50 protein-coding genes, 1 tRNA gene and 2 pseudogenes (2 of these 53 only partly in view) are annotated in these 57,671 nt (G+C 60.0%); 31 read left to right on the top strand and 22 right to left on the bottom strand.

Translation table 11 applies throughout. The annotated features are described in order from the left end of the window. The 10 genes and pseudogenes from AC1ROX_RS19240 to AC1ROX_RS19195 form a co-directional block, all read left to right on the top strand. Nucleotides 1–737: the 3' portion of a sulfotransferase gene (locus AC1ROX_RS19240; protein ID WP_493128038.1), read on the top strand. The gene continues 166 nt to the left of window position 1, outside the view; only the last 737 of its 903 coding nucleotides appear in the window; its start codon lies beyond the left edge, outside the window; it ends in the stop codon at nt 735–737. Between the two features lie 455 nt (nt 738–1,192). Then, nucleotides 1,193–1,735, top strand: coding sequence for a MarR family winged helix-turn-helix transcriptional regulator (locus AC1ROX_RS19235; protein WP_493128036.1), 543 nt, complete (start codon nt 1,193–1,195; stop codon nt 1,733–1,735). A gap of 169 nt (nt 1,736–1,904) precedes the next feature. Next, the gene (locus AC1ROX_RS19230) at nt 1,905–3,197 is read left to right on the top strand and encodes a hypothetical protein (RefSeq protein ID WP_493128034.1); all 1,293 of its coding nucleotides are present in this window, start codon (nt 1,905–1,907) and stop codon (nt 3,195–3,197) included. Nucleotides 3,198–3,428: 231 nt separating this feature from the next. Then, nucleotides 3,429–4,403: a hypothetical protein gene (locus AC1ROX_RS19225; protein WP_493128032.1), complete on the top strand. Its 975-nt coding sequence runs from the start codon at nt 3,429–3,431 to the stop codon at nt 4,401–4,403. A 134-nt stretch (nt 4,404–4,537) separates the two neighbouring features. Then, complete coding sequence (locus AC1ROX_RS19220; RefSeq protein WP_493128030.1) at nt 4,538–5,986, top strand: hypothetical protein; 1,449 nt, start codon at nt 4,538–4,540, stop codon at nt 5,984–5,986. 77 nt (nt 5,987–6,063) lie between these two features. After that, nucleotides 6,064–6,447, top strand: a complete 384-nt coding sequence (locus AC1ROX_RS19215) for a hypothetical protein (protein WP_493128028.1) — start codon at nt 6,064–6,066, stop codon at nt 6,445–6,447. 111 nt (nt 6,448–6,558) lie between these two features. Beyond that, nucleotides 6,559–7,182 carry a hypothetical protein gene (locus AC1ROX_RS19210; RefSeq protein WP_493128026.1) on the top strand — a complete coding sequence of 208 codons (624 nt, stop codon included), beginning with the start codon at nt 6,559–6,561 and terminating at the stop codon, nt 7,180–7,182. A 468-nt stretch (nt 7,183–7,650) separates the two neighbouring features. Further along, nucleotides 7,651–8,631, top strand: a complete 981-nt coding sequence (locus AC1ROX_RS19205) for a UDP-glucuronic acid decarboxylase family protein (RefSeq protein ID WP_493128024.1) — start codon at nt 7,651–7,653, stop codon at nt 8,629–8,631. A gap of 332 nt (nt 8,632–8,963) precedes the next feature. Beyond that, nucleotides 8,964–9,878, top strand: coding sequence for a hypothetical protein (locus AC1ROX_RS19200; RefSeq protein ID WP_493128022.1), 915 nt, complete (start codon nt 8,964–8,966; stop codon nt 9,876–9,878). Nucleotides 9,879–10,654: 776 nt separating this feature from the next. Next, nucleotides 10,655–10,937, top strand: a pseudogene (locus AC1ROX_RS19195) (transposase); the annotation flags it as partial. Between the two features lie 542 nt (nt 10,938–11,479). Here the strand turns inward: AC1ROX_RS19195 and AC1ROX_RS19190 are convergent. Together AC1ROX_RS19190 and AC1ROX_RS19185 are read right to left on the bottom strand one after the other, a co-directional pair. Beyond that, nucleotides 11,480–12,184, bottom strand: coding sequence for a class I SAM-dependent methyltransferase (locus AC1ROX_RS19190; protein ID WP_493128020.1), 705 nt, complete (start codon nt 12,182–12,184; stop codon nt 11,480–11,482). 221 nt (nt 12,185–12,405) lie between these two features. Next, nucleotides 12,406–12,546: pseudogene (locus AC1ROX_RS19185) on the bottom strand (IS5/IS1182 family transposase); the annotation flags it as partial. Nucleotides 12,547–12,867: 321 nt separating this feature from the next. Here AC1ROX_RS19185 and AC1ROX_RS19180 point away from each other — a divergent pair. Beyond that, the gene (locus tag AC1ROX_RS19180; RefSeq protein WP_493128018.1) at nt 12,868–13,638 is read left to right on the top strand and encodes an FkbM family methyltransferase; all 771 of its coding nucleotides are present in this window, start codon (nt 12,868–12,870) and stop codon (nt 13,636–13,638) included. A 129-nt stretch (nt 13,639–13,767) separates the two neighbouring features. On the opposite strand, the gene AC1ROX_RS19175 is transcribed toward AC1ROX_RS19180, so the two are convergent. Both AC1ROX_RS19175 and AC1ROX_RS19170 read right to left on the bottom strand, forming a co-directional pair. Then, on the bottom strand, nt 13,768–14,898 hold the full coding sequence (locus tag AC1ROX_RS19175; RefSeq protein ID WP_493128016.1) for a hypothetical protein: 1,131 nt from the start codon (nt 14,896–14,898) through the stop codon (nt 13,768–13,770). A 258-nt stretch (nt 14,899–15,156) separates the two neighbouring features. Continuing rightward, a complete protein-coding gene (locus AC1ROX_RS19170; RefSeq protein WP_493128014.1) occupies nt 15,157–16,362 on the bottom strand; it encodes a hypothetical protein in 1,206 nt (401 codons plus the stop codon). Nucleotides 16,363–16,712: 350 nt separating this feature from the next. Here AC1ROX_RS19170 and AC1ROX_RS19165 point away from each other — a divergent pair, with 350 nt between their 5' ends. The 3 genes from AC1ROX_RS19165 to AC1ROX_RS19155 all read left to right on the top strand — a co-directional run bounded on the left by AC1ROX_RS19165 (nt 16,713) and on the right by AC1ROX_RS19155 (nt 19,305). Further along, nucleotides 16,713–17,576 (top strand): class I SAM-dependent methyltransferase, encoded by an 864-nt coding sequence (locus tag AC1ROX_RS19165; protein WP_493128012.1) that lies wholly within the window; start codon nt 16,713–16,715, stop codon nt 17,574–17,576. A 116-nt stretch (nt 17,577–17,692) separates the two neighbouring features. Continuing rightward, on the top strand, nt 17,693–18,418 hold the full coding sequence (locus AC1ROX_RS19160) for a P-loop NTPase family protein (protein ID WP_493128010.1): 726 nt from the start codon (nt 17,693–17,695) through the stop codon (nt 18,416–18,418). A 311-nt stretch (nt 18,419–18,729) separates the two neighbouring features. Then, nucleotides 18,730–19,305 (top strand): IS630 family transposase, encoded by a 576-nt coding sequence (locus AC1ROX_RS19155; RefSeq protein WP_493128008.1) that lies wholly within the window; start codon nt 18,730–18,732, stop codon nt 19,303–19,305. Nucleotides 19,306–19,692: 387 nt separating this feature from the next. Here AC1ROX_RS19155 and AC1ROX_RS19150 read toward each other — a convergent pair whose 3' ends face one another. Both AC1ROX_RS19150 and AC1ROX_RS19145 read right to left on the bottom strand, forming a co-directional pair. Further along, entirely contained in the window at nt 19,693–20,490 is a 798-nt protein-coding gene (locus AC1ROX_RS19150; protein WP_493128006.1) for an ABC transporter permease, read from the bottom strand. Between the two features lie 223 nt (nt 20,491–20,713). Beyond that, nucleotides 20,714–21,820, bottom strand: coding sequence for a KpsE/RkpR family capsule polysaccharide export protein (locus tag AC1ROX_RS19145; RefSeq protein ID WP_493128004.1), 1,107 nt, complete (start codon nt 21,818–21,820; stop codon nt 20,714–20,716). Between the two features lie 589 nt (nt 21,821–22,409). Between AC1ROX_RS19145 and AC1ROX_RS19140 the strand changes: the two genes are divergently transcribed. Continuing rightward, complete coding sequence (locus AC1ROX_RS19140) at nt 22,410–23,960, top strand: tetratricopeptide repeat protein (protein ID WP_493128002.1); 1,551 nt, start codon at nt 22,410–22,412, stop codon at nt 23,958–23,960. 157 nt (nt 23,961–24,117) lie between these two features. Here the strand turns inward: AC1ROX_RS19140 and AC1ROX_RS19135 are convergent, their stop codons facing one another. Beyond that, nucleotides 24,118–25,398: a glycosyltransferase family 61 protein gene (locus AC1ROX_RS19135; protein ID WP_493128000.1), complete on the bottom strand. Its 1,281-nt coding sequence runs from the start codon at nt 25,396–25,398 to the stop codon at nt 24,118–24,120. A 460-nt stretch (nt 25,399–25,858) separates the two neighbouring features. On the opposite strand from AC1ROX_RS19135, the gene cysD reads away from it, so the two are divergent. The 4 genes from cysD (at nt 25,859) to AC1ROX_RS19115 (ending at nt 29,691) form a co-directional block, all read left to right on the top strand. Next, nucleotides 25,859–26,710: a sulfate adenylyltransferase subunit CysD gene (gene cysD / locus AC1ROX_RS19130; protein WP_493127998.1), complete on the top strand. Its 852-nt coding sequence runs from the start codon at nt 25,859–25,861 to the stop codon at nt 26,708–26,710. Next, nucleotides 26,710–28,608, top strand: a complete 1,899-nt coding sequence (cysN, locus tag AC1ROX_RS19125; RefSeq protein ID WP_493127996.1) for a sulfate adenylyltransferase subunit CysN — start codon at nt 26,710–26,712, stop codon at nt 28,606–28,608. Before cysD ends, cysN begins: the two co-directional genes overlap by 1 nt. 288 nt (nt 28,609–28,896) lie before the next feature. Beyond that, on the top strand, nt 28,897–29,259 hold the full coding sequence (locus tag AC1ROX_RS19120; protein ID WP_493127994.1) for a sulfotransferase: 363 nt from the start codon (nt 28,897–28,899) through the stop codon (nt 29,257–29,259). Between the two features lie 144 nt (nt 29,260–29,403). Further along, nucleotides 29,404–29,691, top strand: a complete 288-nt coding sequence (locus tag AC1ROX_RS19115) for a hypothetical protein (RefSeq protein WP_493127992.1) — start codon at nt 29,404–29,406, stop codon at nt 29,689–29,691. A gap of 34 nt (nt 29,692–29,725) precedes the next feature. Here the strand turns inward: AC1ROX_RS19115 and AC1ROX_RS19110 are convergent, their stop codons facing one another. The 3 genes from AC1ROX_RS19110 to AC1ROX_RS19100 form a co-directional block, all read right to left on the bottom strand. After that, entirely contained in the window at nt 29,726–30,601 is an 876-nt protein-coding gene (locus AC1ROX_RS19110) for a sulfotransferase family protein (protein WP_493127990.1), read from the bottom strand. A 56-nt stretch (nt 30,602–30,657) separates the two neighbouring features. Continuing rightward, a complete protein-coding gene (locus tag AC1ROX_RS19105) occupies nt 30,658–30,960 on the bottom strand; it encodes a hypothetical protein (RefSeq protein WP_493127988.1) in 303 nt (100 codons plus the stop codon). A gap of 153 nt (nt 30,961–31,113) precedes the next feature. Next, nucleotides 31,114–31,187, bottom strand: a tRNA-Gln gene (locus tag AC1ROX_RS19100). A 116-nt stretch (nt 31,188–31,303) separates the two neighbouring features. Here AC1ROX_RS19100 and AC1ROX_RS19095 point away from each other — a divergent pair. From AC1ROX_RS19095 to guaB, 4 genes are all read left to right on the top strand, one after another. Further along, nucleotides 31,304–32,371 carry a Ppx/GppA phosphatase family protein gene (locus AC1ROX_RS19095; protein WP_493127986.1) on the top strand — a complete coding sequence of 356 codons (1,068 nt, stop codon included), beginning with the start codon at nt 31,304–31,306 and terminating at the stop codon, nt 32,369–32,371. Nucleotides 32,372–32,373: 2 nt separating this feature from the next. Further along, entirely contained in the window at nt 32,374–33,066 is a 693-nt protein-coding gene (locus AC1ROX_RS19090) for an RlmE family RNA methyltransferase (RefSeq protein ID WP_493127984.1), read from the top strand. Between the two features lie 34 nt (nt 33,067–33,100). Continuing rightward, on the top strand, nt 33,101–33,610 hold the full coding sequence (locus tag AC1ROX_RS19085) for a DUF1993 domain-containing protein (protein ID WP_493127982.1): 510 nt from the start codon (nt 33,101–33,103) through the stop codon (nt 33,608–33,610). 139 nt (nt 33,611–33,749) lie between these two features. Then, nucleotides 33,750–35,213: an IMP dehydrogenase gene (guaB, locus tag AC1ROX_RS19080; RefSeq protein ID WP_493127980.1), complete on the top strand. Its 1,464-nt coding sequence runs from the start codon at nt 33,750–33,752 to the stop codon at nt 35,211–35,213. On the opposite strand, the gene AC1ROX_RS19075 is transcribed toward guaB, so the two are convergent. Then, nucleotides 35,195–36,271 (bottom strand): SGNH/GDSL hydrolase family protein, encoded by a 1,077-nt coding sequence (locus tag AC1ROX_RS19075; protein ID WP_493127978.1) that lies wholly within the window; start codon nt 36,269–36,271, stop codon nt 35,195–35,197. The two genes, guaB and AC1ROX_RS19075, sit on opposite strands and share 19 nt — an antisense overlap. A 31-nt stretch (nt 36,272–36,302) precedes the next feature. Here AC1ROX_RS19075 and AC1ROX_RS19070 point away from each other — a divergent pair, with 31 nt between their 5' ends. The 6 genes from AC1ROX_RS19070 to AC1ROX_RS19045 all read left to right on the top strand — a co-directional run bounded on the left by AC1ROX_RS19070 (nt 36,303) and on the right by AC1ROX_RS19045 (nt 42,166). Further along, nucleotides 36,303–37,682, top strand: coding sequence for an RsmB/NOP family class I SAM-dependent RNA methyltransferase (locus AC1ROX_RS19070; protein WP_493127976.1), 1,380 nt, complete (start codon nt 36,303–36,305; stop codon nt 37,680–37,682). Beyond that, nucleotides 37,679–38,245, top strand: coding sequence for a GNAT family N-acetyltransferase (locus AC1ROX_RS19065; RefSeq protein ID WP_493127974.1), 567 nt, complete (start codon nt 37,679–37,681; stop codon nt 38,243–38,245). Before AC1ROX_RS19070 ends, AC1ROX_RS19065 begins: the two co-directional genes overlap by 4 nt. A gap of 155 nt (nt 38,246–38,400) precedes the next feature. Further along, nucleotides 38,401–39,951, top strand: coding sequence for a glutamine-hydrolyzing GMP synthase (gene guaA / locus AC1ROX_RS19060; protein WP_493127972.1), 1,551 nt, complete (start codon nt 38,401–38,403; stop codon nt 39,949–39,951). 351 nt (nt 39,952–40,302) lie between these two features. Then, entirely contained in the window at nt 40,303–40,686 is a 384-nt protein-coding gene (locus tag AC1ROX_RS19055; protein WP_493127970.1) for a hypothetical protein, read from the top strand. A 39-nt stretch (nt 40,687–40,725) separates the two neighbouring features. Further along, complete coding sequence (locus AC1ROX_RS19050) at nt 40,726–41,028, top strand: hypothetical protein (RefSeq protein WP_493127968.1); 303 nt, start codon at nt 40,726–40,728, stop codon at nt 41,026–41,028. 187 nt (nt 41,029–41,215) lie between these two features. Then, on the top strand, nt 41,216–42,166 hold the full coding sequence (locus AC1ROX_RS19045) for a hypothetical protein (RefSeq protein ID WP_493127966.1): 951 nt from the start codon (nt 41,216–41,218) through the stop codon (nt 42,164–42,166). Between the two features lie 17 nt (nt 42,167–42,183). On the opposite strand, the gene AC1ROX_RS19040 is transcribed toward AC1ROX_RS19045, so the two are convergent. Both AC1ROX_RS19040 and AC1ROX_RS19035 read right to left on the bottom strand, forming a co-directional pair. After that, entirely contained in the window at nt 42,184–44,298 is a 2,115-nt protein-coding gene (locus tag AC1ROX_RS19040) for a DEAD/DEAH box helicase (protein WP_493127964.1), read from the bottom strand. Then, nucleotides 44,298–45,221, bottom strand: coding sequence for a HamA C-terminal domain-containing protein (locus AC1ROX_RS19035; protein WP_493127962.1), 924 nt, complete (start codon nt 45,219–45,221; stop codon nt 44,298–44,300). The genes AC1ROX_RS19040 and AC1ROX_RS19035 overlap by 1 nt, the downstream gene beginning before the upstream one ends. A gap of 392 nt (nt 45,222–45,613) precedes the next feature. Here AC1ROX_RS19035 and AC1ROX_RS19030 point away from each other — a divergent pair, with 392 nt between their 5' ends. After that, on the top strand, nt 45,614–45,907 hold the full coding sequence (locus AC1ROX_RS19030) for a cryptochrome/photolyase family protein (protein ID WP_493128208.1): 294 nt from the start codon (nt 45,614–45,616) through the stop codon (nt 45,905–45,907). 198 nt (nt 45,908–46,105) lie between these two features. Here the strand turns inward: AC1ROX_RS19030 and AC1ROX_RS19025 are convergent, their stop codons facing one another. Continuing rightward, nucleotides 46,106–47,113 (bottom strand): DUF808 domain-containing protein, encoded by a 1,008-nt coding sequence (locus tag AC1ROX_RS19025; protein ID WP_493127960.1) that lies wholly within the window; start codon nt 47,111–47,113, stop codon nt 46,106–46,108. A gap of 340 nt (nt 47,114–47,453) precedes the next feature. Here AC1ROX_RS19025 and AC1ROX_RS19020 point away from each other — a divergent pair, with 340 nt between their 5' ends. Further along, on the top strand, nt 47,454–48,407 hold the full coding sequence (locus AC1ROX_RS19020; RefSeq protein WP_493127959.1) for a LysR family transcriptional regulator: 954 nt from the start codon (nt 47,454–47,456) through the stop codon (nt 48,405–48,407). On the opposite strand, the gene AC1ROX_RS19015 is transcribed toward AC1ROX_RS19020, so the two are convergent. From AC1ROX_RS19015 to AC1ROX_RS18980, 8 genes are all read right to left on the bottom strand, one after another. Beyond that, a complete protein-coding gene (locus AC1ROX_RS19015) occupies nt 48,380–49,267 on the bottom strand; it encodes a glycine betaine ABC transporter substrate-binding protein (RefSeq protein ID WP_493127957.1) in 888 nt (295 codons plus the stop codon). The two genes, AC1ROX_RS19020 and AC1ROX_RS19015, sit on opposite strands and share 28 nt — an antisense overlap. A gap of 23 nt (nt 49,268–49,290) precedes the next feature. Next, nucleotides 49,291–50,304, bottom strand: coding sequence for an aldo/keto reductase (locus AC1ROX_RS19010; protein ID WP_493127955.1), 1,014 nt, complete (start codon nt 50,302–50,304; stop codon nt 49,291–49,293). A 113-nt stretch (nt 50,305–50,417) separates the two neighbouring features. Then, complete coding sequence (locus AC1ROX_RS19005) at nt 50,418–50,720, bottom strand: S24/S26 family peptidase (RefSeq protein ID WP_493128206.1); 303 nt, start codon at nt 50,718–50,720, stop codon at nt 50,418–50,420. Nucleotides 50,721–50,754: 34 nt separating this feature from the next. Further along, nucleotides 50,755–51,252 (bottom strand): superoxide dismutase, Ni, encoded by a 498-nt coding sequence (gene sodN / locus AC1ROX_RS19000; RefSeq protein ID WP_493127953.1) that lies wholly within the window; start codon nt 51,250–51,252, stop codon nt 50,755–50,757. Between the two features lie 21 nt (nt 51,253–51,273). Then, entirely contained in the window at nt 51,274–51,810 is a 537-nt protein-coding gene (locus AC1ROX_RS18995; protein ID WP_493127951.1) for a DUF2753 family protein, read from the bottom strand. Nucleotides 51,811–51,832: 22 nt separating this feature from the next. Further along, complete coding sequence (locus AC1ROX_RS18990) at nt 51,833–52,375, bottom strand: HupE/UreJ family protein (protein WP_493127949.1); 543 nt, start codon at nt 52,373–52,375, stop codon at nt 51,833–51,835. A gap of 148 nt (nt 52,376–52,523) precedes the next feature. Next, nucleotides 52,524–56,675 (bottom strand): beta strand repeat-containing protein, encoded by a 4,152-nt coding sequence (locus AC1ROX_RS18985; protein WP_493127947.1) that lies wholly within the window; start codon nt 56,673–56,675, stop codon nt 52,524–52,526. Nucleotides 56,676–57,000: 325 nt separating this feature from the next. Beyond that, nucleotides 57,001–57,671, bottom strand: the 3' portion of a protein-coding gene (locus AC1ROX_RS18980; protein WP_493127945.1) for a glycosyltransferase. The gene runs 589 nt beyond the window's last position; only the last 671 of its 1,260 coding nucleotides appear in the window; the start codon falls outside the window, past its right edge; the stop codon is at nt 57,001–57,003.

Genomic DNA, 57,671 nt, shown 5'->3' with positions numbered 1-57,671 from the left:
ACTTCGATGCAGTCTACATGTCGCGATTGAATGGCCATGTGCCTGGCCGTCTGGTGCGGTTGGCCAAGGACGTCGCGGATGAAATGATGGCTGAAAGCGGTCGTGTGAGCCGCAAGAAGTTCGACAGGTTGACGGCGATTATCGATCGTCTGCAGATGACATTCGATCGAAAGTACCGATACCTTCAGTTTTTCGAAGATCGCGTTACGAATGAAGACGTCTTTTGCGATGTCACTCCTGCCTATTCGATTCTGGACGCTGATGGCTACGAAGCCATTCTGGGGACTCATCCGAATGTTCGGTTTGTCTTTATTATGCGTGATCCCATTGACCGCTTCTGGTCTGCGGTGCGGATGGGCATTCGTAAGATCGAGGGGTATGAGCCTTACGGGCGTGTTTTGGAGTTCCTTGAGGAGGAGGAGCACATCCGTCGTACAGATTATAAGAGAACTATACTCGAACTGGAGAAAGTCGTTTCACCACAACATATCAAGTATTTCTTCTATGAGAATTTCTTTACGCCTGAATCGATGAACGATTTGACCTCCTTTATCGGCGTGCAGTCTTGGCCGGCAAATTTTGAGACTATAGTTAATCCCGGCGATAAATTACCAATGACACCAGAGCATACTGCCGCGGCCTTCAGGAAGTTTGCTCACGTTTATGAGTTTATTTTCGAGAGATTTGGGGAACTCACTCCAGAGAAATGGAGAAAAACCGCAGCTGCGTATGCGTAACGACGTGAATTGCTTCGCACTTTCAACATCGAGGCAGGTTGAGGCCAGTTTGCTTTTCCTCTCTTGGCGTCATCACCGGCTTGCTGCGCGACGTGTCTAGGTGAAGTCGACTTGCATCTGCCGGCCCAGGGCTGTCTGGAACCGAAACACGATCTCGGACTTATTTTTTTCCGCAGCACTAGCGGGCTTGAACTGGCTGCTTCCCCCTCGATACCCCCCAGCCTAGCCGACCCTCAGCACAGTACTGTCTGAATTATAGTAATCGCGCGAATTCTATTCGCTGCTGCAGCGAGGGCGAATCGTCCGGCAGATGGCGGATGGTGTCGCGTCAGCATCGTCACGTCAGATTGAATCTTTCCCATGCGGAAAATACGAAAGCCTCTTGATAAATAGACCGGGGGGGTGCTCTAATTGCGTGCTTTAGTTTCATCGACACTGCTTGCGGGGCTTGCGAAATGACCAATGCCGAAGACGTTCAGACAAAGCCACCGATTCAGATCCGTGGGGACGACTTCTCCACTCTCGTTGCAAGTATGAGTCGGCTGCTTACTGGACTTACGCGCCTTCAGCCCTTCACTGACGCAAAGCTAGGGCTAGCGGAGTGGGTTACGTTGTCGCTATTGGCGAAAATGGATAGGATCAATCCCAAAGCATTGGGGCGTAACCTCGGTGTTACAGGTCAGCGCGCAAGCCAAATTAGCAGTTCTCTCGCTGCGGCGGGCTTGATTACGGTAAACCAGTCCGCTGCCGACAATCGAATGAACGAAATAAAGATTTCGAGCAAAGGCAGGGCGCAGGTCGAAGGATTGAACTCGCAACTTGAGGTTCTGTTAACGAGTGCGCTTAAGGGTAAGGAAAGATCATTAGTTAACGCCTCCAAGCAAATGAAGATTCTCATGCGGGTCTTGCGAGATGGAGCGCCGGCCGATGGCGGAAAGAAAGCAAAGAAAGTGAAGAAAGCCGGAGCAAAGAAGGCCAACGAGGAAGGCCGGAGCTGAGTGGTGTGTGCTCCCGTCGAGCATGGGGCTGAGCATCACTCCGATTGGCGATAACAACTGAGGGAGTTCGTCGAGGACATATTGGGCCTTTGTTGCTGACGTTCTGCCGCTTGCAGGTTGGCTTATTCTCTAACTACGGTTTCCTCGCACAAATTGCGAACGGTGGGGAATGCAAGATAAGCGCATTATTTGTGTTTTTGCGTACGGTCAGTCGAATGCCCATTCAGGTGGGCTTCGCCGGATTCCCCAAAATAAACGCATTGCCACGGGTGGGGTGGTTTCGTCCGAGCGTGCCTTGATGTTGAACAGCGGCTTGCTCGGAGTGGATGGCGAGCAATTGTTGGAAGAATCGATGATAGATATTGTCCCAGCTTGCGAAGACGCTGTTCGTGGGGAAAGTGGCGGCAGCTCGCTGATGCGTTATGCGATCGCGGCGGAAGATAGCGCAAGCTTGGATCCCAATGTCTATTTGTACCGCACATTCGGCAGAAGCGGGACGGGTATTGCCAAATTGCGAAAGGGAGGGATTGTTTACTCGGCCATTCCTGCGACGCTGGCGCGTCTAAAGAGCATAGCCGGACAAAAAGGCGCCTCCCTGTTCTTCCCCGCGTTCGTATTCAGACAGGGTGAGACAGACGCAAGCAAAGAAACAAAGCCCAAACGCTATCGACGGGCCCTCGAGTCGCTCGCGGCGTCCATAGCGGAGGATATTTGGGAAACTACCGGACAAGCGACAAAGCCCAGAATGCTGCTTTGTGTGCTCTCGGCCCCGAACAGTCAGCTGCAATACCTTTCTGATGTCACAAGAACACAAATTGACATTATCAATGAAGGGGACGGCCGGGTGGTGCCGTCAATCTGCCCTTATTGGATGAATGGCGATTATGGTTTTATCACGGGCCAGGCGGCTCACTGGAAGCCGTTGGCGAAGGCCTTTATAGCTGAATATGAGGCTCGAGCTCTTCGTATTTTGTTGGAAGGTCTTGCGCAGGACCCTGAAATAAGATTGGGCGCGCCAGTTCGTCGCCGCATATTCGACGGCACTGCTTGGAAGATTGAGACGGTGCCTTTTGAAACGGCACCCCGCACCAATCCGTTGTCGATTAGACGTCAAGGAAATACAATCACCGGCGAAGTTTTCTTCGCGGAAGGTGGGTTGCATATTTTTAGTGGATTTCGCCCGCCCGCCACTCATCACGGGTTTGCATGGTCGGGCTCGGAAAGGATTGTCTCGGTGTCGACTCATAACTCTGACCGCCGATCCTGGTGGAAGGTAGAGTTGGACAGCTGGTCGGGACAGGGCGGTCTGTTGAGTTATGCCTTGGCAAATTCCTCGGGAACGAAAGTTCCTGATGGTCCAAGCTGTCACGGAGATGTCTTCGACTATTGTAAAGAAGTATCGGTTGCTACGGGATTGCCGCTGCGAAGTGGAATGTTGCCCTGTCGGGCCAGAATCACATAGCAGGGTTTAAGGCTTTACATGACATGCCTCGGTACGAAGAGAGAACGTGTTTAGATTATCGCCCTGTCGGGGACAAAGTTTGGTTGCCTTGGATGATGGCGGTTTTCAGGTCTTAGAAGTGGTCGGTGTGAGCTTTCAGCCTTTTCGCGATCCGCCAAGAGGCGCGCATTGGCTAGCGCGAAAGGTTCGCGAAACAGGATCAATGCTTTTTGGCGGGGGATGTAGTTCATCATGCGTATCGCGGTAGATGTCCAGCCCAAGTATCACGAACGTATCAAGGGCTTGTTCGTGGTTCGCGATCTCTTGAAGGATAGTGGCGTGACGTTGGATTTCACGTCAGAGGGACGACATGATCTTTTGTTCATTGAGGATAAGGTTGCGAAGTCGGGTGATCGCAAACTGACGCCGGCACCAACCATTGTGTTTGAGCGGAATGACTCCTCGATCGTGTCGCCGTCCGAGAGGAATCGTCGAATTCTAAAGCGGCCTTATGTGAAATATTGGGTGAAGGAAATGGCGGTACGCTATCCTGCACTCAACAATGCCAAAGTGATCCAGGATCGGTATCACTTCGCTTTATTGCAACCCGATGACGATCGCGCCGAAAAGCCGTCAATTCCCGTCAAAGGGGCTGATCAAAAGAAAGTGCTGCCCCTTTTGCCGATGTTTCTGCAGGACAGGTACAATGATCTGCGTAATGGGCCTGTACCAAATTGGCAAGATCGTCCCATCGATCTGCTGTGCGCCGGCGGCCTTCATGAAAAATATGATATCTTGTGCCGCCATCGAAGACAGGCCTTGCGCTTGGTGGAAGCGAGCAACCTGAACTTTGTTGCGATCTCGGGCAGGGTGCCGAAGGACACCTATTTCGAGCTTCTTCGGAACACAAAGATTGTCCTCTCGCCGTATGGGCTTGGTGAGTACAGTTTCAAGGATTTTGAAGCGATATTCGCGGGATGCCTCCTGGTAAAGCCGGACTCTTCATTTTGCATAAGCCACTCTTTCGACATCTACGGGGGGGACTTTTGCGTACAAACGAATCCCGACATGAGTGATTTTCGAGAGGTGCTTGACGGGATCTACGACACCTTCGGCGCTTACCAAGACATGGCGGGGCGGGCATCGGATGAGTTGCGCAGGGCCTTCAAGCCGGAAAGCTATGCGGAGGAACTTCTCAGGATCTTTAAATCGGCAGTCGAGAATTGATCCGGGCGAGTTCAATGCCCGCAGGGTGTTAAACCTAAGAAGCTTCGCCCCACTGACACGGTGTTCGAACGAGCATGACACAGGCATCAAAAGGCAGACAAAACGTCTTGAGGGGCCGTAGGGACTTTCTGCGGATGGCCGGTAGCGGCGCGGCGCTGGCTCTCGCCACTCCGGTGCTGTCTGCGCCAGCCATCGCTCAGGCGGAAATTACGCCTCAGCAGTTCGGCGCCGTGGGCGGCGATCCGGTTGCGGATACACGCGGTTGGAATGCGGCGGTGGAGCAGGCTGCGGCTACTGGGCGTCCAGTCGTCGCAACTGGTACATATGTCCTGCGGGTTCCATCGGCCAGTCATTGGAATTGGAACTCGCGTTCACCGACGCACATTGCTGTTCAGCTGAAGAGCGGTACTCATGTGCATGGGAAGGGCGCGCAGATACTCATCGGGCCTCCCGAGGCACCCCCTTCTTCCAGATTTGAGCGGCACTTTATTTTCGGGACAAACAGGAACGTTGTTCCGGGAACGCTGCGAGACATCGTTTTCGATGGTTTGACTTTTGACTATCGTGACGAGTTTGGCCCCGTCCATGGTCTCACCTATGCCGTGGCCGTTTCAGGTGTCGACGATTTCGTGCGCCGCAACCTCATCATCAGATCGAGCAAGGCGCGAGCGGGCCGGGGGCTTCTGGCGGAAAATATCCGCCGTCGGAGCGACGAGAACATCGAGCACGTCAATATCGTGCAAGGGATCTACACCCGCTATGAATATGGTGTCTCGATGCGCCATATCAAATTCGACGGTTTCACCGAAGCACTGGACTTCGATGGCCCTTGTTGGGACGTTGTGCTGGACGATCTCAGTTTCAAGAATGGATACGGGGAAGCCCAGTGTATCGATACTGGTGGTGGCGCACGCTGGTTGATCACGAATGTAACCGCCGAGAACGTGAGTTCAATCGTTTTCATCTACGTCAAGAATGTACCACTTACCTATGAGCAGTGGGCAGAAGGGGGCGAAGCAGAGGGGGGGCATCCGTCGCTGGTGCCGCCGGAGAATTTTACAGTCCGCGGAGTGCGTGCGGTGACTTCTCCACAGCGGAAGCCGGGCCGGCACCCCGAGGCCCTTCGGCTTGGCAACAAGCGCAATCGGCGGTCCGGCCCCAGTCCGAAGGACATCACCATCGAAGACTGGTCTCTGAAGGGAGGAGGCCCGATTGTGATCAACGATTGCAAGAACCTGACAATGCGTCACATAACGATAACCGACATTTCTGCTCCCAATGATCCTGTGACGGGAGCGGCTCTCATCGTGAGGGCGGCGGATTTGACGCTCGGCGGAGAAGTGACGGGCAGTATATCGGATGTAACCATACGCAATACGCAAGGCATGGGCGTAAGCGTGGTTTCCAGTCCCGGCCTGGTGCTGAACGATATCTCTGTCGACGGCTTTAACCTGGCTCAAGGCGACAAGACCAAAGCTGCCATTCGCCTCCGCCCCCGGAAGGGGGCGCGTGATCTTCCGACCCTTGGTACCGTCAATGTTACCGGTAATCCGTCAGAAGGCGTGGCTGTCGACCGTCAATGAACGATGCCTTGTCCATATAGGGCGGCGTTTTGATCTGCTGAAGAGCCTGTTCACTCCGTGACTATATGGAGGATTTTATGAGAAAAATATTAAGCCATCTATTGAAATGGAAATCTAAACCAGTTCCCGCGCAGAAACGAGTTATCCCCGCGCATGAAATCGCCCTGACACACGTGGAGGCAGGGCGGCCGAAGAACGCTGCTGAAGATCTCGGGCAGATTAAAGGTCAACCCGCTGAGGCAACCCGTACGCCTCCGCGGCAGGCTGAAGATGCGAAGCGGGACCGAATGAAAGGTAGAAAGGGAAACCGCAAGCTCATCGAGAGCGGAGAAGGTGCCGTTGCATCAAAGAAGAAAAGACAAGGCGCAGAGCAGAAAAATCGAAAGAAGAATCTTCGTCAAAAAAATATCGAGACCAAGCAAGCTGACGGTAAGCGGCATATTGTACTGTCGCATCTCTGACGCCTCGTTGCCGGGGCGCGCTGTGGCGGAAATTGCGAAAGTCACTTGATTATGTGTTCGGCCTCCCTTAGTGTTTTGCATTCGGATTTGGGGCTTTCGAGGAGTGCGATCATGAGCGACACTGAAGCTGCTGTCGGATCTTCAGCTGAACAAGGCGCCAACGTAGCGGCTCCGGTAGAAATTAGCGTTCAGGAATTCTCGCGCCTCGTCGCCGGCATGAGCCGATTGCTCACCGGTCTTGGTCAGATCAAGCCCTTCAGCGACGGCGGACTTAGTCTTGCGGAGTGGGTTTCGTTGACGATTTTAGCAGAGCGGGATGAAAGGAAAGGCAAAGAAGACGATGCCGACAAAAAGGCCGAGGCAGAGAAAGATAGCGTCGGCTACAAGTGGTTCGCGCAAAATCTGGGCGTTACAGGTCCGCGTGCTAACCAGATTATTACTTCGCTCGCTCGGGGCGGCTTCGTCACAATCAATCAAGCGACCAAAAGCAATTTGTCCACCGATGTGAAGATCACTGCGGTGGGAATAGCGAAGATGGAAGCCACTAATGCAGAACTGCAGCCGCTGCTCACTCATGCTCTGGGGGGCAAGGGAGGGTCTTTGGCAGCGACTTCAAAATGGCTCCGGTTCGTGTCGCGCATCTTGTACGCAGGCAAGCCTGGGAAACCAGGTAAGGCGGGCCAAAAAGCGAAGAGAAAGGCAGAAAAGGCTGAAGCTTTGGCAAAAGAGGTATAAAATCCGGGTGAGTTCGGTGCATTTGGTGATGGGCCGAATCTTCCCTGCCGTCACGTTCTCTTGAGGGTGCGGGAAACTTGATCGATGTTGATCGCAAATGGCCACTTTGTTTGGTTGGTCGCGGCAGTGGGTACGCTCTTCATTGCAGCCGCGATCGCTGTGTTTAGCAGAGGATCGTCTTTCTCGGAGTCGTCGAAGCCGTTTGCCTTGTCGGAGGAAACGCGATTGTTTCTCCGCTTGACGACAAGAAAGCGCGCCGAGCAAGAGAGACAAGATCGCCGAAGAAAACTGGCTCAAGCCGTAGACAAATAACCGTTGATCAAGGTTTGAGTTAAGAAATTCGAATTTTGACCTGCTGAAATTCAGTTCATGATGAATTCCTCGGTAATGAACGGGCCGAGGTTTCGAAGTCGCTGATGTCGGGGTCTCGAGTGCGGCGAGATGGAGCCTGCAGTTTTGGGGGATAGTTTGAGCAGCCTACGCAAACGGGTGCTGGTCACCGGCGGGGCGGGCTTCCTCGGCTCGCATCTCTGCGAGCGGCTGCTCGAGGCCGGCCATGACGTGCTCTGTGTCGACAACTACTTCACCGGCAGCAAGGCCAACCTGGCGGCCTGCCTCGACAATCCCCGCTTCGAGCTGATGCGTCACGACGTGACCTTCCCGCTCTATGTCGAGGTCGACGAGATCTACAATCTCGCCTGCCCGGCCTCGCCGATCCACTACCAGCACGATCCGGTGCAGACGACCAAGACCAGCGTCCACGGCGCCATCAACATGCTGGGGCTGGCCAAGCGGGTGCGGGCGAAGATCTTCCAGGCCTCGACCAGCGAGGTCTACGGCGACCCGACCGTGCATCCCCAGGTCGAGAGCTATCGCGGCAACGTCAATCCGCTGGGCCCGCGCGCCTGCTACGACGAGGGCAAGCGCTGCGCCGAGACGCTGTTCTTCGACTATCACCGCCAGCACAGGCTGCGCATCAAGGTGGCGCGCATCTTCAACACCTACGGCCCGCGCATGCATCCCAACGACGGGCGCGTGGTGTCGAACTTCATCGTGCAGGCACTGAAGGGCGAGGACATCACGATCTACGGCGACGGCATGCAGACCCGCGCCTTCTGCTACGTCGACGACCTGCTCGACGGCTGGCTGCGCCTGATGGATCACACGCCCGACGATTTCACCGGGCCGGTCAATATCGGCAACCCGGTCGAGATGCCGATCCGGCACCTTGCCGAGAAGATACTGGAAAAGGTCGGCGGCAGGAGCCGGCTCGTGTTTGCGCCGCTGCCGGCCGACGATCCGATGCAGCGCTGCCCGGACATCACCCTGGCGCGCGAGATGCTGCAATGGGAGCCGAAGGTTGCCCTCGACGAGGGCCTGGGCAAGACGATTGCCTTCTTCGACGATCTGCTCGCCAGGAACGAAGCCGTCGGTCGAGTGGGACGTTAGCCTGTGCTTCTGATGGCGGAGGTCGTTCTGCTGGAAGGTGCAACACATTGGAAGGACTCTGCAGGCGCAGGCCGAGCGGTAGGCGGATCGCTCAGCTGACATGGCGCCTCAACGGATCTGACGAGAACCTCGACCTTCTTGCAATCACGTATGTGTAGATCTGTTCGGCAACGATAAAATCGCTTTTTGGTAGCTTCAACCGATCTTTGGCTGAACAATGGTGAGCTTATCGGACGTGTAGCTGAAGCATCAGGATCGAGTCGTTCAATTTGGAGAAGGTGGGCGTCACTGCTCGGCGCAGTGACCAACTTTCACGGCGGAGTCGAAGCGAAATGCGTGTAGTATACATCCTAGGATTAGCTCACACGGGAACGACGATCGTTGATCGCATCCTGTCGTGCTACCCGGGCGTCATCGGCCTGGGAGAAGTTGAGCACATCATCAAGAAAATCGATCGCCAAACGGTTCACAGCCTCAACTGTCCATGCGGTGCAAAGTCGTCTGATTGCCCATTTTGGCGGCATATCACGACCAAACAGTACACGTCGCACCCGGATTTTTTCGCTGAGATTGTTAATACCGCACGTAAGCAGGGTTACTCGACGATTGTTGATTCTTCGAAATCGGTGGGTACTTCCGTTCATTACAGCCGTATGGCAGCGAAAGGGGACATCTCCGACGTTGCGATATTGCGCATCGTTCGGGACCCGCGTGGCTGGGTGCACTCGATGATGGGCCGAGAGAAGGTCGATCCGGCGGACCATGAAGCTCTTCGCAACCTGTTCTATCGATGGCTGCTGCTGAGCATGAAGCTCGATACCAAAATCCAGAGGAGAAAAGACAACAACATTACATATGTTTGGTATGACAGATTGATTTTGGCTCGAGAAGAAAACAAACTCGCCACCCAGCTTGGATTGACGCCGAGGGAAGACGACGAAATTTCGTTGAAGGACGCCAATCAACATGCGATGGCCGGTAACAAGTTTGCCTTTTCGAAAAAGCGGGAGAAGCTAACTTATGATACTCGCTGGCTCGAATCCTCACTGATTGAGGAAATATATGCGTCGCTTCCAGCAGTTCGTGCGTTTTATCATGATTTGCAGAAAATGCATCTCGACAAGAATGCGCGCTTAGCGGCGTTGCCAGAGCGCAGCGTCGTTGCCGAAATGGAAGCCAGACTAAGTCAGGGCGATTCCGCGAAAACGGAAAAGAGTGCTTTGCCTTTGAATATCGCCACCCTTTAAGGTCTGTTCAGGCGAACCATGAGCCAGACATTCAAATGGCTTGTTTGGCAACAAAGTTGCCTTGCTGCTTTGAAGCTCGGAATTGACGAATCTCAGGTGCCAAGCCACCTTGGGTCTCGGTAGAATGAATCGCTGGGGACATCGGGCGCGTATTTCAGTATTTCCATTGCTCCAGGGGACGAAGATGATCGGTTTACCCCTCAGAGATTAGCGGATAAACCTCATTAAAACGCCGAAGGAATTCAAGAGATCCAACATCTAGGCTCTCGTTCTTGCGAACTGGTGGTCGCAAATTCGACAAATCCTCGCATCCGAGGACGGACATAAAATCTGCAATCAGATCACCGCGCTCCAACTGGCTCCGCTCGAATACGCGAACACATATGCTTTCTTTCCCGAAGGCATTTTTCCGAGGGGCCAATACCTGCTCATAATCCAACTGTGTGGAGTCCTCCTTACTTGAGGCTGACGCCCAGTGTTCTTTCCCTCCCGCTTTGATCTGCTGCGCATACCCAACTAACGTGGAATAAATCCTGTCTTCTTAGATAAACCACGATCCTGATCGGACGATCACCCATGGCGGTGACAATCTGCTCAACCGCTTCAGTTCCTCCGGTTCACGTAGCTTGCTCATGCTCTCGGCCGTCTAAACCACAGATTCCTGCTTGGTCCAACCCGCCGCTTCCTTCGCGAGATCCACCCAGAAGGACTGTCTAAAGTCTTCAACCGAGGCAACCGATCGGCTCGCTCGGCCCACAGCGAGTCGATGCCCGCGCGTCTACGAAGACCTCTTCTGCGCCCGCGGCGAGATGGAGAACCGCATCAAGGAATGCCAGCTCGATTTCTTCGCGGATCGCACCTCCGCCGCCACCCTGCGGACAATCAGCTCCGTCTGTGGTTCGCCTCGCCTATGTGATGCTCGAGGCGGTACGCCGCATCGGGCGCCAGGCGACCGAACTCGCTGATGCCACCTGCGGCTCGATCCGCCTCAAGCTCCTCAAGGTCGGTGCTCTCGTCCGCATCAGCGTCCGGCGCGTCGGGATCGCCAAGGCCTCCAGCCATCTCGGGCAGCGGACTTGGGCATTGCCTATGCAGCCCTCGACGCCACGCGCTGCAACGAACCAGACAGCGCATAGCCGACATCACGCCTCAGCGACGTCGCCAGCCACGGCCTCCACCGGCGCGCCCGCCCCGCACAAAAAACCGATACTGCCCGCCAATCAATTTCACCACAGCGCCGAACCCTTCAACCCAACTCGAAGACTTCTCCTCCGTGAGATATCCGGGCTAACGGCGGGCCAGTCTCTCAACTAATCCACGGCCCGTCACTGCCCCCAGATTCACGAAAGGGCAGAACGTCGGGATCCCAGGCGAGACCGACTAGGACGCAGTACCGTTGGTAGAGCGGTTTGGCTCGTTCCGGCCGAACAGCATTCAGCGACTGAATCAGCCTGAACAGGAAGAAAGCTCGGCTGGAGATCGAGGCGATGAAGGGAATCGCTGCAAGAAAGGGCTGGGTGCCGAGGAGGGAGGGGCGGCGCAACGATCGTCAGGACCGCCCTCCTGTCCAGAGAATTAAACTCTGCATTTGTCGAAAGTCCTCAGGCCTGAGGAATTAGAGCAGCCTTCTTCTTCTTCTTGCGCACCTGACCCTTGTATACTGAAAACTTTCCATCGCCAGCCTCGAGAAGGAGACCTCGGTCAGACGCGAATTTGTTAACTGCTGAAATTACCCCCGGCCACGAATGGGAGTAGTCATCGCCGAACATGATGCCGCCGGGCCGAAGGAGCTCGAAGTAGTAGTTGAGATCCAGGAGAACCTCATCGTGCTCATGGCCAGCGTCGATATAGATCAGGTCAGCCTGCAGGTTGAACCTTTTCAGCAGGAAATAGGCCGCGCTCGATGTCATCGGCAGCGGAAAGATCGAGTTCATCACTCCGAGCTTCGTCATGTTAAATATGAACTGCTTGAATATCGTCGGATAGCCGCCGACGAGATTCAGAGACGATCTGAAGGCTGGGTTTGTCCACATGACATCATTGGAGCCGAGCCAGGTGTCGATGCAGATGATCTGGGCATCGACTTGCTGCTCTTTGCAAAGCTCCAGCATGTGAGCCGCGGAAGCGCCTTTCCAGGTGCCAACCTCGATGATGAGTTTGGGCTTTATGGCGGATATTACCCGGCCGAACACCTTCTTCCGGCTGCCCCAGCCCTGAAGGTCCAGCTGATAGTCCGTAAAATCAAACTTCGAATAGTCCTTATCGATTCCGATAGAGGAGAAAATCTCAGATATATTGACGTCCACAAACATCTCCCTTCATCGTCGGCCCGCATCGAATTGTGCCGGCTGACATCGCTCTAGCACTCGCTCAGTCAGAACAAAATTCTATCATTCTGCAAAGTGCCCGGGAAGTCATGGTTGGCCAAGACGTTCGCTTCGGCCGAATCAGCGCGAACCGATTGGGACGGCGTCGCCAAAAATGCACAATACTGCTTGTAGTATCAAATCGACGTCCTGCTCATAGGGTTTCGGCCTCGAGCGGCATTGCCCATGACGAAGTCGGCAGACAGGCCTTCGATCAGAGCGTCGGCCTTAGGAGCGTCGCCCTTCTGGCCGGCGGTGAGGATGAAGCGGACCGGACAGCCAAGCCCGCGCGCCGCCATATGGGTGCTCAGGGCGCTGCTGGCCAGGAACGGGTTTGAGGATGTCGCCCTGGAGGGGCTGTCGTTTGCGACGCAAGTCGCGGACCGGTCCGCCTTTACTTCGACATTCTCAGCATTGGCGCCGGCCACCATTTCGTTCGCGTGGCCGGCGGGATCGGCTTTCACGAGGAGACGTTCGAGGTCAATCTGCCGTCGTTGGAAAATGCCCTGAAGGATCTGGGCATTTCGCTGATCCTCGACCGCTGGATCGGCTCGTTTGAAATGCGGTAGGGCTTGACCTCGGAACATGGTATCGTGGCGTCGCTACATCTGCGAGGGGCTAATATGACGGGGGCTGGATTGGAATCTGGAGCTAAGCACTCGAGCGTTGGCGGATCTTCCGGTCAGACTTCGCAGAGTAAAGTCATCTACGATGTCGGTATGCACAACGGGGACGATACGGACTATTATCTTAAGAAGGGGTTTCGAGTGGTCGCCGTCGAGGCAAACCCCTTGCTGTGTGAAGCCGCCCGGAAGCGCTTCGCCGAGCACATTGAAAGCGGAAGGCTGAAGATTCACAACGTGGCCATTGCCGGAGAGGCTGGCTCGATCAAGTTCTATGTGAACGATCAGAAGAGCGTCTTGAGCAGTCTGTTTCAACCTTCCGACATGACCGGCTGGCGCGAGGTCGAATGTCAGGCACATCCACTGACGGAGCTTCTCGAAGCGCCCGATCAGACCGAGTTCGTCAAGCTGGACATAGAGGGAGCGGATCTGCTGGCTTTGGAGGACTTGTATCGCCAAAGGATACTCCCGCCCAACATTTCATGCGAAGCGCACAGAATTGAGATCGTGTGCAAGCTGATCAGCATGGGGTACCAGAAGTTCAAGCTGGTTCGCTGCTCGGTCATTGGCAAGAAGAATGGGGTGTCGAAGATAACCACGTCTGATGGCACCGTGCTGAAGCACGCGTTCCCCAAGCATTCGTCCGGTCCGTTCGGAAACGACCTTAGTGGGCGATGGATGACCGCAGATCAGGTTTTGTATGCATGGCTGGGCCGGCATGTGTTGTACGGCAACGGCTGGTATGATGTACATGCGACGCGGGTGTTCTGACGCGCATTATCGGTCGTGGTCGGCATCGGATGAGCGCCGCTTGTGGTTTGGGCCGAATGTTCCAGGCTTGCTGCAGCAACATGCTCTTGCCGGTCATTCGAGAGAGGGCGCGAGCGAGCCGTTCCAAGTCTATAGAAATGTCATATCGATTCTGCTGCTGGGCATGGCCTGCTTTTCAGGGCGCGCCTTTTGCCTGGAGACGACATCGGTTACGCCGGCAATGACCTGTTCCTCTCTTCCCTCAAGAAGAGCAGGTAAGAGATCTATGAGTCGTTCCAACAAAATTTCCGGCGCAGAATCTTCTTCGCGCTCCGAATTCCGTTCCGGCAGAGCGTCCTGGAAGAGCCGGCCATCCAGTCGTCCGAGAAAATCTCGAGCAACCATGACATTCTGCCTGGAGAATCTTTCAACTATGGAGGCTGCTTCATCGGGCGATAGATAATTTTGAGCCGCAAACAGCGGCCGGACTGGACTGTGCTTCAGAATGCACTTTCGGATTGCCGACCGGAGTTGAGGATCGGCGATTTTGTTTTTCAACCTGCCGCTTAGAATACGCATGAGCTCGACAGTTGCTCGCTCGGGACTACTATTGACGATCCGATCGGTGTTGGGAGGCGGGGCCGCAATCTGGGGGCATACCGTCGTCAGGAAGTCCGAGCAGATATCGCTCTTGATCTGCCCTTTTTCGTACACACGGGCGACGATCTTGACGTCTGGTCCCGAATTCTTCCAGCAGGAAAGAACCTTGTGGAAGTTGAAGCCAGCTTTTTCACTATCTACCACTCGTTCCAGCCACACCGGAAACGATTCAGCCAGACCGCCTTTCACAGCCTGCACATAAAGAGATTGTGCCAGCAGATCCTGGCGCCTCAGATAGGCTACGATTCTTATCGAGCAATCAGCAAAGGGCTGAAGAAGGCGTTGAATATTCGTTTCTGAGAGTTCTCCCCACAGGTATTCGGTCGACAGGACGATTGTGTGTGGCTTCCGCTCTTCAACTTCCTTTCGAATGCTCTCGATGGAAGTCTGCAGCGCCTTGTTCCGAGATACACCGGTGGGATCGATGAAACCCGCATCGCCGATGGTGGTGCGGCCAGGGAAGATTGCTCCTCCCACCATGTGGTGTCCTGACTTGACGAGACCGCCCGACGGGTAAAGTATTCCCTGACGGGCCAAGCTTTCTCGATTCTTCAGCAAGTATTTCTGGATCGCCGTTGTGCCAGTCTTGGGGGCGCCGATGTGAATGTAAAGATCGGTCATGGCTACACGCTTTGAATGTCAAGACAGCCATTGTTGGCAGTGCTACTCGCATATGTAAAGTTACGTCTGATCGCTCTCGAGACGGCCGGCGTACATATGACGTGAAAGTGCAATCGCGATAGGTGCCAGATCCGAAGCGTTATCGCGCACCGTCAATCCTGACCGTCAGCGAGCCAAGCTTCCGAAGAAGAGCGTTTGGCCAAGGCCCATCAGCACGGCGTGAACGCTATGTGGAAGCCCGTTCATCCGGAGGCGCACCTAAAGCGACGCCATATCGTTTCGCGTGCTGACGACCTGCTGTCGATTCGAACGGCGCTCCGCCTGCTTGGCGGCGGCAGGGCGCGTTGACTGCTTGACCACCACTTTATTTTGAACGCCGGCGTCGACTCGCCCTTTCTTTGCGGCAACGACCGCTTCTCTTCGGCCGGCAGCGGCAGGATTTCTAGAAACAAGCACGGGCAATAGGCTTGCGAGGCGGTCCAGCAAGACTTCTGGCGCGGAATCTTCCTTGTGGCCCAAATCTTCCGCCGGAAGAGGTTCTTGAAAAAGCGTACCATCGGTCCGCCCCAGAAAATCCCGAGCAACCATCGCATTTTGTTTGGAAAATCGCCGCACCAAGGAAGCCGCTTCGTCGGGAGACAGATAATTCTTGGACGCAAAAGCCGGCTGCTTCGGGCTATGCCTCACAATCTCTCTGAGGATCTCCATCCGACGCCAACCGGGAATTTTGCCGCTCACCTTTTCACTCACCAAGCGTAGAATTTCAATGGTCGCTCGATCTGGGCTGCTGTTGGAGGCTCGATCTGAATTACCGTTGATGTCGAGATCGGTGCTGAGAGGGGGCGGCTCGATCTGAGGACATACCGTATTCAGGAAGTCCAGACATATATCCGTCTGAAGTTGCTTCTTTTCGTACACGCGGGCGATAACGTTGACGTTCGATCCCGAATTCTTCCAAACCGAGAGAACGTCATGATAATTGAAACCAACCTTTTCACTATCTATCACCCCCTCTAGCCAGACTGGGAACGGCTCGGCCAATCCGCCTTTCACAGCCTGTCCGTAGAGGGATTGCGCGAAAAGGTCCTGGCGACGCAGGTAGGCGACGATCTTTATCGAACAATCGCTGAAGGGCTGGAGAAGACGCTGGACATCCGATGCCGAGAGTTCTCCCCATAGATACTCGGTCGAGAGGACTACTGTATGGGGCTTCTGCTCCTCGATTTCCTTTCGGATACCCTCGATGGCAGTCTGTAGCGCCTTGCGCGGGGACACGCCGTCCAATCGGTCGCTGCGGCCAGGAAATACCGCTGCACCTATGATTTTGTGTGCCGACTTGTCGCGACCGCCTGAAGGATACAACAGTCCTTGCCGGGCGAGATTCTCCTGATTTCTCCGAAGATAGTGCTGGAGCGACGTTGTACCGGTCTTAGGAGCGCCAATGTGAATGAATAAATTCATCATAACTGCACACGTAGTTAATCAGTAGGAGTGACCCTAGCAGCTCTGCCGGAAGATGTTGATTCGCATTTCTGGGGAAGCGGGCGGCGCTGCCGTCATGTCGTCTGGCGACGGATATTGTCTCACTGTGGGAGAGCAAATCGTGTGCCGGGCCACTGGGCTATTGTGAGCTTGGCAATTTGTTTGACTTGGCAGTCTGTCAGTATACTCGGCAGGGGGGGGCTATTCATTACTGCAATTGCTATGGCAACACGAACTATGGCATCTAAGCGGCGGCGGATGACCGTATTCTTGGCCATAGCGTTTGCCTAAGTGGCGGCATTGGCATCGCCACCCGTACCGAGGAGATCCAGATGGCGGAAGAAATCGATCCTACTGGCGCCCCGCGCTCAACGCAGGCGAAACAACCGCTGACCTTGGAGGAGCGTTTACGCCGGAGGGCAAGGCGGCGGCAACTGCGGACAGGCCCAACACAGCAGCAATCGGGGAAGCCGGCCGCTGCTAAGCCTACCAAATTGCTTGCAAGGTCCCAGCGACGTCTCGGCAGGATGGCCGAAATCATTGGCGCCAAGTCGTACCTGGAAATCGGTGTCGATAAAGGTCTGACATTCTTTTCTTTACAAGTTCCTCACAAAGTCGCCGTCGACCCGAAATTCGGCTTCGATGCTAAGATGCACGAAGCTCCTGGCGTCCACTTTCACGAAACGACGTCTGACGATTTCTTTGAGAATCACCCGAAAACTGAAAAATTCGATCTCATTTTCATCGACGGATTGCATGTTTTCGAGCAAGTTCTAAAGGATTTTCAGAATTCGATTGAAGTTTCGCACGACAAGACGATTTTCCTCATTGACGATGTCGTGCCGAAGGATAAGTTCAGTGCCATCCCGAACCAGCGACTCGCGCGTATATCCAGGAAGGAAGCTACTGGTGTCCGCAATAGTGGGTGGCAAGGCGACGTCTACAAGTTGATTTTTGCTATCCATGATCTGTATCCTGAATTCAGCTTCACGACGATAGCGAACAACGGCAACGAACAAACGATCGTTTGGCGCGCGTCGCGGAAAGATGTCGTGCCGGTTTATGGGTCGATAGAGGCCATAAGCAAAATCGACTATGATGAATTCGTCCGCCGGAAGTCTGTCTTCAATCTTCAGTCCGAGGAAGCGGCGCTGCGGATGCTGGCCAGCGTTGCTACGTTGCCGCGCGCTGCATAGTTGAGGATTTCCGATAGAGATCGGAGTCAGATTCTCGATTGTTGAAGTTGATGGCCGTGCTCGAGGAGAAGAGCACGGCGAAAACCGCTGGTGCACTCTATACGTAGAGTATCCACATGATCATTCTTCATTCAATTTCGCAGGAAATGGGGCGGCAACATTTCAAGCGCCTTGTCTTGGATAATGTGAATTGGCGCATCGAGGCGCGTAGCAAAGTCGTCATATTGAGCCAACGCATGTCCGGGGCCAGCGTTCTTTTAGGCATCATCGCTGGATCGATACTGCCAACGTTGGGGCGAGTCGAACGGCGTGGCACGGTGTCGATACCAGGGGGGCTGTTGCGTTACGCACTCGACACCCTTGAGCAACTTATCGATCGCATGTCCATGCTTTACAAGGTCGACCCCAAGGAGGTGCGTGAATTCGTAGCCGAGGCGCTGGACCGGCGTGACATCTTCGACGTACCTATCCGCTTCTTGCCCCTTCAGCTCCAAAAGCAGTTGCGCACCATCCTGACCTACGCTTTTCCCTGTGATTATTATCTTTTCTCGGACCCACCGGTCCCGCTAGCTGAGGGAAGATTTCACGCTTTTTGCAGTAGGGCCTTTGAGCTGCGCAGCAGACAGGCCGGCTTCATCATTTCGTTGAATTCGAGCAAGGTTACCCGAAGACTGGGTGACGACATGATCGGCGCTGTGATCTACCGCGGCAACTTTACTCTATATGCGACACTCGCGGATGCGATTGCGGTTTTTGATAGCTTGCCGCCGGAAGCGTATTTCGATCGCACAGAAGAACCTCAGGAAGATCAGGCGTCCGAACCAGATTTCGACCTGATCTAGAGCATCGAGCGTGAATTAGGAATCGAAGGGGGATTCCCAAGGAATCGGAAGTCTGATTCAGGATTGGCCTGGAGACAGAAGGCCAGGCTGCATGGGGAAGCCCTATTCGATGGGCCTTCGGGAACGGGTTCGAGCGGCGATCGCGAGTGGCAGGTCGAGGCGGAGCCGGACATCACGATGCCTGAACTGGCGGCCAGGCAACAGGCGGAGAAGGCCATTACGGCGCATCCGGCATCGCTGTCGCGGATGATTCTGAAGGCAGGCCTGTCCTTCAAAAAAAACTGCTGGCGCTGGAGGCCGAGCGCGAGGACGTGCGGCAGGCCCGTGACGAGTGGACGGTGCACCGCCAGCCGAGGATGCGCGATCAGGTCCACCGTTTGGCCTTCCTCGACGGAACCGGCACGACGACCAAGATGACGCGTCTGCGCGGCCGCTCGCGCCGCGGTACTCGCCTGAAGGCCGGGGTGCCGTTCGGACACTGGGCGACGCAGACCTTCATCGCCGGCCTGCGCAGCGATGGTCTCGTCGCGCCGTGGGTGGTCGACCAACCCATGAACCGCCAGATCTTCGACACCTACGTCGAGACCCAGCTGGCAACGCCCCTGCAGCCTGGCGACGTGGTGATCCTCGACAACCTGCCCAGCCACAAGAGCGCAAAGGCCGAGGCGATCCTCAAGCAGCGGGGAGCCTGGTTCCTCTTCCTGCCGCCTTACAGCCCCGATCTCAATCCGATCGAGATGGCGTTCTCCAAGTTCAAGGCCCATCTGCGGCGTATCGCTGCCAGGACAATCGATGCACTCTGGAGAGCCATCGGCGACATATGCGCCCTGTACCCCGAACAGGAGTGTTGGAACTACCTCAAAGACGCAGGCTATGTCCCCGATTAAGCGCTCGACGCTCTAGGCTCGCGCGGCGCACCGGCTCATCATGGAAACGTAGCGGGGAAGGGCCGGAGAGCAGACCCTCGAGCCGCGGTGGCCCGAGCACCAGGATTCACGTGGTGGTGGGCGGTCTCCGCCGTCCCTCCGGCCTAAATTCTAACCGTCGGCCAAAAGATCAAGGTTCCTCCAGGTCGACGCTTTGATCGAAGGTTGTCTGTCGACTTCGTCGCGGGCGCCTCGTCCCCTGACAGCGACAGGCTGCAGGCAGCCATCGCAGCAAATGGCACCGAGGCGGCCACTGCCGCGCATTGCCATCTCAGCCTGCAGATCAGTGAATATCGAACCAATGACCGTTGTGATGGCTTTCTCGACAGCCTGGTGAATACATACCGGCTACTTGTAACGCATCTTCCTTATCATGGCGCGTTCGATCACGAAGCCGAAAAAAAGCAGGATGATCGTCCATTGAATAAGATACGACTTGTCGAGAAAGTTGTGAGGATAGCGCCCGTATACGCCCACTCGAAACCAATCGATGGCGTGCGTCAATGGATTCAGGACAACGACACTACGGAACCATACCGGCAGCAAATCGACAACCATGATCACGCCGGACAGGAAGATAAGGCCGCGCGTGCAGATTCTGTAGAGGACGGTCCACAATTGAAAGAATTGACCGATGACATTGCTGATCATTCCCAGACCGGTAGCGAAAGCGATAATCAGCATGAGAGGAATGACGCAATCGACAATCGATACAGGCCGTGCCTCCTCGATGCCGTAAAGCCACATGCCGTAGAATATGACTATCGTCATCGAAATATACAGGAGTGCATTAAATATGACCGTGGCGATGTATACGTCCAGGGGAGTGGCGCCAGGCAGGAAGCTGTTGCTCCCCCCACCGACTAAACGCAGGCGAGTGGAAATTCGCAGAAAGAGATAGTATGGCATGAAGCCGCTTGCATAAAACAAGAACATAGAGGTGCCGTAGTTGGGGTCTCTCAGCCTGAACAAGCCTCGAACCACGTAAATCAAGAGAATGAGAATCACCGGTTCCAGAATTCTCATGATGAGAAGGAGTTTGCTTCTCTGCGTTGACCGGCCTAGCACTTGAGGCAGCGCAGCCCAGATCACAAGGCTCCAATTTAAGAATGCACGCCAAGCATCGCGGATGCCCAAGGTCATCATGTGTTCAGTGTCCGTAGAATCCTGGCAGACTGCGTACGCGCCTCTGCCATAGTTGCTTCCTAGCTGAACGAGACGAAACTATGTTCGCCATTTATTGGATTTTCGACTGGCTTGGGCACCATATCGCCTGGACGGCATTTGGCGCATTTGTTGTGATTACAACCCTTGCGATTAGCCTCTATCTCGATCGATACCGCCGACCTTGAGGCAGCCCGAATGGCATTTACAAATGCTCTCGTATGGACCTGCCGAGAAGAAGGGCAACTGTCCAAAGCATTGTGGCTACTCCGGCAACGATGAGAATAGCCACGGCACGATTTGGATAGATCGAACTTTGAGGAAGTGCCGGCTGCACATACGGCATGATGAAGAGACGCCGCGCAATGGCATTCGACCGCGCCTGCTCGAGAGACTGCACCGTCGATGTCAACAATGTCTGTGCGAATTGACGTTCTAGATCGAGTTCCTCGAAGCGCGCAACGATCTCCGCGACTGACTGATTGCCTTCCCGGCTCATGGCAATGTCGGATTCGATGTCCTTGAGCTGGTCTTGGGTTGCCTTGATCCGGCGTTTCACGGCCTGGACTTGTGCTGCATTGTGCCCTAGGCCGCCCTGCAACAGGTTGCCAACCTCGGCCTGATACGTTGAGATTGTCTGTCGTAACGTAGATGCAACGGTGGCGTTGCTCAGGACGACGCTGCTGTTGGGGTCGATTACAGTCGATTTGTTGCGATACTCTGTCAAAGCCACACGGACTTTCTTGAGGCGCTCTTCGGCGCGAGCAACTTCGAGTTCTGCGTACCGGACCGCTTCTCTCTGTGGCCGTTGCGCGACTTCGTTGACCAGATTTTCGGTAAGGTCAATCAGGGTCGTTGCGATCAGAAGGGCATCTTCAGGTGTGAAAGCTTTGACCTGTGCGCCGGCCGTTCCGGTGATCTGATCGAAAGCGGCGGTTACCATATTGTTCCAGTAGCGCACCAATCGCTCGACTGGCAGGGATGGGTCGAACCTCGAGAGAAAATCGGTAGACGGGCGAGAAAACATTTTCCGGAGTTCTATGCGTTTTTCCAGATCGAGGACGGCTTGTTCACTCTTGATATATTCGGTCACCATGTAGTTGTCGGGACCACTCGCGGCCGTGGAAGACCCCAGCAGCGAGGTCATCATGGATGAAGCGGCGGAAGTACTGGTTGCCGTGCTCGAATCGCGTACAGCATAACGCCACTCGACCACATACTGATTCGACGCAAAACCGATGTAATATATCGCAGCAAGAATCGTCGGCAGGACTACGCAAAGGAAGAACGATATGATGCTGCCGGTTCGCAAGAACCTCCGATGCTGCTGAGGCAACACAACAGACGCGAGAGCGGCATCAGTTCCGTCCGGCAACCGTGCCGTGGGATCCAGCGCAGTTCCTGGCTCCGCTTCTTCTCTTTGTCTTCCCGGCTGGCCGCGCGCCTCCAAGTCCGTAGCACTGGCCGTATCCTTTTCGGGCCTCCCATAACCGGGTATGCGAGGCAGATCACGCTCGGTCTGTCCTTTAGAGGGCCGCCCTCCATCCCGTCGCTGACGACGAGCGGTTTGCCCTGCTTCTCCTGCTTCGGAGCGTAAGGTTTCTACCAGCGAAAGATCTCTTGGATTTTCCAAAATGGATATTCTTCGCAAGGTTCAGTATCAATCCGACGCACGGCTGCATAAGCGATCATCGTCGACAAGCCGATGCGCGGAAAGTGCGGGTCATGGTATAGCGATATGCTGTCCTTTTCAAAGGAAAAGGAATTTCCCGATCGAAATGACGCCGTACGCTGCTGAGGCTTGGGGCAGTGATCTTGCGGTTCAATATGCTGGTACTCACCTTGGGCATTGCCTATCCTGCGGAAGCGTCGGAGCAAAAACTGAGGTGGACGGAAGTGGAATGGATATCTTCGACGGGCGGGACATCCGGGTGGTGGCGAGGCTTTTTGAGGGGCGAGAGGATCTTGTAATCACCTTCACGGGGCGTGCCGCTGCTCCGCCCGTTGAGAAGGGATTTGGCGAGACGTATCTCATCAAACGCCGAGTGCCGGCGATCCATTTCATCAGCAAGGATAATCATTGGTGGCAGACGCCTGAACCGATCGCTGCCATAGACGAGTTGCGCAATCGGGGATTTATCGGCCGAGATCGGCGGATCACTCTCTACGGTTCGAGCATGGGCGGCTATGCTGCCCTTATTTTGTCACGGCTCATCAAGCCGAAGCGCATTGTGCTTTTCTCGCCGCAGTATTCGATCGATGGAACACGCGTGCCTTTCGAAAAGAGGTGGCGTGCCTACGCGACGAAGCTCAAATTCGACTATGACGACATGGCGGCTGGCATAGATCGCGACGCCGAGATCAAGGTCGTCTACGATCCTTTTTTTGAACCCGATCGACAGCATGTGGAATTGATCGAGAAGCTGCGGTCGGTTGAGCATGTTCCTGTTCGGTTTGCAGGTCACAACACGGCGCGTACTCTCGAAGAGTTAGGAATCATCACCCGTGTCATTGACGACCTGCTTCTCGGCGATTTCGATGTCCGGAGCTTCCACCAACTCTATCGTCGATTGAGGTGGGGATCTTGTTTGTTCTGGTATGGACTGGCGCAAACACTTCTTCACCACAGCCATCGCGCGGGCGCGCTGTTCTCATCGTGTGTGGCGGCAAAGATCGCGCTGTCCGGTGGACGTATGAAGGATCAGGGGCTTTGTCGCGACATATTGCGCTTTGCTCTTTCGATTGCCTGTGAGACGGGAACGTCTGATCTGGCAAAGGCGTGGCTTGTCGAGCTCAAGAAAGTGGAAACCAGTGCCGCCCGTGTAGCGTATGCTCAGGCGCTGGTGGCCCGCATAGAAGATGATTGGCCTCAAGTCGACGAATACATCGCCAAGGCTATCAACCACAAAGGCGGTGAACCCGCTCCAGTCGCTCTCAAAATCGAGGCGATCTGCAATCTTGCCGGTGCATCTGCGGCCTTCGCCTACTACGAGAGCCTGCAGCCGCGCTTGAAACGTTCTTTCCCTGTGATGCTTGTCCACGCCCGTCTTCTCGCGGATACGAAGAATTGCACGGAGGCCCTTGCTGTCCTTCAGAAATATATCCAGCATGATCGGCTGGATCCTCAAGCTCGGGTATTGGCCGCTCGCTGCTGGTTCGATCTGGGCCGTCCCGACGCCGCTATGAAGCAGCTAAGCCCAATACTTCACTATCAAGTTGCTGACGAGAAGCTTGCAGAGGAAATCATCCGGCTCGTAGGGAAGGGGCGGGGACCGCAGCACGCGGAAAAGATCAGGGCCCGCAACAAGCGCCACAAGAATATGTTCGGAGCTGCGGTGCGAACCTTGGGTGGAATTGACTGGCAGGACCGGAACGCTTCAACGATGGCCCTTCGCACCCTTTCGCAATCGAGGGCGATGCGTTCTCGAGTCCCGAAGAGTGTCATGGCCTGAAAGGCAATGGCTGTTGAAGCGTCTTGCTCGACAGCCATTGCGGGGGGCGGATGTGCCCTTGGTGCATTGCCGTATTCAAGATAGAGGCTCGGCAATTCCGGTCCTTCTCACGCAACGAGGCGTCCCGCGAACGCGGGCCGGGATTGCCTGTTGTCGTCTAGCGATAGGCGTCGAAGGCATCACGGACCATATTGAGGTCCGCGGTCCACGTACGGATCTTCCTTATTTTCGTTCTTTGCGCGCCGATACTCGCCTTGATCCGGATGCCCTCAAGATGGCGTAGAGCTTCCACGACTCTCTGGTTGTTGCCGTTCCTCGAGTCAAAGCTGATAACCCTCGCTCCTGGTCGCGCGAAAAGCGCCAAATGCATCGCGGAGCCATCGCAACCAGCGATTACATCGGCGCCGCGCATGAGTGCAATCTGTTCTGGGAACGGATGCTCTTGCGGATGTATTATTTCGAAGCCGGCTCCGGTGGCAATCCGCTCGATTTCCACTTCATTTTCAGCGTGCCGCTTTTTGTGTTTCAAGCGGCTGCGGCTCAAATAGATTCGACGGACCGGAACCCTTGCCGATGAATGGTTCGGTTGGAGCCGCTCCGCGACCTGATCAAGAAATTGTCCGAACTGTGGATGAGCGTACCTGGTGGGAGCCAAAGCAGCCTGCGGCACTATGAGTTCTTCGCAAAGAGCCGGCTTGTCGAAAACCAGAGTGATGTCTTTTGCCGTGTAGCCCATCGATCCGAGCAATAACGACATGTGTCCATCGGGGCGCATGTCACGAACGATGTCTTTCACGTCCGGCGTGAAAGCCTGATACACCAAATTCGTTGGACGGTCCCGCAGCGTCGACAGGCTCCAGAGCCGCGACGTGCTTTCAAGCAGCCAATGTCCAAAGTTTCGGAAAAGAATTCCGACGAACAGGGAGCGTCCTTCTACCCGAAAGGTAGCGTCGGGCCTTTCCAGGCAATCCGGATTCTCTTCTTCTATGCCGCCCAGTCGCTGCGAATGTGGCACAAGCCGCCCATCGCAATCATACACTGCCCCCGACATTGTTCGGCGTGAGGATCGGCGGATAGGGAATACGACAGCCTCCCGTGCGACTGTAATCGGCAATGCGTAGTTCCAAAGAAGCTGACCTGGCTTGGGGCTCGAGGCGACTGGTGGAGGGGAGGCGACAGTCCCAGGATCCTCAGCGCGCGAATCCCCGTCCTTGATTGTGCGTATCGACTGTATTTCATTCACTGGTTGAGATGAAGTTTGAACCGAGGATGACGATTCCGCGACTGAGCGGCTGGCGGATTCCTTCGTCTTCGGTTGTTCAGCCGGCATCCGCAAGCGTTGCCGCCGCAGTCTCCGAAGCAGCCGCTCCTTTCCCGTGAGCGGCACCTTCTTTACCGTCGGGCGCCTCTCGCCGCTGGAATCGGTTTCGTCCGCCATCTAGTATCCCCTTAGTAGAACAACAATGTTGGCGCCAGCTTTGGGCGACTGCAACAGCTCGTGCAGAACTACCCGCTACCTCCCCACCTTGCCAGTAATCATAGTGGCTGAACGGCAAAAGTTCTGAGCATTGTTGCCTGAGTTCTGTTTGACAAGGGATGAATTCAGATTGACGTGAGAATATCGTGAATTGCTCTGGAAACGGAAGTTATGTGGCGGCATGCCGCTCCCTTAAAGTATCGACGGCGAAACTGTTAGCACCGATGCTCTATGCTAGAGAATGTTGATTCGGCGAAATCCCGGTCGGCATGTTTGCTGCTTGTTGCCGGAGTGTCGTGTCGCTAAACGGACAGCTCTGACGGGAGCGACCATGCTCCCCTGATGGAAGGTAACACCATTGCTAGATGCCCCTGATCGATTGACCCATCTCCAGCGACTGGAGGCCGAGAGCATCTTCATCATGCGTGAGGTAGTCGCGGAGTGCGAAAATCCGGTCATGCTGTATTCGATCGGCAAGGACTCGGCGGTGATGCTTCACCTCGCGATGAAGGCGTTCTATCCGGCCAAGCCACCTTTCCCCTTCATGCACGTCGACACGACCTGGAAGTTCCGGGAGATGATCGCCTTCCGCGATCGGATCATGGCGGAGCTGGGCCTGAAGTTGATCGTCCACATCAACCAGGAAGGCGTTCAACGCGGCATCAATCCATTCGACCACGGTTCGTCCATCCACACCGACGTCATGAAGACGCAAGGGCTGCGGCAGGCCCTCGATCTCCACGGCTTCGATGCCGCGTTCGGCGGTGCCCGCCGCGACGAAGAGAAGTCGCGCGCCAAGGAGCGCATCTTTTCGGTGCGCAGCACGCACCACCGCTGGGATCCGAAGAACCAGCGTCCCGAGCCGTGGGCGCTCTACAATACGCGCAAGAACAAGGGCGAAAGCATTCGCGTCTTTCCCCTGTCCAACTGGACCGAGCTCGATATCTGGCAATACATCTACCTGGAGAAGATTCCGGTCGTGCCGCTCTATTTCGCCAAGGAGAGGCCGATCGTGGAGCGCGATGGCACGCTGATCATGGTCGATGACGAGCGCATGCCCCTGCTGCCGGGTGAAAAGCCACAGATGAAGACGGTGCGATTCCGTACACTCGGCTGCTACCCGCTGACGGGCGCGGTCGAAAGTTCGGCGGCGACTCTGCCGAGCATCATCGAGGAAATGTTGCGCGCCAGGAGCTCCGAGCGTCAGGGCAGGGTCATCGACCGCGACAGCGAAGGATCGATGGAAAAGAAGAAGCAGGAAGGCTATTTCTGATGCAAGGATCGGCGCCGACCCTGGATTCCTATCTTCAGGCTCAGGAAAAGAAGGATCTTCTGCGTTTCCTCACCTGCGGAAGCGTCGACGATGGAAAGTCCACGCTGATCGGGCGTTTGCTCTACGAGGGCAAACTGCTGTTCGACGACCAGCTCGACAGTCTGAAGACTGAAAGCGCCCGCGTCGGCACGCAGGGTGGCGACCTGGACTTTGCGCTCCTGGTCGACGGTCTCGCGGCGGAACGCGAGCAGGGGATCACCATCGACGTCGCGTACCGTTTCTTCACGACCGACAAGCGCAAGTTCATCGTGGCCGATACGCCCGGTCATGAACAGTACACGCGCAACATGGCGACGGGCGCCTCGACCGCGGACATCGCGATCATCCTGGCGGATGCCTACCGCAGCACCGATCTGCTGACGCAGACGCGCCGGCATACCTACATCTGTTCGATGCTCGGCATCCGCAAGCTGGTGCTTGCGGTCAACAAGATGGACCTCGTCGGTTATCGTCAGGACGTGTTCGACGCTTATGTGGCGAAGTACCTGGCCTTCGCCAAGGAGCTCGGCATCGAGCACGTCCAATGCATCCCGATCTCGGCGTTGCGCGGCGACAACGTGGTCGTCCCGAGCGCGAACATGCCCTGGTATCACGGCGCCGCGCTGCTTCCCTATCTGGAAACCGTCGATGTCGTCGGCGACGATCTCGGGCGGCCCTTCCGGCTGCCGGTGCAGTGGGTCAACAGGCCCAGCCATGATTTCCGCGGCTTTTCCGGCACGATCGCCAGCGGTGTCGTCAAGACCGGAGAGCGCATCAAGGTGATGCCGTCGGCCCAGGAGGCCAGCATCACGCGGATCGTCACGAAGGACGGGGATCTCGACTCGGCCGTGTGCAGCCAGGCCGTGACCTTGGTGCTGGATCGCGAGATCGACGTCAGCCGCGGGAATGTCATCTGCGGCGCCGACACGCCCGTCGCGATATCGGATCAGTTCGAGGTTCACCTGTTGTGGATGGCGCAGGAAGAACTGCTGCCCGGCCGCTCCTATCTCCTGAAGCTGGGAACGAGCACCGCGCAGGCCACGGTGACGTCGCTGAAGCACAAGGTGAACGTCAACACGCTCGAGCGGACGGCTGCGAAGACCCTGCAGCTGAACGAGATCGGCCTGTGCAACCTGTCGCTGGACAAGTCTCTCGCGTTCGAGGCCTATGCCGACAATCGGGATCTGGGCAGTTTCATCCTGATCGATCGCATCACCAATCAGACGATCGGCATGGGGATGATCGACTTCGCCCTGCGCCGGGCAACGAACATCCACTGGCAGAGCCTGGAAATCGGCCGCGCCGAGCGGGCCACCCAGAAGAACCAGAAGGCTGCCGTCGTCTGGTTCACCGGCCTGTCCGGATCGGGAAAGTCGACGATCGCCTCCGCTCTCGAGAAGCGTCTCTTCAGCCTCGGCCGGCATACCTATGTGCTCGACGGCGACAATGTCCGGCATGGCCTCAATCGCGACCTGGGCTTCACGGACGCCGACCGCGTCGAGAATATCCGGCGGGTGGCCGAGGTCGCGCGTCTGATGGCCGATTCGGGCCTGATCGTCCTGGTTTCGTTCATCTCGCCGTTCCGGGAAGAGCGTGATATGGCGCGCGGCCTGATGAACGACGGCGAGTTCATCGAAGTGTTCGTCGATACGCCCCTCGAGCTCTGCGAGGTTCGTGACCCGAAGGGCCTCTATCGCAAGGCGCGGCGAAAAGAGATCACGAATTTTACCGGCATCAGTTCTCCCTATGAGCCGCCTGAAAATCCGGAAATCCGCCTGGAAACAGCCCAACTCAGCATAGAGCAGGCCGTCAGCCAGTTGCTCGACTTCCTGGAGTCCCGGGAATCTCCGAAGGCGTAGGGGAGGCGCTGCCGGGAGGCGGCGCGCCCTGCATCACCACATCTCGCCCTCTCATCGGTCTGGCTTGTTCTTCCCCGGAATTGGGACATGCTTTCATCCCCAGGAGGGATGATTCGGGATGCCAAGACCGGTGAAGATACGACAGGGGCTACATCAGCTCAGTTGGTTCAAATCGCTGGACACAGCGGCGCGTCCGGTTCGAAACCATCGCTGTGCTGGCCCCACAGGCGTCAGCGTGCCGCTCCAGTTGGTCGGCCGCTCCTTCTGCGTCCTTGATGCGGCCACGGAATGAACACCGTGCTTGCCGCTCTGAACCGTACCGACTTCTTCATAGCGGGAGTCCAAAAAGCGGGCACGACGGCACTGTCGACATTCCTGCGCGAACACCCGCAGGTCCAGATGTCGTCAAAGAAGGAGACTCACTTCTTCGACAAGAATCGAACTGGTGATTGGAGCAATTCCGACTACAGCTCGTTCCACCGCTTCTTTGACTGGAGCGTTCGAGACGTTCTGAGGGGCGAGACAACTTCCATCTACACCGATTGGCCTCGCTGTCTCGAGCGCATCCAGCAGTACAATCCCGATGCAAAGATCATTATTTACTTCGACATCCCGCTTTCCGGGCCTTTTCCCACTGGAAGATGGAGGTAGCTCGCGGCTCGGAGCAGCTTCCCTTCGAAGATGCGATCCGACGCAAGCTTGCGAAGCCCCCACCGCGTGTTTTCGTATCTGGATCGAGGGCACTATGCGCGCCAAGTGCGGGAAGCTCTTCGGCTTTTCCGGAGGGTCCACGTCATGCGGACGGACGCCTTATGGAACAATCCGTCTGCTGCAATGAGCGACGTCTTTACATTCCTGGGGATCGGTTCATCTCCTGCACGGCGACAGTACATCGTGCCCGACGAAGTCAGCCCAACCGACAACCTGTCTTGTCAGCTCCAGGAGGTGTTGAGCCGGGAATTCGAGGACGACATCAAGGAGATCCAGGTCTTGATCGGCAAAGATCTCTCGGACTGGTTCAGGAGTGATTACCGCGAACCCATGCGGCCAGGTGAAAGCGCACAAGCGATAGACGACGTTTGAAATTTGTCGCGGTACCTCCGGGGAGGATAGCCGCTTACTCGCTCTCGTGGTGTTCGATCGCGCGCTTTTTGGGCGCGTTATTGGCCAAATGAACCCGATAGCTGCGATGGGCGCCGCCGATGAAGCGATCCAGTGCGCCGTATTCTTCGAATATCCTGTCCATTTCATTTTTGTCGATCTCGCCGGCACGTTCGGCGTTTCGGAGTTCTGAATAGGTTCGCTGCACCCATTGCCCGGGTGTCGAATCCTCCAGATTCCCGGTTCGATTGTGCCGCAGTTCATCGGACAGGAAGCGATCGACTTCCTCGCTGGGCTCCAGCTTCAGGTCGAGGATTTCGTTGCAGCGCGATATGACGAGGCGCCAATCGGCCAACAGCGCTTCGTAGCTCACGAAGATGCGCGGTGTGCCGCGCGTCGCCTTTTCGGGAAGCAGGTTGTACTTCAGCCAAAGGGCCAGCGAATGCTCCAGGGGAAAGCCATATCGTTTGGTGAAGGACGCGGCCACATCCGCAGGGTTGCGGAATATGTGTATGTACTTCGGGACGAAGCCAAGTTTGCGGCTGGCCTTTTCCCAAGGCTCGACCAATCCCGATATTCGCGGATCCTTGACGACCACGAGGTCAGCCGCGGGGAGGTCCTGCAGGAACAGGCGGATGTTCTTGTCGTGACGCTCTCTCGGTTCGCGCGGCGCCCGATCCAGGACGAGGCTCGGATCGTGGTATGACGAGTTGATCGCGGTCAGGAACTGGTCGTTGCGCTTTACGGCGATCACCGCTTCCCAGTAACCGGAGGGGTTGCCTGTTCCCGCCCTGAGCACCCGGGAAGGCAGCTGAGCTCCGCACAAGGACAGCACCCTGGTCAGGGCCGACGTTCCGCTGCGGCCGGAGCCCACGACGAATACCAAGTTCATATCTGGATTGTATCGGTCCCACGCGACCGAGGGTCAATCACCCGATCCGGCGCGCATCATGCCTGCCGGGCGCCGATCTGCTTCAGCCTCGTACGACGGTGGAAATCTTCGCCGCCGGCCTCCTTGCGCATCCTCGCCGTGAAGCCCCTGACGACCCAGATCAGCGAGAGTCCGGCCAGGAGGGCGAGCAGCGGCCAGAGGACGAACGCGAGCGCGAAGCCCATCCAGTTGGTCTGAACGCTGCAATCGACGTCGAACACCCGATCGGCACGATAGCAGACATATTGCTCAAACCAGAAGACGGTCCAAAAGGCCCAGGCGACTGCCCACAACCGAAGTAACCCACGTCCCCAGTCCATAACCCGACACTCCCAACATCACTCCCCAGTGATTGCAGTTACATAGCAAAAATATTTCCACAAAGAAATGTCAGACTGGCGGCCGCGACGGAATGCGCAGGCCGCAGGCGGGGTAGGCAATGATGACGAGTGGGAAGAGCGCGCCTGCAGCGCTGGCTGGGGGACCTGGATTCGAACCAAGACTAACCGGGTCAGAGCCAGTTGTTCTACCGTTAAACTATCCCCCAGCGGGCCAAGCGGCTTCGCAGGCCGCACGATTTAGCGATGACGGACCGGATTGGCAAGCGGGGCCTCGCCGCCGGCGAAATCCTCGGTTACCATCCCGCCAAGGAAAAGGTTGAGAATGACCGGGGAATCCACGCCGAAGGGAGGCTGGCACAGCGGTCGATTTGCGCACACCTTCGCTGCCATTGATCTCGGCACCAACAATTGCCGGCTCCTGGTGGCAAGGGCATCGGTCGAGGGTTTTGAGGTGATCGATGCCTATTCTCGCCCCGTCAGGCTGGGCGAGGGGGTGGCGCTGAGCGGTTCGCTGTGCGGTGAAGCCATCGAACGCACGCTGCATGCGCTTGGCGTCTGCGCGTCCAAGATCGAGCGCAACCGCGTCACGCGTGCCCGGCACATCGCCACCGAGGCCTGCCGCCGCGCCTGCAACGGCGGGGATTTCCTCGGCATGGTGAAAGCGCGCACCGGCCTCAGCTTCGACCTGATCCAGCCTCCGGAGGAGGCGAGACTTGCGCTGGCAAGCTGCGAGAACCTGCTCGACCCTGCGATCCCCTTCGCCCTGTTGATCGATATCGGCGGCGGCTCGACCGAGGTGAGCTGGATCCGTGTCAGGCCGCGCCCGGGCAGTCCCGCCTGCGCGACCACCGAGCTGATCGGCATGACGTCGGTGCCGTGGGGCGTCGTCACCCTCACCGAATCCTGCACCCGCGGCCAGCCGCGCGAGCGGGCGCTGACCCGCGCCTGCTACCACGACATGGTCGAGAAGATCCGCGCCGACCTCCGGCCGTTCTGCGCGCTGCACCAGATCGCGCCGGCGATCGCGCGGGGCGAGGTCCAGATGGTTGGTGCCTCGGGCACCGTGACGACGGTTAGCGCACACCATCAGGGTCTGAAGCGCTATAACCGCACCCTGGTCGACGGCTCCCGGATCGGCCGAGGGGAAATTTTGCGTATCTGTGACGAGCTTTCCACGCTTTCGGTCGACCAACTCACGCATCTGCCCTGCATTGGCGACGACCGCGCTGATCTCGCATTGGCGGGCGGCGCGATCCTCGAGGCGGTCTGCCGCCAGTGGGCGGCGCCGACCGTCCGCGTGGCCGATCGCGGCCTACGCGAGGGCGTGCTGATGGAGCTGATGCGCCAGGCCGACCGCGAGGCCGACCAGCTCTGCCGCCGGAGCCACTGAGCATGGCGCGCGACAAGAAGGGCAGCGTGCCGACCGGTCGGCGCGCCACGGTCCGCGTGAAGACGGCGCGCGGCCGCACGGTTTCGTCCCAGCGCTGGCTGCAGCGCCAGCTCAACGACCCCTATGTCGAGGAGGCCAAGAAGCGCGGCTATCGCTCGCGCGCGGCCTTCAAGCTGCTGCAGATCGACGACCAGTTCAAATTCCTGAAGCCGGGCGGTCGCATCGTCGATCTCGGCGCGGCACCCGGCGGCTGGACCCAGGTCTCGGTCGAGCGGGTGAGCTCGGGCAAGAACAAGGGCGTCGTGATCGGCATCGACATCACGCCGGTCGAGCCCATCGCCGGCGCAACCGTGCTGGCCAAGGACTTCTACGACGAGGACGCGCCCGCCGTGCTGACGGAGCTGCTGGGCGGGCCGGCCGACGTGGTCATGAGCGACATGGCGGCGGCGGCGACGGGGGAGACCCAGGTCGACCATATGCGCATCATGGGCCTCGCCGAGGCCGCGCACGACTTCGCGCGCGAGATTCTGAAGCCCGGCGGCGCCTTCGTCGCCAAGGTGCTGCGCGGCGGCACCGAGCGGACCTTGCTCGACCGGCTGAAGAAGGATTTCGAGAAGGTGCGCCATTTCAAGCCCGAGGCCAGCCGGGCTGACTCGGCGGAAATGTATGTCGTCGGGACGGGCTTCCGCGGATAGGTTTCGCGGCCTCAGTCCCAACTGGAGAAACTCCATGTCCCTCGGCATGTACGGCGCCTCGATCCCCGTCTACCAGCGCCAGCTCGGCGCCCTCGCGAAAGTCCTGGAGAAGGGCTCGGCCTGGGCCGCCGCCAAGAAGGTCGACGAGGCCGTGCTGGCCGCCACCCGGCTGACGCCGGACATGCTGCCGTTCACCCGTCAGGTGCAGATCGCCTGCCGCTTCGCCGAGGAGAGTGCGGCCCGCCTCGCCGGCGCCGAGGTGCCGGCGCCGCATGACAATTCGGAGAAGACGCTGGCCGAGCTGCAGAAGCGCATCGCGGCGGTGCTGGCCTACATCAAGGGCTTCAAGGCCGAGCAGATCGACGGCAGCGAAGGCCGCGAGGTCGTCCTGACCATCGCCGGCAACCCGCTGAAGCTCACTGGCGAGCAATATCTTTTGCACATGGCGCTGCCGAACTTCTATTTCCACTGCACGACGGCTTACGCAATCTTGCGCCAGTCCGGTGTCGAAATCGGGAAACGCGATTTCTTGGGCGCCGCTTAGAAATCCTCATGCATATCGGCCCCGCATAAGCGCCCCCAGCTTCGAGCTTGGCTTGTGCGTGGCGGTGTGTATAAAGGCTCGCCAACCCGGCGGCCCCTCCGAGGGCCGCCGTTTTTGTTTCTCCACAATGGAGGTTGGTATGCAGATCCAGGAAGCGCTCACCTTCGATGACGTCCTCCTGAAGCCTGCTGCCTCGTCGGTGCTGCCCGGACAGACCGACACCCGCACACGCCTCACGCGGACCATCGAATTGAACATCCCGCTGATGTCGGCGGCGATGGACACGGTCACCGAGTCGGGCATGGCGATCGCCATGGCGCAGGCCGGCGGCATCGGCGTCATTCACAAGAACCTCGATGCCGAGGCGCAGGCCAACGAGGTCCGCCGGGTCAAGAAGTTCGAAAGCGGCATGGTGGTGAACCCCGTCACCATCCATCCCGACCAGACCCTGGCCGACGCGCTGGCCCTGATGGAGATGCACCAGATCTCGGGCATCCCGGTGGTCGAGCGCGGCAGCGGCAAGCTGGCCGGCATCCTCACCAACCGCGACGTCCGCTTCGCCACCGAGAGCGGCACGCCGGTCAGCACGCTGATGACCAAGGAGCGCCTGGTCACGGTTCGCGAGGGGGCCACCAAGGAGGAGGCCAAGCGCCTGCTTCACCAGTATCGCATCGAGAAGCTGCTGGTCGTCGACGATGCTTATCGCTGCATCGGCCTGATCACCGTCAAGGACATCGAGAAGGCCAACAAGTTCCCGGGCGCCAGCAAGGACGAGAAGGGCCGCCTGCGCACCGCCGCGGCGACCGGCGTCGGCGAGGATGGGCTGATCCGCGCCCAGCTGCTGATCGACGCCGATGTCGACGTGATCGTGGTCGATACCGCGCACGGCCATTCGCGCGGCGTGCTCGAGGCCGTGACGCGCGTGAAGAAGCTCAGCAACTATACGCAGGTCATGGCCGGCAACGTCGCCACGCGCGAGGGCGCCCAGGCGCTGATCGATGCCGGCGCCGACGCCGTGAAGATCGGCATAGGTCCGGGCTCGATCTGCACCACGCGTATGGTGGCCGGCGTCGGCGTGCCGCAGCTCACCGCCATCATGGAAGCGGCTGAAGCCTGCCGCGCGGCGGGCGTTCCCGCGATCGGCGACGGCGGCATCAAGTATTCCGGCGACCTCGCCAAGGCGATCGCCGCCGGCGCCGACTGCGCCATGATCGGCTCGCTGCTGGCCGGCACCGACGAGGCGCCGGGCGAGGTGATCCTCTATCAGGGCCGTTCCTACAAGTCGTACCGCGGCATGGGCTCGATCGGCGCCATGGCGCGCGGCTCGGCCGATCGCTACTTCCAGCAGGAGGTGCAGAGCACGCTCAAGCTGGTGCCCGAGGGCATCGAGGGTCGCGTGCCCTACAAGGGCGGCGTGAGCAGCATCCTGCACCAGCTGGTCGGCGGCCTGCGCGCGGCCATGGGCTATACCGGCAACGCCACGGTCCGCGAGATGCAGACCAATTGCCAGTTCCTGCGCATCACCGGCTCGGGCCTGCGCGAGAGCCACGTGCACGATGTCGAGATCATGCGCGAGGCGCCGAACTACCGCGGCGGCATGTAGGCGCCGAGCGCCTCGGCGACGAGGCGGGCGATCAGGGCGTTGCCCGCCGCATTCATGTGCCACAGCACGTAGAGACCGCGCGGGCGGGGCGTGTTGGCCATCGCGGCGTAGCTGTCGAGCGTCGCCAGGCCGTTTTTGCGGCCGCACGCCAGCAGGCCCTCGGTCATGCGGCGCTGCTCCGGGGCGAACTCGGGATGGTCCCACACGACCGGATCGTATTCGGCGACCAGAAGGACCGGCACGCCGCTGCTCTTCTGCAGCTCGGCCAGCCGCGCCGTGAGTTGGCAGGAGATGCGCTCGCCGGTGCCGTCGGGATGGACGCGGATATGGTCGCCGAACCAATCGTGCAGCTGGTCGAGCCGGCGCATGACGAAGTCGAAGGCGAAGGAATAGCCGAGGGTCCGCTGCCAGAAGGTGAGCGTCGTCTCGACCGGCACCGGCGGCGGCACCGGCACATTGCGCAGGCGGGGCGTGCCGTTCTCGAGGTCGAAGTAGGGCTTGTCGGCGCTCCACATGCGCCGCATCTCGGTGCGGCGGATATCGTCGGCGATGAAGGCGACCACGATGGCCTTGGGCTTGTAGAGAGCCGCCAGCGCCTCGGCCCGCATTACGATCTGGTCGAACCCGTAACCGCTGACGCCACCGTTCAGCACGCGGCGGCCCAGGATGCGCTGCAGGTCCGAGGGCCAGGCCTCGCCGTCGCTCACCTCCTCGCCGAAGGTGAAGGAATCGCCCACCACGAGGATCGGCGCCTTGGACCCCGCGGGCGCCGCGCCGGTGCTGCGCAGCCCGTTCTCCTCGATCGTGATGCCGGGCGCGGTGTAGCCGGCGCGCGGCACGTAGCCCAGCCGCTCGTCGTGCAGCATGCGGCCGGCATCGCGTTCGACCAGCACCTTGCGTGCATCGAGCACGAAGTTCGGCCAGGCGAAGAGCCAGCTCCAGGTCGTGGCGCGCAGGCCGAGCTCGATCAGCCCCAGCCCCACGACGAGGGAGACGAGGACGAGGGCGATGCGGCGGAGGAACTCGGAGCGGGGACGTTGCGCGTCGGGCTTATTCATCGTAGCGGCATGCTTTGAAAAGGAGACTGACGTGACACCGGGCGCGCGAGTGGCGGCCACCATAGAACTCCTCGACGAAATCGTCAGCCATAGCCTCATGGGTGAAAGAGGGCGGCCGGCCGATCTTGTCGCAAACGCCTATTTCCGCGCGCGCCGCTTCATCGGCGGCGGAGACCGCCGCGCCGTGTCCGATCGCGTGTGGAGCATCCTGCGCCGCTACGGCCAGCTTGCCTGGTGGCTGGATCGCACGCGCCATCCCGATCGTGGCGCCCGCGCCATCGTCGCGGCCGACCTGATGCTGGTCGAGGGGCTCGACATGGCGGGACTCGAAAGCCTGTTCGACGGCGGCACCTATCGTCCGTCGCGGCTCGACGATGCCGAGTATCGCGCGCTGCGCCAGATGGAAGGCCATTCGCTGCCGCATCCCGAGCAGCCCGACTGGGTGCGCCTCAACATCCAGGAATGGGTCGCGCCGCACTTCAGGGAAGCCTATGGCGAAGGCTGGGGTCGGGAAGTTGCCGCCATCGAGACTCCGCCGCCGGTCGACCTGCGCGTCAATCGCCTCAAGGCGACGGTGGAGCAGGCGCGCGAGGCGCTGGCCCGCGAGGGCATCGAGACCGAGCCGACGCGCTACGCGCCGGATGGCTTGCGTCTGCGCCGCCGGCTCTCGGTGGTGAAGGGCGAGGCGTTCCAGAACGGCCTGGTCGAGATCCAGGACGAGGGCTCGCAGCTCGTGGCCGCTTTGGTCGACGCCAAGCCCGGCATGCAGATCGTCGACTATTGCGCCGGCGCCGGCGGCAAGACGCTGGCGATGGCCGCTTGCATGAACAACAAGGGCCGGGTCGTGGCGATGGACGTCTACGAATCGCGGCTCGACCGCTCGGCGCAGCGGCTGCGTCGCGCCGGTGCCCACAATGTCGAGCGCCGCGCCATCGACGCCGACAGCCGCAAATGGCTGAAGCGCCACGCCGGCGCCTTCGATCGCGTGCTGGTCGATGCGCCCTGCACCGGCACGGGCACGTGGCGGCGCAATCCCGACGGCCGCTGGACCCTGCAGCCGAAGGACCTCGAGGAGCTGCTGCCCAAGCAGGCTGCCATCCTCGACGCCGCGTCCAAGCTGGTGAAGCCGGGCGGGGGACTGATCTACGCGACCTGCTCGGTGCTGCCGGCCGAGAACGAGAAGCAGATCGCCGCCTTCCTGGAGCGCAACGAGAACTTCGAGGTGGTGCCGGTCGGCGCCCTGTGGCGCGACGTGCTCTCCACCGAGCCGCCGCCCGAGGTCGAGAACGGACCGTACCTGCGCCTGTCGCCGCTGAAGCACGGGACCGACGGCTTCTTTGCCGCCGCACTGGTGCGCAAGCCGGCGGAGAAACCTGCCCCGGTGGCAGAAGCTGTCGAGAGCGAAGAATGATCCGCATCCGCCGCGCCTCCCGGCAGGACGCCGCGGCGATCGGCCGGGTCCATGTGGAGACCTGGCAGGCGACCTATGCCGGCCTGCTGCCCGACGCGATGCTGGTCGCCATGTCGGACGTGCGCCAGTCGGCCTGGTGGTCGCAGCTCCTGCAGGACCCCGGTGAGGCGCGCGGCGTCTTCGTGGCCGACGACCGGGACATGGGCGTGGTCGGCTTCGGCAGCTGCGGGCCGGTGCGCGATCCGCCCGAAGGCCTTGACGGGCGCGAGATCAAGGTCGGCGAGGTCTACACGCTCTACGTCGAGCCCGATTTCCAGAACCTGGGGCTCGGCCGCAAGCTGCTCGACGCGCTGTTCCGGCAGCTCAAGGCCGATCGCTGCGACACCGCCGTCCTGTGGATGCTGGCCGAGAACCCGACCCGCTTCTTCTACGAGGGGCTGGGCGGGGAGCGGATCGGCGAGCGGGTCGACACGATGGGCGGCGCCGACGTCGAGGAGGTCGCCTATGTCTGGCGCAACCTCGGCGCGCCGCTGATCCGGCGCAAGCTGGCGGCGGACGACTGAGCCCACAAGCGAAAGGTCCCTCGCTCCGCTCGGGATGACAATTTTTGTGGGATTTGCGCAGTGCGCCGATGCAAAAAACGCTGTCATCCCGAACGAAGTGAGGGACCTTTGACGACAGAGGTTGCTGCCCCGGCCGGTCGCGCTTATATCGCCCCATGACCGACCGTTTGCTGATCGTCGATTTCGGTTCCCAGGTTACCCAGCTGATCGCCCGCCGCGTGCGCGAAGCCGGGGTCTACTGCGAAATCCTGCCCTTCCAGTCCGTCGACGACGCGAAGATCAAGGCGTTCGATCCACGCGGGATCATCCTCTCCGGCGGCCCGGCCTCGGTGACCGAGGGCCAGTCGCCCACCGCCCATCCCGCCATCTTCAAGGCCGACGTGCCCGTCCTCGGCATCTGCTACGGCGAGCAGACCATGGCCAAGGAGCTGGGCGGCCAAGTCGAGAGCGGCCATCATCGCGAGTTCGGCCGCGCCGAGGTCGAGGTCAAGGCCTCGACCCGCCTGTTCGACGGCGTCTGGCAGCCCGGCGACCGCAAGCAGGTCTGGATGAGCCATGGCGACCGCGTGACCAAGCTGCCGGCCGGCTTCTCGGTCGTCGCCACCAGCGAGAACGCGCCCTTCGCCGCCATCGCCGACGAGAGCCGCGGCTATTACGGCGTGCAGTTCCACCCCGAGGTGATGCACACGCCCGACGGCGCCAAGCTGCTGCGCAACTTCGCGCTGAACATCGCCGGCGCCAAAGGCGACTGGACGATGGCGGCCTTCCGCGAGCGCGCCATCGCCCAGGTCCGCGCGCAAGTGGGCAAGGGCAAGGTCATCTGCGGCCTCAGTGGCGGCGTCGACTCGAGTGTCGTGGCCGTGCTGCTGCACGAGGCGATCGGCGACCAGCTGCAATGCGTGTTCGTCGACCACGGCCTGTTGCGCAAGGACGAGGGCGAGCAGGTCGTGCGCCTGTTCCGCGACCACTACAACATCCCGCTGATCCATGCCGACGCCTCGGAGACCTTCCTGAAGGCACTGGCGGGCGTCACCGACCCGGAGAAGAAGCGCAAGACGATCGGCGCGCTGTTCATCGACGTGTTCGAGGCCGAGGCCAAGAAGATCGGCGGCGCCGAGTTCCTGGCCCAGGGCACGCTCTATCCCGACGTGATCGAATCGGTCTCCTTCACCGGCGGACCGTCGGTGACGATCAAGAGCCACCACAATGTCGGCGGGCTTCCGGCGCGCATGAACATGAAGCTGGTCGAGCCGCTGCGCGAGCTGTTCAAGGACGAGGTGAGGGCGCTCGGCCGCGAGCTGGGCCTGCCGGCCGACCTGGTGAACCGCCATCCGTTCCCCGGCCCCGGCCTCGCCATCCGCATCCCCGGCGACATCACCAGGGAGAAGCTCGACCTCCTGCGCGAGGTCGACGCCGTCTATCTCGACGAAATCCGCAAGGCCGGCCTCTACGACGAGATCTGGCAGGCCTTCGCCGTGCTGCTGCCGGTCCGCACCGTCGGCGTGATGGGCGACGGCCGCACCTATGATCAGGCCTGCGCGCTGCGCGCCGTCACCTCGACCGACGGCATGACTGCCGACTACTACCCGTTCGACCACGCCTTCCTCGGCCGCGTCGCCAACCGCATCATCAACGAATGCCGCGGCGTGAACCGGGTGACCTACGACATCACCAGCAAGCCGCCGGGGACGATCGAGTGGGAGTGACGCGCCGCGCGCGTCATCCCGAGCCTTTGCGAGGGATCTGCTCCCACGTGATGTGAGCTACTCGTCCGTTCAGCGCGCGGCACGTCATGGGCCTCTCCAAGGACCTCGCCGAGCGCCTCGACGTCGGCGTTGGTGACCCCGATCTTCAGGCTCATGTCCGCCAGCGCCGTGCCGAGACGCTGCAACCCTTCCGCGGGAGAGGTATCCAGGCACCGCGTTCCGGGAGGGGCCTTCTCCGATTCGTTCGTTTCGTTTATTTCGCTTGTTTCGTTTATGGGCGTCGGCGACGTCCGCGGGCGCAGGGTCTGAAGCAAGGTTAGAATAGCATAATTCCGCGCAATCCGCACTGTCATGGCGAGCGGGCAGGGCTTCTACATCGGCCTGTTCGGCGGCGCCGGCACGGCCTCGTCGATGAGCGCGCGGCAGGAAGGGGGCTTCTATCTTCCCGGCCCCCTGAACGCGCGGGTCGGCGTCGATGCGCAGGGCAAGACCGGCGGCGTATCCGTCGGCGTGCTGGGCCTCCAGGCGGGCTACGAAGGGAAGCGCCAGACCTTCGGGCCATCGGAATGGGCCCTGAAGCCCGCCGCCGAGCGGGAGAGCATCTATATCGGGCAGCAATCGCCGGTCGGCGACATGCCCATCACCCCCGGCGTCCTGGGAACGCAGGATGTCACCCTCCCCATGACCGTCGGCGTGGTGCTCGCGAACGCGGTCTTCACCGTCCAGACGCCCTGATCCAGCAAGATCTTCCCCTATCTCGGCGTGGGAGCGGGCGTGGCGCGCCTGTCCATCCAGGGGGCCAATTCCACGAACCCCAGCGAGCCCGGCATCAATCACTTCGACTCATGGCCGGATGCGTCGGCGACGGCCTTCGCCCTGCAATTCAAGGCCGGACTGAAAGGGGAGGTGGCCAGGAACCTGCTCCTGTTCGCCGAATACAGGCACCTCTCCATCAATCCCACGCAGTACACGTTCGGCGAAACGCTTCCGCCTCACTTGCCGACGGATCCCTGGACGGTGAGTTTGGGGCGGCAGTCCTACAATTTGCTGATTGCAGGCCTGCAGTTCAAATTCTGAATGGCATGACCGCCGACGACTACCCCGTCGACCACACCTTCCTGGGCTGCGTCGCCGACCTAGCATCCAATTACGCGTTGGATATGAACTGCGAGCGCTGCGCGCGAATCGGAACGGCTCGGCACAAATCATCGGCTACACTCTTGGTGCATCGGTACGCCCGCCGGTGCTGACGTGGTGGGTTAAGATGAACGAGTGGAATACATACTCAATTGGCAGCCCTTCGACGAAGGCGAACTGGATTAACAAAGACTGCCAACCGTTCACTGAGGTGTCGCATGTCAGTCATGTAGAAAGTGCGATTGGGATTCTTCAGGCTGGCAAGATCGATGCTGGATTAGTGTATGACATGTCCAAGCTCAATCAGCGCCGTATCCTTGTGTCCTGGTGTTCACCCAACTATTGGGGGAATGGATTTCGTTATGGCAACGTGAGGTTCAGTTTCAATTTCCGAGAGCTTCTAGGGAAGCAGAAGGCATACTGGGTCGAAGTTATTGATTATAAAATCCCAGCATTGAGAATATTGATCAGCGATACAGATCGCTCATCCGAGTTCCCAATCTACGATCCAACGCAGGGAGATGGGCCGTGGTGGTATGATCAACACAACAATATTGACTACTTTAACGGATATTACTGCCTTGAGTTTATGTTTGAGCAATCAATTGGATTGAATGATCTGACAGGTTTCGATTTTGTGAACCATCACCCAGAATACTGTTCGGTTCATCGCAAGTCCCCTCAGGCTTGTAAGTATCTTGGCCACTTCGCTTCTGACGGCGGCGCGTTGTTTTTTGCTCATTTGGCAGGGAGAGGGCTGTCGATTGGACGCTACGCTAAGCACCTTATTGCAGAAGGAAAATTTAAGAATGAGATCGTCGCGCTCGGGGTGCGCGCAATTCTGCTATTAAAGAAGCTCTCATACGCAGGTGCCGTAACAAACAACGGTGATCTGGCCCTTCCGCTGGCGAGGGCATTCCTGAACGCAATTGCTTCGCGCAAGATATCCGAAGCTAAGCAGCTTGCCTCACTATTCAAGGATGAAGAAAATTTTAAGCGAGCGTTGGCACAAGTGATTGCAGAGGCGCTCGGTTCTAAAGATGTTGAGATAGTGGTGGCAGCGATCAATAGAGACTAGGCCGAAACCATTTGGGGCTAGTCGGCGCCGGCGGTCTCAACAGCCTCATCCGGCGTTATTCCATCAAAGAAAAATTTCACAACATACCTATCGAAAGCGCCGAGCGATCTAACCGCCAACACCGCGTCCTTACCAAGGTCTTTGAAGCGTTCCAACGCTAGCAACAAGTCCATGTTCGGATCTTCGAAATTAATCAAACCCGCCACATGGATCTTTTTCGAGATCATGCGAGGTAGTCCATATTCTTCCAGATGATAAACAGCGCTGGGCAAGAAAGCGCGGCTCATCCTCGCGATGAAGGGCGAAATATCGATAGATGGGTTGACGATTATCTTGTGAAGTTCGTTCGTGTCGCTGAGGAGCGCTGACAATTTAAACGTGACCGTGCGTTCGAGCTTGAAAAAGTCATCGATGCCGATTCCATTGTTCTTGAGAGATGCGATCACCTCTGAAAGTGCGCGATTCCAGTTGTATGAGATAGCTTTGGTGGCAGTCACGAGTTTGCCAAATTGTGTGTCCCAGTTGCCGGGCTTAATTCTGAGAATCTTATAGAGCATGTAGTCCCAATGCTCCGGATTGCTAGAATTTAGATAGCCAAAACCGCGCCACTCGTTTGGATTGTTCTTCATGTCTGTGGCCAGCTGAAGTAAAAAATCGGCATCACTGTCCTGCAGGATGTTCTCCCGCTTAAGGCGCAAAAAATTCTCACCCCCGAGAATTGATGACATCTGTGTCCGATATTCGATGATGCGCTCGACTTGTCGGTCGGTGAGTTGATCTGCGTCGTGCTCTTCATCTAGTGTGCCGAGTATTTCCTCGGGAAACTCGATATCTAATTGAGTATCCTCGGATCTCGGCGGTGCGTCGAGAAGGTATATGTTACCCACGAAATACTTAAACATTCGACCTCCTCGGCCGATGATGTTTTTGTAGGTAAAGTCTTTGAGATTAGTGCTTCCTAGTTTGCTTCGCCACACGATCACGTTCTGTGCAGATGTATTCACTCCTTCGACTATGGAGGACGTAGATACTATACTATCAAACCCATCTTCGTATTCGAAAAGCCTTATCTGCAACTGGCTAAGGCATCTATGCATGCTGCCATTGTGAACGCCGATTGCCCGATCGACCAAATCAGCCAGCTGCCAGTCCGGCTGATAGTTCTGCCTTAACCATTTCGAGAAATGACTGGTGTATATTCGATCGACAGGCTCGATTCTCGCAATGACGAGATCGGCGATCTTCTTAATTTCAGAGTAGGTACCTGCGTAGATGAGAGACTTCCGAATGCCGGGCGAAATCAGCTCAATTAGTTTATCTGCTTTCTTGGTCTCATCCTTCCCGAGCTCTTTGTAGGTTTCTTCGATATCTAGGTAAACGGTGTTGAAGTCTAGGAGCTCCAGGAAGTCCATATCGCGCGTGAAAGCGTTATCGCTGAGTTTCTTGATGTTCGGAGCGAGATAATATCTTTGCTTCGCCTTCTTCGACAGTTTTAGGATCGCCTTTATTAGCGAGGGCGCGCGTTCCCGGTCATGCGCGACGCTGGCCTTGTAGAACTCGTCAACGACCAGTAGATCGATTGACTCTAGCGCCGATACATAGCCAAAGGCCCGTTCCTGCGGGAATATCAAGATGTTCTTGGTGCCGAGTCGCGTTTCTGGTGCTGTTATGATCGTGTACTGTTCGGAGAATTTCTTAAACAATCGACGGCGAGTTTCATCCATTAGTGCGATGGTTGGAACTATGATCACCACGTTGTCAGGCTGCTTAGCCGCGATGAAGGCGTCAATGATAAAGCTCTTCCCGAAGCTGGTCGGAGCGCTCACTGCAATGTTTCGGCCGTCCAGGAGTTTGGCGAGAACGCTTGACTGCTCGCGGTGCAAGGTCGCCACGCGCCGACCGACATCAACCTCGAACGCGTGGTGGACATATTTATCGTCCCACGAGGCGTTCGTGAGTTGCAAGTATGGGAAGAGCCCGGTCGCTCGTATCATGTGATTGACGACTTGCGGGTAGGATGTCTTGGAGTGGTGAAGGTCCGCCAGTAGACGTATCAGGATATTTCTGGCGGCGACTTCGTTCTTGCCCGCAAGAAGCGCGTTGATCTCGTGGCAAATCGCAAAAATATCCATCACTTTTTACCCTTATAGAAAGCAACGGCCTGCACAAAGGCATCGACGATCTTTTTCTTGTTGGGAACTGGGAAGAGGATGATATGAAAGTGCAGATCTTTATACTTATGAACTCCGCCCGACTTTGCGACTTGCTTGAGGAAGTAGGCACTCGCTCGCTCTTTGTGGAAGGCTATAATTTCAGCCTTATAATCTGCGCTCAGGTCTGTCGTACCAGAGGTGGTTGAGCACTCGTGCAGCAGCAGAATGGGAATGTGAATTCTTGACTTTAGGGTATCGATGGATTCCCTGTTATCTAGGGCGGCCTTGATCCTGCTTCGAAGCCCCGCAGCGATGGGTAGGCCATCAAGGTCAGATACACTCGTAATGATGGCGTTTTCTTTTTTTAGTTTGTCGGTTGACAGTGAATTCATCACCGAAGTCACGACTGAATCGAGCCGGGCGTCTGCGATTGAGTTGTAGAATTTTGCTTCGCCGAACCAGAGTGTGAAGTCGTCCCCGTTGATGACGATATGGACGCTATCCGCGCCCTTGGCATTGTCTTGAACATTCTGCTTATAGAAAATCTTCGGAACGACAGGTAGAGCGCCGAAGCGATGCCGCATCAAGCCGTACAGGAAGACCTCTGCAATTTCGCTGCCCTGTCCGATCTCATCATTGTCTGTAAGTCGCAGATTTTGCGCAGCGGCGATAAGGCTGCTGTGGCTTTGGTCAATGAGAGCTGATCGCTCCTTCGCCGACAGCGCAGTCAGGGCGATGTTGTCCCATAAGTAATTTTGGAACTTAGGGTAGCGCCATTCTGCGTCTTCGTAGTCGTTAATCAGACTCAATACACGTTTATTGACCAGATGCTTGAGTTCGGAGACCGAGGTTACATCGGAAAGGGAATCATCGACTAAGATTTCAAATGCTAGATCGGACATCAGATGCCGATGCCTCCAGACTGGCGTGCGTTCGAGTAGACAGGCCCTAAGGCCAAAGTGGCACTCGAGCCGACCGGCATGCCGGGCAATATACGAACAAATGCTCGAAGCGAATGGTATGGCTTCCGCTTTGAACCAAAATTTCCTTGAGAAGCGGCAGCGCGAGCTTGTGTTCCATTGGAGGGGAATGGTGCCGATCCGCACTGAACCGTCTGGACCTGAGCATCGATTCCCACAATTGTTGATGCAAGCATGGCGGGCATATATAGCTGAGGAATTCTGCCATGTCGCCGCTTTTGGGCGCAGGCGGATACCTGGGCGGTGGAGGACAATAGGCGTCGCTTAAGCAACTACTCAGCAGCTAGTCACACGATCCAAAGAGCGGGGACTTGGTGTATTTGGCGACAAATGCACAGGGTGAGCTGCGCGGGCGGGGCTGGACGGTCGAGGACGTGACCCTGGACGCGCCCGACAATCGCGGCTCCTTCACCGGCCAGCTGGGCGAGGCCATCGCCCACCATCGGCCCGAGCGGGTGGTCGTCACCGAGGTGGGGAGTGCCGGGTCCGGCAGCTGCAGGCGTCTTCAGCGGGGCGGTTCGCGCTGCCTTTGGACATGCTGCCGGACGAGCGCTTGCTGTGCTCGACTGCCTGGTCCGCGCAGTGGGCGGCGGGACGCAAGGCGCTGACCTGGCGCACGCCGAGGGGCGGCTCGGCACAGCGATGGACTCGCCGACGGCGTGCTTTACCTTGCGTCCGACGAATCGTCCTTGGTGACGGTGTCGGACCTAGTGATCGATGGTCGCATGACGGTGCAATGACGCGGAATGCATATCATCCAGAGCACTTGGGAAGGATATTCCTTCGACCGGAATCGCGTGCCGCCGTCAGGCCCGGCCTCGCGACAGGATCCGGCGGCCAAGCGGTTTGACCCGGCGCCAGAGCGGCGACAGCACGCGGCTGGTCAAGGGGATCGCCAGCAGTCCGATGACAAGTCCGGCCACGCCGAAGCCGGCGGCTTCCACCGCCCAGGCGACGACCGGCTTGGCCACGGGAACGGCGCCCGCGGCGGCGGCGCCGGCGTCGTGCAGCATATGCGTCGGTCCGCCCAGGCCATAGGCGTCGAGGCCGTGCAGGATGATGCCGCCACCGACCCAGATCATCGCTGCCGTGCCGATCGCCGCGAGCGCCTTCAGGAGATGCGGCATGGCCCGCACGATCGCGCGGCCCGCGACGCGCAACGGCGCGGCAAGCGCCGAGGCCGGCGACAACCGGGCCAGCGCCAGGCCGACATCGTCCGCTTTGACGATCAGGGCCACGACGCCATAGACCGCCGCGGTGATGCCGACGGCCACGATGGCAAGGATGATCGCCTGCTTCAGCCAGCCGTCCGCGGGCAGGGCGGCCAGCGTGATCGCCATGATCTCGGCCGAGAGGATGAAGTCGGTCTTGATGGCGCTCGCGATCTTCTGGTCCTCGAGGGTCTGCGCATCGAGGGCGACCGGCTCGATCGTCGCCGCGTGAGCCGGCGGCTCGTGCGGGAAAACGACTTCGTAGAGCTTCTCCGCGCCTTCGTAGCAGAGGTACGCCCCGCCCATCATCAGAAGCGGCGTGATCGCCCCGGGCAGCAGGAGGCTCAGGGCCAGCGCCGCGGGGAGGAGGATCAGGAGCTTGTTGCGCAGCGAGCCGAGCGCGATGCGGCCGATGATCGGCAGCTCGCGCGCCGGGCTGAAGTCGGTGACGTAGCGTGGGGTGACGGCCGTGTCGTCGATGACCACGCCGGCCGCCTTGACGCCGGCCTTTGCCGACTGTCCGGCGATGTCGTCGATCGAGGCGGCGGCGAGCTTCGCCAGGGACGCGATGTCGTCGAGCAGCGCCACGAGACCGCCGCTCATGGCCGCACCGCACGCCGAAGCGACCGGGGAGAGCAGCCCAGGGGGCCCGTCACGACTCACTTACCTCATCCTGAGGAGCGCCGCGAAGCGGCGCGTCTCGAAGGATGGGCAACAGGCAAGGTGCGCGTTCCGACCCTTCGAGACGCATCGCTGCGCGATGCTCCTCAGGGTGAGGTCGGTGCTGGAATGCTCGGCTCGATTCAATCTGGCCCATGAACGCTCTAGGTGGGAAATGCCGAAGCCGTGGTCAAGGCAGGGCTGAGGCCGCTGGTCGCGCGGCTCCGCGCTTGCGGCTGCGGAGCCGCATCGGCCAAAGTCGAAATGAACCAGCAGGGGCGTCATGGACAATCGCGCGGGCGAGATGATGGTGTTTGTCCGGGTCGTGGAGGCGGGGAGCTTCTCCGAGGCGGCGCGGCTGCTGCTGATGACGCCGTCCACGGTCTCGAAGCTGATCGCGCGGCTGGAGGCTCGCATCGGCGTTCGGCTCATCGAGCGGTCGACGCGGCGGCTGGTCCTGACCAGCGAGGGGCAGTTCTACTACGAGCGCAGCCGGTCGCTGGTCTCCCAGATCGACGAGACCGAGCAGCTTCTGGCGCAGGGCAACGCCAAGCCGGAGGGCGTGATCCGCGTCAGCTCCTCCGTGACCTTCGGGTCGGCGGCGCTGGAGCCCGTTCTCGCGGCCTTCCTGGAGGCCTATCCCGGCGTCGTCGTCGACCTGTCGCTGTCCGACGAGATGGTCGATCTCTATCTCGACCGGACCGACGTCGCGATCCGCGTCGGCGCGCTGCCGGATTCGAGCCTGATGGCGCGCAAGATCGGCGAGACGCGCCGCTGCATCGTGGCGTCGCCCGCCTATCTGGCGCGGCGGGGAACGCCGCGCACGCCCGAGGACCTCGCGGCGCACAATTGCCTGGGCTTCAACTTCCGCCGCTCCCAGCCGGTCTGGCCGATGCGGGAGGGCGGCCGCATCGTCGAGCGCATGCTGAGCGGGTCGCTGCTGGCCAACAATGCCGAGACCCTGCGCCGGATGGCCATCGCCGGCGTCGGCATCGCGCGCGTTGCCGAGTACCATCTGCGCGAGGCGATCGACCGCGGCGCGCTGGTCGAGGTGCTGGCCGACCATGGTCTCGAAACCTGGGACGAGATCCATGCGGTGTACCGGGGCGCCCAGCTGCTGCCGGCCCGGGTGAAGGTGTTCCTGGACTTCACCGTCCCCCGGATGGCGAGGTTCCTGGCGTCGACCAGCTCGCGCAGCCGCACCGCCGCTCAGTCGACGAACCAGGCCTCGACCTGAGCCGGGTTGGCCGCCATCCACGCCGCCGCGGCCTGACGCGGAGTCTTGCCGCCTGCATTCACCTGCCAGTCCATCTCGGTCACGGCGTCGAGGCCCAGCGACAGGCGGGCCAGCACGGTCCGGGTGCGGGCGGGCAGAGCCTGCCAGCGCTGTTCCGGCGCGACCAGGCTCGCGTGGTTCTTGCCGCCCAGGATGCCCTTGGGATCGCCGAGCGCGCGGAGCTTGCCGTCACGGTTGAGGTATTGCGGCGCCCAGGTCGGGAACACGATCCAGGTGTTCGCGGCCCGCGCCGTCTCATAGGCCTGTATCCACTGGGCCTGCGTGCCGGGCGCGAAGCTGTAGCCGAGCGGGTCGAGCCCGTAGGCGGACAGCGCGGTCTTCGTGAGCTGTGAGATGGCCGCACCGGCGCCGATGCCCTGGATGCCCTTGGTGAAGCGGGCGGCGATCTCAGGCTTGGCGAGGTCGGCCATCGTGCGCACGGTGTCGGCGGGCACATAGTCCGGCACGCCCCAGAAGAAATGGGCGCCCTCGTAGAGCCGGGCCACCTCGCGCGCCGATCCGCCGTAGCGGCGCCAGTAGTCGGCATGGCCTTCCGGCAGCCAGGCGGCCGCCATCAGGTCGATCTCGCCGCTGGCGAGCAGGGGGAACATCTGCTCGTGCAGCCCCTCGCGCACCGTCACCTGGTGGCCGAGCCGTTCGAGCACCTGGTGCACGACGGCGCCGGTCACGGCGTAGAAGCTGAGGGAGACCTGGCCCAGTGTCACGGGGCCGGGGTTGGTGCGTTCCGCGAGGGCGGGGGCCGCGAGGGTGGCGAGGCCACCGGCCAAAAGGGTTCGACGCGAGAGAGACAGAGCGCGCATGGCAGTTCTCCGATGGGAATGGTTCAGGCGGCGGTGGGGAGCGGAGCGGCCGGATCGACCAGCCCGCCGTCGCGCAGCTCCCGCCAGAAGGCGTCGGGAATCTTCTCCGCGAGCGCCGCGCTGTCCTCGGCGATACGGCCGGGCCGGCTGGCGCCGGGGATGACCGCGCCGACCGCCGGATGGGCGAGCGAGAATTGCAGGCCGGCGGCCTTCATGGAGATGCCGTGGCGATCGGCGATGGCCTTGATGGCCGCCACCTTCGCCACGATCTCCGGCGTCGCCGGCGCATATTCGAAGTTCGGCCCGCCGACCAGGGCGCCGGAGCTGTACGGGCCACCGACGACGATGCCCAGGCCGCGCTCGGCCACCATCGGCAGGGCGCGCTGCAGGGCGTGGCCGTGGTCCAGCAGCGTGTAGCGGCCGGCCAGCAGGAAGGTGTCCGGTCGCGGCTCCTCGAGCGCGAGCAGCAGCTCGATCGGCTCGACCCGGTTCACGCCGAGGCCCCAGGCCTTGATGACGCCTTCGTCGCGCATCCGGTCGAGGGCCCTGAAGGCGCCCTTGCGCGCACTCTCGAAGACGCCCAGCCATTCGTCGCGATAAAAGTCCTGCGCGACGTCATGCACGAAGGCGATGTCGATGTGATCGGTGCCCAGCCGCTTCAGGCTGTCCTCGATCGAGCGATAGGTCGCGTCCTCGGAATAGTCGTTCACGACTCTGTTGGGGCGGCCGTGCTTGAACACCTCGCCCTTTTCGCCGAGGTCGCGGGCGGAGACGTCCTCGACCTCGTCGAGGATGATCCTGCCGACCTTGGTGCTGATCACATACTGGTCGCGCGGCTTGCCGCGCAGGGCGGCGCCCATCCGGATCTCGGCCAGGCCCGCGCCGTAGAAAGGGGCGGTGTCGAAGTAGCGGATACCGTCGGCCCACGCCGCCTCCACGGTGGCCTGCGCCTCCTCTTCGGGGATGGCGCGGAACATGTTGCCGAGGGGCGCGGCACCGAAGCCGAGCTTGCTGGGAAGGATGTCGGTCAATTTCACGTCGGGCTCCATTTCGTCGGACCGGCGCGAATGCCCGCGCCACACCCGACGAAATAGTCACTGCGACCGCCGGGCAGTAGCCAATGGCAGCTCGCAGGATTTGTGAAATCCGTTCACAGACGGCGTATCAGCCGGATGCCATCGCCGGACACGCGCAAGACCGCTCGCCCGACGATCTCTCGCTCAGAAGCATAGCCGAGATCGATGGCGGGGGCCGAGGCCGCGCCATCTCCGGACAGGCCGAACCGTCCGGCCTCATCGCGGGCGCCCAGCCGCTTGATCAGCATCGGTCCGTCGCCGCGGCGGATGCAGGCCACATCGCCGGGCTGCGGCCGGCGGAAGCGGCCGTAGCGTTTCAGCAGGACGTGGTCGCCGTCGTCGAGCGTGGGGACCATGCTGCGGCCGCGTACGCGGATGATGCGCCAGCCGAGCCAGCCTTGGCCGGCCTCCTCAGAGGACGGGATAGACGACCTCGATGTTCGGCGGGTAGGGGCAGGGCTTGCGCACGGTCTTGATGTCCTTCGTGGCCCAGTAGATCTCGGCGAAGCGGTTCACGAGGTCGACCAGCTTCAGCCCGTCGGCGCGGTGCACGTCCTGCTTGCAGGCGCTGCCGGCCAGCATGATCTTGTGCGCGAGGTCGTGGATCTCCGGATACTTCTCGATCTGCGGCGCCTTGAAGTAGTCGCCCCAGATGATGCGGATTTCCTGCTTGACCTTCTCCGCCTCCTTTTCCTTCATCGCGACGTTACGCGCGATGGTGTTCTGCTTCGACACGGGATCGGCATCGGTCTTGGCCGCGACCTCGTGGAGGATGTCCATCATGCGCACCACCGAGACGGCGGCGATCAGGGCCGGGGCGGTGTCGTAGATCCGGCAGGGGATGTCGCAATGCGCGTGCGCCTCCTCGATGCCGGGCAGGCGGTCGAGCAGCTTCTGGAGGGAGATCATCGGCGGGTCCTTCTCTTTGCCTCAGTGTGTGGTGGTGTTCTTCGCGAGGTAGCGCAGCGCGACATCCTTCACCTGCAGGGCCTCGCGCTCGGTCCGGCCCTGCGGCCAGCCGGCGCGCGGCAGCTTGTCGAGCAGCTCGGCGACCAGCGGGCGCAGCTGCTGGAAGCATTGGTCGCGGACTTCGGGTTTCACCGTTCGGGAGTCGATGGCTGCGCACAGGCGTTGGCGGAGCGCGACGAGATGGTCGGCGGCGCGGACGACCTGACCCGCGACCAGCCAGCATTCGACCAGGTTCGCGGTGGCGACGACCAGCATGGGCGCCGGATCGGCGGTCCCGGCCAGCCGTCCCTCGCACCAGGCGCTGAAGATCGTGTCGGCTTCCGCGAGCGCCTCGAGGTAGAGGCGCTCGGCCACGTCCCACCGCTTCGCCGCGAAGGCGGCGTTGGCGGAGGTCGTCAGTTCCTTCCACGGCCGGTCGTCTCGCCGGATGGCAGGCGCCGCCTCCGGCGAGGCGGGCAGGGCGGCGACGAGAAGGGCGGGCTTGGGCGAACGGGCCATGGGACTGGCTCCCGTGCCCGACTCAGGTCGCGGTCAGCCTGCCCCGGGTGATGTGGGTGGCGATACGGGCGATGCCCCGGCCGGTGAGCATCCCGACGAGAAGCAGACCGGCCGTCGCGGCGAGGAAGCCAACGATATAGGCGAGCGAGAGGGCGCCGTGCGCCTCGGCTCCGTGGGCGTGCCCGTGGACCAGCGCCACCGCGGCGACCAGCGGCGTGGCGACCGTTAGTGGCGTGCGGATGCGGAAGGCGACGATGGCGCCGAGCCCGACGACCGACAGCGCGATGCCGATCTCCGTGGCGGATGTTGCGATGCCAGACAGGCCCGCGAGGCTACCGGCCACCATGGCGGCCAGGAAAGTCGAGGGCAGGAGCCACAGCGCCCGCCCGCCCAGCTGCACGGCGAACAGCCCGACCATCACCATCGCCAGGAGGTGATCGGCCCCGGAGAGGGGATGGAGCAGGCCCTGCATGAAGGTCGCCGTCTCCTCATGGCCGGGATGGGCGAAGGCCATCGAGGGCAGGAGGGCGAGAGTGGCCGAAACCGAGATGATCCTGGGGCGCATGAGCCGTCTCCGGGTGAGAGGGAGCTGGCTCACGGCTGGCAGTTAAGAATTACTCGCACTATTCGGCTCAAGGAATCAAGATAGATCGTGCGGTCGGCCGCGCAAGGACGAGGCGATCCCTCGTCGATGCGCGGCCCGTCCGACCCGATCAGAGAATGAAGTCCGTGGCGTTGAACACGACGGCGCCGGCCACGAGGATGCTGAAATCCGCCGTGGCATCGCCATTGGTGTCGGCCAGCACCAGCGTGTTGGCGCCGCTCGCGGCGTAACGCAGTTCGCCGGCCGTGCCGGAGAAGGCGGCGGCCGCGATGAAGGTGAAGGCCTGGTTGCCCGCGACGGTCGAATTCGCATCGATGGTGGAGAGGTCGATCCTGTCCACCTCCGCCTGGCTGAAGCCCAGGATGACGTCGCGTCCCGCGGCGGCAACCGTACTCTCGGCGATCGAGTTGAAATCGAACGTGTCGGCATTCAAGCCACCGGTCAGGCGGTCCGCACCGGTGCCGCCGGTGAGTCTGTCGTTGCCGGCCCCGCCGATGATGCTGTCGTTGCCGGCGCCGCCAAGGAGGTTGTCGTTGCCGCTACCGCCATTGATCGTGTCGTTGCCGTCGCCGCCGTTGATGACGTTGCCGCCGGCGGTGCCGGTGAGGTTGTCGTTGCCGATGCCGGAGACCAGGTTCTCCATGGCGACGAAGGATTCGCCCGCGAAGTTGGTCAGGCCGGTGGTGAGGTTGACGACGTAGTTGCCGGTGAAGGCGGTGGTGTCGAGCGTGTCGACACCGGCGCCGCCATCGATCGACTCCGGCGTGCCCAGCACGGCGAAGATGTAGTCGTTACCGTTGCCGCCGAGGGCGGTGTCGGCCCCGCCGCCGCCGTTGATCGTGTCGCTGCCGTCGCCGCCGCTGATGAGATTGGCGGTGGCCGTGCCGGTCAGGCTGTCGTTGCCGATGCCGGAGACCAGGTTCTCCATGGCGACGAAGGATTCGCCCGCGAAATTGGTCAGGCCGGTGGCCAGATTGACCACGTAGTTGCCGGTGAAGGCCGTGGTGTCGAGCGTGTCGACACCTCCGCCGCCGTTGATCGATTCCGGCGCGCCGAGCACGGCGAAGATGTAATCGTTGCCGCCGCCACCGAGGGCGGTATCGGCTCCGCCGCCACCGTTGATCGTGTCGTTGCCGTCACCGCCGACGATGGCGTCGTTGCCGGCCCCGCCATTGAGGCTGTCGTTGCCGGCCCCGCCATTGATCGTATCGTTGCCATCGCCGCCGCTGATGAGATTGGCGCCGACGGTACCGACGAGGCTGTCATTGCCGACGCCGGAGATCAGGTTCTCCATGTTGACGAAGGATTCGCCGGCGAAGTTGGTGAGGCCGGTCGTCAGGTTGACCATATAGTTGCCGGTGAAGGCGGTCGTATCGAGCGTGTCGATGCCGGCACCGCCGTCGATCGACTCGGGCGTACCGAGCACGGCGAAGATGTAGTCGTTGCCGTTGCCGCCCAGGGATGTGTCCGCGCCGCCGGCGCCGTTGATCGTGTCGTTGCCGTCGCCGCCGCTGATGAGATTCGCAGCCGCGGTACCGGTGAGGCTGTCGTTGCCGATGCCGGAGATCAGGTTCTCCATGGCGACGAAGGATTCGCCCGCGAAGTTGGTCAGGCCGGTCGCGAGGTTGACCACGTAGTTGCCGGTGAAGGCCGTGGTGTCGAGCGTGTCGATCCCAGCGCCGCCGTTGATCGATTCCGGCGTGCCCAGCACGGCGAAGATGTAGTCGTTGCCGTTGCCGCCGAGGGAGGTATCGGCCCCGCCGGCGCCATTGATGGTGTCGTTGCCGTCGCCACCGCTGATGAGATTGGCGCCGGTCGTACCGGTGAGGCTGTCGCTGCCGATGCCGGAGATCAGGTTCTCCATGGCGACGAAGGACTCGCCCGCGAAATTGGTAAGTCCGGTGGTGAGGTTGACCACGTAATTTCCGGTGAAGGCGGTGGTGTCGAGCGTGTCGATGCCGGCCCCGCCGTTGATCGACTCGGGCGTACCGAGCACGGCGAAGATGTAGTCGTTGCCGTTGCCGCCCAGGGCGGTGTCCGATCCACCCGCGCCGTTGATCGTGTCGTTGCCGTCGCCGCCGCTGATGAGGTTCGCGGCTCCTGTGCCGGTGAGGCTGTCGTTGCCGATACCGGAGATCAGGTTCTCCATGTTGACGAAGGATTCGCCCGCGAAGTTGGTCAGGCCGGTCGCGAGGTTGACCACGTAATTGCCGGTGAAGGCCGTGGTATCGAGCGTGTCCGTGCCGGCGCCGCCGTCGATCGACTCCGGCGTGCCGAGGACGGCGAAGATGTAGTCGTTGCCGTTGCCGCCGAGGGCTGTGTCCGCCCCGCCGCCGCCATTGATGGTGTCGTTGCCGTCGCCGCCGATGATGCTGTCGTTGCCGGTCCCGCCATTGAGCCTGTCATTGCCGCCGAGACCGTTGATGGTGTCGTTCCCGGCGCCGCCATTGATGACGTTTGCGCCGGCGGTGCCGGTGAGGCTGTCGTTGCCGGAGCCTGAAGTCAGGTTCTCCATGGCGACGAAGGATTCGCCCGCGAAGTTGGTCAGGCCGGTCGTCAGGTTGACCACGTAGTCGCCGGTAAAGGCGGTGGTGTCGAGCGTGTCGACACCGGCCCCACCGTTGATCGACTCCGGCGTGCCCAACACGGCGAAGATGTAGTCGTTGCCGTTGCCGCCGAGGGATGTATCCGCGCCGCCGGCGCCGTTGATCGTGTCGTTGCCGTCGCCGCCGCTGATGAGATTTGCCGCGGCAGTACCGGTCAGGCTGTCATTGCCGGCGCCGGAGATCAGGTTCTCCATGGCGACAAAGGACTCGCCGGCGAAGTTGGTCAGGCCGGTGGCGAGGTTGACGACGTAGTTGCCGGTGAAGGCGGTGGTGTCGAGCGTATCGATGCCGGCGCCGCCGTTGATCGACTCCGGCGTGCCCAGCACGGCGAAGATGTAGTCGTTGCCGTTGCCGCCGAGGGACGTATCCGCGCCGCCGGCGCCATTGATGGTGTCGTTGCCGTCGCCGCCGCTGATGAGGTTTGCGGCTCCTGTGCCGGTGAGGCTGTCGTTGCCGATGCCGGAGAGCAGGTTTTCCATGGCGACGAAGGACTCGCCGGCGAAGTTGGTCAGGCCAGTCGTCAGGTTGACTACGTAGTTGCCGGTGAAGGCCGTGGTGTCGAGCGTGTCGTTGCCGGCCCCGCCGTCGATCGACTCCGGCGTTCCGAGCACGGCGAAGATGTAGTCGTTGCCGTTGCCGCCCAGGGACGTATCCGCGCCACCGGCGCCGTTGATCGTGTCGTTGCCGTCGCCACCGCTGATGAGATTCGCAGCCGCGGTACCGGTGAGGCTGTCATTGCCGGAGCCGGAGATCAGGTTCTCCATGGCGACGAAGGACTCGCCGGCGAAATTGGTCAGGCCGGTCGCGAGGTTGACCACGTAGTTGCCGGTGAAGGCCGTGGTGTCGAGCGTATCGATCCCAGCGCCGCCGTTGATCGATTCCGGCGTGCCCAGCACGGCGAAGATGTAGTCGTTGCCGTTGCCGCCGAGGGAGGTATCGGCCCCGCCGGCGCCATTGATGGTGTCGTTGCCGTCGCCACCGCTGATGAGATTGGCGCCGGTCGTACCGGTGAGGCTGTCGCTGCCGATGCCGGAGATCAGGTTCTCCATGGCGACGAAGGACTCGCCCGCGAAGTTGGTCAGGCCGGTCGTGAGGTTGACCACGTAATTGCCGGTGAAGGCCGTGGTATCGAGCGTGTCCGTGCCGGCCCCGCCGTTGATCGATTCGGGCGTGCCGAGCACGGCGAAGATGTAGTCGTTGCCGTTGCCGCCCAGGGCGGTGTCCGATCCGCCGGCGCCGTTGATCGTGTCGTTGCCGTCGCCACCGCTGATGAGGTTCGCGGCTCCTGTGCCGGTGAGGCTGTCGTTGCCGGCGCCGGAGATCAGATTCTCCATGGCGACGAAGGACTCGCCGGCGAAATTGGTCAGGCCGGTCGCGAGGTTGACGACGTAGTTGCCGGCGAAGGCGGTGGTGTCGAGCGTGTCGATGCCGGCCCCGCCATTGATCGATTCGGGCGTTCCGAGGACGGCGAAGATGTAGTCGTTGCCGTTGCCGCCGAAAGCGGTGTCCGATCCGCCGCCGCCATTGATGGTGTCGTTGCCGTCGCCACCACTGATGAAGTCGGCAGCGCCCGATGGAACGCCTCCGGTTACGCCGGCCGATACCAATGTTGGTGTGATGGTGTCGTTGTTCGCCGTTCCAAAGATGGTCGCCATGTGCCGCCTCCCGTTGCCGGTTGCTCAGCTGTTTCTCAGCCCTGGAATGTGATTTCCTCGTCCATCGCGTGGACGGAAGCGTTTGCAACGCCCGCAAGCGAAACTGTTACCCGGTGTTCGTAGTAAACTTTCGCGCAGCCATCATGAGTTTAGTTGAAGTGTGCTCGAACCGGAAATTCGCAGTCCGACGTCATGCGGATCGAAGAGGCTCAACCCTGTTGGCAGTTCCGGCGCCTAAGAGACAGATACTCTTCAGGATTTGAGGTTTGGTTCTCGCACTGGATAGCTGGTTTCCTGGTAGGGGAAACAGCTTGTCGCCTGTGACTTATCTGTGACCAGTCGACTGTTCCAGCTGAAGCCCTGCCGGGAGCCGCGCATTCACGAACGCGCACCACTTGGGAAACGTTCGTGTCGAAAAATCATACTCGGTCACCAGCCTTTCACGCGCGGCAGTCCCGATCGTCCTGAAATTTGAGCCGTCGGCGAGGACATCGGCAATCCGCTCGGCAAGTTGCACCGGCTGGAAGAAATCAACCAGAAGTCCCGTCTTCCCGTCGGTCATGATCTCGCGAACCGGGGCGACGTCGCTCGATACGATGGTCTTCTCAAGCGCCATGGCCTCCAGCATCGACCAGGATGGAATGAAGGGCACGGTGAGATAGACGTGGCAGCGGGCGAGTTTGATCAGACCGATCAGCTTTCCGTAGGGAACCCGCCCGAGGAAGTGGACGCGGGACCAGTCGACCGAATCACCCAACTCGCGGGTCAGCCAGTCACGGAAGGTGTGTCCTTCGGCAAGCCTGCGGCCGTAGGAGACATCGTCTCCACCGACAATGGCAACCCGTGCCTTCGGTCGCAGCGCCTGGAGTCGCGGCAGGGATCTCATCAGCGTGTGGAAGCCGCGCGCCGGCTCGAGGCTGCGGGCGACGTAGGTCACGATCTCCTCGCCGCGTGCAAACCTTGCCGTGGCGAATTCGACGGCGAAATCGCTATCGT

Source organism: Reyranella sp. GW821-FHT14A01, assembly GCF_058803965.1.
This window is presented reverse-complemented; position numbering and strand designations above follow the sequence as displayed.

Excerpts from the sequence above, each read along its gene's own strand:
- AC1ROX_RS19170 (WP_493128014.1), bottom strand. The coding sequence starts at position 16,362 with ATGATGAATTTATTCATTCACATTGGCGCTCCTAAGACCGGTACAACG.
- AC1ROX_RS18985 (WP_493127947.1), bottom strand. The coding sequence starts at position 56,675 with ATGGCGACCATCTTTGGAACGGCGAACAACGACACCATCACACCAACA.
- AC1ROX_RS18995 (WP_493127951.1), bottom strand. The coding sequence starts at position 51,810 with ATGGCCCGTTCGCCCAAGCCCGCCCTTCTCGTCGCCGCCCTGCCCGCC.
- AC1ROX_RS19220 (WP_493128030.1), top strand. The coding sequence starts at position 4,538 with ATGGCCGGTAGCGGCGCGGCGCTGGCTCTCGCCACTCCGGTGCTGTCT.
- cysN (WP_493127996.1), top strand. The coding sequence starts at position 26,710 with ATGCAAGGATCGGCGCCGACCCTGGATTCCTATCTTCAGGCTCAGGAA.
- AC1ROX_RS19105 (WP_493127988.1), bottom strand. The coding sequence starts at position 30,960 with ATGGACTGGGGACGTGGGTTACTTCGGTTGTGGGCAGTCGCCTGGGCC.
- AC1ROX_RS19065 (WP_493127974.1), top strand. The coding sequence starts at position 37,679 with ATGATCCGCATCCGCCGCGCCTCCCGGCAGGACGCCGCGGCGATCGGC.
- AC1ROX_RS19025 (WP_493127960.1), bottom strand. The coding sequence starts at position 47,113 with ATGAGCGGCGGTCTCGTGGCGCTGCTCGACGACATCGCGTCCCTGGCG.
- guaA (WP_493127972.1), top strand. The coding sequence starts at position 38,401 with ATGACCGACCGTTTGCTGATCGTCGATTTCGGTTCCCAGGTTACCCAG.
- AC1ROX_RS18990 (WP_493127949.1), bottom strand. The coding sequence starts at position 52,375 with ATGCGCCCCAGGATCATCTCGGTTTCGGCCACTCTCGCCCTCCTGCCC.
- AC1ROX_RS19120 (WP_493127994.1), top strand. The coding sequence starts at position 28,897 with ATGAACACCGTGCTTGCCGCTCTGAACCGTACCGACTTCTTCATAGCG.
- AC1ROX_RS19210 (WP_493128026.1), top strand. The coding sequence starts at position 6,559 with ATGAGCGACACTGAAGCTGCTGTCGGATCTTCAGCTGAACAAGGCGCC.
- AC1ROX_RS19085 (WP_493127982.1), top strand. The coding sequence starts at position 33,101 with ATGTCCCTCGGCATGTACGGCGCCTCGATCCCCGTCTACCAGCGCCAG.
- AC1ROX_RS19075 (WP_493127978.1), bottom strand. The coding sequence starts at position 36,271 with ATGAATAAGCCCGACGCGCAACGTCCCCGCTCCGAGTTCCTCCGCCGC.
- AC1ROX_RS19095 (WP_493127986.1), top strand. The coding sequence starts at position 31,304 with ATGACCGGGGAATCCACGCCGAAGGGAGGCTGGCACAGCGGTCGATTT.
- AC1ROX_RS19215 (WP_493128028.1), top strand. The coding sequence starts at position 6,064 with ATGAGAAAAATATTAAGCCATCTATTGAAATGGAAATCTAAACCAGTT.
- AC1ROX_RS19040 (WP_493127964.1), bottom strand. The coding sequence starts at position 44,298 with ATGGATATTTTTGCGATTTGCCACGAGATCAACGCGCTTCTTGCGGGC.
- AC1ROX_RS19140 (WP_493128002.1), top strand. The coding sequence starts at position 22,410 with ATGGATATCTTCGACGGGCGGGACATCCGGGTGGTGGCGAGGCTTTTT.
- AC1ROX_RS19175 (WP_493128016.1), bottom strand. The coding sequence starts at position 14,898 with ATGACCGATCTTTACATTCACATCGGCGCCCCCAAGACTGGCACAACG.
- AC1ROX_RS19150 (WP_493128006.1), bottom strand. The coding sequence starts at position 20,490 with ATGATGACCTTGGGCATCCGCGATGCTTGGCGTGCATTCTTAAATTGG.
- AC1ROX_RS19160 (WP_493128010.1), top strand. The coding sequence starts at position 17,693 with ATGATCATTCTTCATTCAATTTCGCAGGAAATGGGGCGGCAACATTTC.
- AC1ROX_RS19090 (WP_493127984.1), top strand. The coding sequence starts at position 32,374 with ATGGCGCGCGACAAGAAGGGCAGCGTGCCGACCGGTCGGCGCGCCACG.
- AC1ROX_RS19225 (WP_493128032.1), top strand. The coding sequence starts at position 3,429 with ATGCGTATCGCGGTAGATGTCCAGCCCAAGTATCACGAACGTATCAAG.
- sodN (WP_493127953.1), bottom strand. The coding sequence starts at position 51,252 with ATGATCTCCCTCCAGAAGCTGCTCGACCGCCTGCCCGGCATCGAGGAG.
- AC1ROX_RS19135 (WP_493128000.1), bottom strand. The coding sequence starts at position 25,398 with ATGGCGGACGAAACCGATTCCAGCGGCGAGAGGCGCCCGACGGTAAAG.
- AC1ROX_RS19165 (WP_493128012.1), top strand. The coding sequence starts at position 16,713 with ATGGCGGAAGAAATCGATCCTACTGGCGCCCCGCGCTCAACGCAGGCG.
- AC1ROX_RS19035 (WP_493127962.1), bottom strand. The coding sequence starts at position 45,221 with ATGTCCGATCTAGCATTTGAAATCTTAGTCGATGATTCCCTTTCCGAT.
- AC1ROX_RS19015 (WP_493127957.1), bottom strand. The coding sequence starts at position 49,267 with ATGCGCGCTCTGTCTCTCTCGCGTCGAACCCTTTTGGCCGGTGGCCTC.
- AC1ROX_RS19020 (WP_493127959.1), top strand. The coding sequence starts at position 47,454 with ATGGACAATCGCGCGGGCGAGATGATGGTGTTTGTCCGGGTCGTGGAG.
- AC1ROX_RS19230 (WP_493128034.1), top strand. The coding sequence starts at position 1,905 with ATGCAAGATAAGCGCATTATTTGTGTTTTTGCGTACGGTCAGTCGAAT.
- AC1ROX_RS19235 (WP_493128036.1), top strand. The coding sequence starts at position 1,193 with ATGACCAATGCCGAAGACGTTCAGACAAAGCCACCGATTCAGATCCGT.
- AC1ROX_RS19200 (WP_493128022.1), top strand. The coding sequence starts at position 8,964 with ATGCGTGTAGTATACATCCTAGGATTAGCTCACACGGGAACGACGATC.
- AC1ROX_RS19110 (WP_493127990.1), bottom strand. The coding sequence starts at position 30,601 with ATGAACTTGGTATTCGTCGTGGGCTCCGGCCGCAGCGGAACGTCGGCC.
- AC1ROX_RS19115 (WP_493127992.1), top strand. The coding sequence starts at position 29,404 with ATGCGGACGGACGCCTTATGGAACAATCCGTCTGCTGCAATGAGCGAC.
- AC1ROX_RS19180 (WP_493128018.1), top strand. The coding sequence starts at position 12,868 with ATGACGGGGGCTGGATTGGAATCTGGAGCTAAGCACTCGAGCGTTGGC.
- AC1ROX_RS19055 (WP_493127970.1), top strand. The coding sequence starts at position 40,303 with ATGGCGAGCGGGCAGGGCTTCTACATCGGCCTGTTCGGCGGCGCCGGC.
- guaB (WP_493127980.1), top strand. The coding sequence starts at position 33,750 with ATGCAGATCCAGGAAGCGCTCACCTTCGATGACGTCCTCCTGAAGCCT.
- cysD (WP_493127998.1), top strand. The coding sequence starts at position 25,859 with ATGCGTGAGGTAGTCGCGGAGTGCGAAAATCCGGTCATGCTGTATTCG.
- AC1ROX_RS19045 (WP_493127966.1), top strand. The coding sequence starts at position 41,216 with ATGAACGAGTGGAATACATACTCAATTGGCAGCCCTTCGACGAAGGCG.